This is a genomic window from Lysinibacillus sp. NPDC096382, from assembly GCF_044762845.1.
Classification (GTDB): Bacteria; Bacillota; Bacilli; order Bacillales_A; family Planococcaceae; genus Lysinibacillus.
The window spans coordinates 498,428-556,098 of sequence record NZ_JBIWFC010000001.1 but is presented as its reverse complement, the minus strand read 5'-3'; the positions used below and the strand labels follow the sequence as shown (position 1 = coordinate 556,098).

At 37.7% G+C, this 57,671-nt stretch carries 58 protein-coding genes and 2 riboswitches (1 of these 60 cut by a window edge); of the genes, 16 read left to right on the top strand and 42 right to left on the bottom strand.

Annotation, left to right across the window (positions count from 1 at the left end):
• Both ACIQZA_RS02650 and rpoN read right to left on the bottom strand, forming a co-directional pair.
• Positions 1-1,128, bottom strand: the 5' portion of a protein-coding gene (locus ACIQZA_RS02650; protein WP_402879895.1) for an amino acid permease. It extends 288 nt beyond the left edge of the window; 1,128 of the gene's 1,416 nt are visible here — the first part of the coding sequence; the start codon lies at positions 1,126-1,128; the stop codon falls past the left edge of the window.
• 431 nt (positions 1,129-1,559) lie between these two features.
• Positions 1,560-2,897: an RNA polymerase factor sigma-54 gene (gene rpoN / locus ACIQZA_RS02645; protein WP_402879897.1), complete on the bottom strand. Its 1,338-nt coding sequence runs from the start codon at positions 2,895-2,897 to the stop codon at positions 1,560-1,562.
• A gap of 359 nt (positions 2,898-3,256) precedes the next feature.
• Here rpoN and ACIQZA_RS02640 point away from each other — a divergent pair, with 359 nt between their 5' ends.
• The 5 genes from ACIQZA_RS02640 to ACIQZA_RS02620 all read left to right on the top strand — a co-directional run bounded on the left by ACIQZA_RS02640 (position 3,257) and on the right by ACIQZA_RS02620 (position 8,692).
• Positions 3,257-4,411, top strand: coding sequence for an acyl-CoA dehydrogenase family protein (locus ACIQZA_RS02640; RefSeq protein WP_142509747.1), 1,155 nt, complete (start codon positions 3,257-3,259; stop codon positions 4,409-4,411).
• The gene (locus ACIQZA_RS02635; protein ID WP_402879899.1) at positions 4,408-5,484 is read left to right on the top strand and encodes an acyl-CoA dehydrogenase family protein; all 1,077 of its coding nucleotides are present in this window, start codon (positions 4,408-4,410) and stop codon (positions 5,482-5,484) included. The genes ACIQZA_RS02640 and ACIQZA_RS02635 overlap by 4 nt, the downstream gene beginning before the upstream one ends.
• A 60-nt stretch (positions 5,485-5,544) precedes the next feature.
• Complete coding sequence (locus ACIQZA_RS02630) at positions 5,545-6,351, top strand: enoyl-CoA hydratase/isomerase family protein (RefSeq protein ID WP_402879901.1); 807 nt, start codon at positions 5,545-5,547, stop codon at positions 6,349-6,351.
• 20 nt (positions 6,352-6,371) lie between these two features.
• Complete coding sequence (locus ACIQZA_RS02625; protein ID WP_402879903.1) at positions 6,372-7,514, top strand: CaiB/BaiF CoA transferase family protein; 1,143 nt, start codon at positions 6,372-6,374, stop codon at positions 7,512-7,514.
• A gap of 410 nt (positions 7,515-7,924) precedes the next feature.
• Positions 7,925-8,692: an IclR family transcriptional regulator gene (locus tag ACIQZA_RS02620; protein ID WP_402879905.1), complete on the top strand. Its 768-nt coding sequence runs from the start codon at positions 7,925-7,927 to the stop codon at positions 8,690-8,692.
• Positions 8,693-9,071: 379 nt separating this feature from the next.
• Here ACIQZA_RS02620 and ACIQZA_RS02615 read toward each other — a convergent pair whose 3' ends face one another.
• Genes ACIQZA_RS02615 through ACIQZA_RS02600 form a run of 4 tightly spaced genes read right to left on the bottom strand, consistent with a single transcriptional unit; the run spans position 9,072 to position 12,589 of the window.
• Positions 9,072-9,635, bottom strand: a complete 564-nt coding sequence (locus ACIQZA_RS02615) for a 5' nucleotidase, NT5C type (RefSeq protein ID WP_400935404.1) — start codon at positions 9,633-9,635, stop codon at positions 9,072-9,074.
• 16 nt (positions 9,636-9,651) lie between these two features.
• A complete protein-coding gene (locus ACIQZA_RS02610; RefSeq protein WP_402879906.1) occupies positions 9,652-10,737 on the bottom strand; it encodes an FAD-dependent monooxygenase in 1,086 nt (361 codons plus the stop codon).
• Positions 10,734-11,843: a bifunctional diaminohydroxyphosphoribosylaminopyrimidine deaminase/5-amino-6-(5-phosphoribosylamino)uracil reductase RibD gene (gene ribD / locus ACIQZA_RS02605; RefSeq protein WP_402879908.1), complete on the bottom strand. Its 1,110-nt coding sequence runs from the start codon at positions 11,841-11,843 to the stop codon at positions 10,734-10,736. The genes ACIQZA_RS02610 and ribD overlap by 4 nt, the downstream gene beginning before the upstream one ends.
• Positions 11,844-11,857: 14 nt before the next feature.
• Complete coding sequence (locus tag ACIQZA_RS02600) at positions 11,858-12,589, bottom strand: GTP cyclohydrolase II (RefSeq protein WP_400935410.1); 732 nt, start codon at positions 12,587-12,589, stop codon at positions 11,858-11,860.
• 259 nt (positions 12,590-12,848) lie between these two features.
• Here ACIQZA_RS02600 and ACIQZA_RS02595 point away from each other — a divergent pair, with 259 nt between their 5' ends.
• The 4 genes from ACIQZA_RS02595 (at position 12,849) to ACIQZA_RS02580 (ending at position 16,795) form a co-directional block, all read left to right on the top strand.
• Positions 12,849-13,484, top strand: a complete 636-nt coding sequence (locus ACIQZA_RS02595) for a GntR family transcriptional regulator (protein WP_142509756.1) — start codon at positions 12,849-12,851, stop codon at positions 13,482-13,484.
• 282 nt (positions 13,485-13,766) lie between these two features.
• The gene (locus tag ACIQZA_RS02590; RefSeq protein ID WP_142509757.1) at positions 13,767-14,966 is read left to right on the top strand and encodes a quaternary amine ABC transporter ATP-binding protein; all 1,200 of its coding nucleotides are present in this window, start codon (positions 13,767-13,769) and stop codon (positions 14,964-14,966) included.
• Complete coding sequence (locus ACIQZA_RS02585) at positions 14,959-15,813, top strand: ABC transporter permease (RefSeq protein ID WP_142509758.1); 855 nt, start codon at positions 14,959-14,961, stop codon at positions 15,811-15,813. Before ACIQZA_RS02590 ends, ACIQZA_RS02585 begins: the two co-directional genes overlap by 8 nt.
• A gap of 106 nt (positions 15,814-15,919) precedes the next feature.
• On the top strand, positions 15,920-16,795 hold the full coding sequence (locus tag ACIQZA_RS02580) for a glycine betaine ABC transporter substrate-binding protein (protein WP_400935414.1): 876 nt from the start codon (positions 15,920-15,922) through the stop codon (positions 16,793-16,795).
• 253 nt (positions 16,796-17,048) lie between these two features.
• Here ACIQZA_RS02580 and ACIQZA_RS02575 read toward each other — a convergent pair whose 3' ends face one another.
• The 4 genes from ACIQZA_RS02575 to ACIQZA_RS02560 form a co-directional block, all read right to left on the bottom strand.
• On the bottom strand, positions 17,049-17,363 hold the full coding sequence (locus ACIQZA_RS02575) for a DMT family transporter (protein WP_400935416.1): 315 nt from the start codon (positions 17,361-17,363) through the stop codon (positions 17,049-17,051).
• A complete protein-coding gene (locus ACIQZA_RS02570) occupies positions 17,363-17,704 on the bottom strand; it encodes a DMT family transporter (protein WP_402879912.1) in 342 nt (113 codons plus the stop codon). Before ACIQZA_RS02570 ends, ACIQZA_RS02575 begins: the two co-directional genes overlap by 1 nt.
• Positions 17,705-17,883: 179 nt before the next feature.
• Positions 17,884-17,979, bottom strand: a riboswitch (guanidine-I (ykkC/yxkD leader).
• A gap of 141 nt (positions 17,980-18,120) precedes the next feature.
• On the bottom strand, positions 18,121-18,582 hold the full coding sequence (locus ACIQZA_RS02565; RefSeq protein ID WP_402879913.1) for a substrate-binding domain-containing protein: 462 nt from the start codon (positions 18,580-18,582) through the stop codon (positions 18,121-18,123).
• A gap of 72 nt (positions 18,583-18,654) precedes the next feature.
• On the bottom strand, positions 18,655-19,161 hold the full coding sequence (locus tag ACIQZA_RS02560) for a hypothetical protein (RefSeq protein WP_402879915.1): 507 nt from the start codon (positions 19,159-19,161) through the stop codon (positions 18,655-18,657).
• Positions 19,162-19,290: 129 nt separating this feature from the next.
• On the opposite strand from ACIQZA_RS02560, the gene ACIQZA_RS02555 reads away from it, so the two are divergent.
• The gene (locus ACIQZA_RS02555) at positions 19,291-19,764 is read left to right on the top strand and encodes a YbaK/EbsC family protein (protein ID WP_400935420.1); all 474 of its coding nucleotides are present in this window, start codon (positions 19,291-19,293) and stop codon (positions 19,762-19,764) included.
• Between the two features lie 45 nt (positions 19,765-19,809).
• On the opposite strand, the gene ACIQZA_RS02550 is transcribed toward ACIQZA_RS02555, so the two are convergent.
• The 3 genes from ACIQZA_RS02550 to ACIQZA_RS02540 all read right to left on the bottom strand — a co-directional run bounded on the left by ACIQZA_RS02550 (position 19,810) and on the right by ACIQZA_RS02540 (position 22,970).
• Positions 19,810-21,069 carry a glutathionylspermidine synthase family protein gene (locus ACIQZA_RS02550; protein WP_400935422.1) on the bottom strand — a complete coding sequence of 420 codons (1,260 nt, stop codon included), beginning with the start codon at positions 21,067-21,069 and terminating at the stop codon, positions 19,810-19,812.
• 14 nt (positions 21,070-21,083) lie between these two features.
• Positions 21,084-21,776 carry a hypothetical protein gene (locus ACIQZA_RS02545; protein ID WP_402879918.1) on the bottom strand — a complete coding sequence of 231 codons (693 nt, stop codon included), beginning with the start codon at positions 21,774-21,776 and terminating at the stop codon, positions 21,084-21,086.
• A 147-nt stretch (positions 21,777-21,923) separates the two neighbouring features.
• Positions 21,924-22,970, bottom strand: a complete 1,047-nt coding sequence (locus tag ACIQZA_RS02540) for a DUF418 domain-containing protein (RefSeq protein WP_400935426.1) — start codon at positions 22,968-22,970, stop codon at positions 21,924-21,926.
• A 215-nt stretch (positions 22,971-23,185) separates the two neighbouring features.
• Between ACIQZA_RS02540 and ACIQZA_RS02535 the strand changes: the two genes are divergently transcribed.
• A complete protein-coding gene (locus ACIQZA_RS02535; RefSeq protein WP_403009837.1) occupies positions 23,186-23,452 on the top strand; it encodes a Parvovirus coat protein VP1-like protein in 267 nt (88 codons plus the stop codon).
• Between the two features lie 53 nt (positions 23,453-23,505).
• Here the strand turns inward: ACIQZA_RS02535 and ACIQZA_RS02530 are convergent, their stop codons facing one another.
• Positions 23,506-24,276 carry a GNAT family N-acetyltransferase gene (locus ACIQZA_RS02530; protein ID WP_402879921.1) on the bottom strand — a complete coding sequence of 257 codons (771 nt, stop codon included), beginning with the start codon at positions 24,274-24,276 and terminating at the stop codon, positions 23,506-23,508.
• Between the two features lie 180 nt (positions 24,277-24,456).
• On the opposite strand from ACIQZA_RS02530, the gene ACIQZA_RS02525 reads away from it, so the two are divergent.
• On the top strand, positions 24,457-24,981 hold the full coding sequence (locus ACIQZA_RS02525) for a GNAT family N-acetyltransferase (RefSeq protein WP_402879922.1): 525 nt from the start codon (positions 24,457-24,459) through the stop codon (positions 24,979-24,981).
• Between the two features lie 164 nt (positions 24,982-25,145).
• On the opposite strand, the gene ACIQZA_RS02520 is transcribed toward ACIQZA_RS02525, so the two are convergent.
• Both ACIQZA_RS02520 and ACIQZA_RS02515 read right to left on the bottom strand, forming a co-directional pair.
• A complete protein-coding gene (locus tag ACIQZA_RS02520; protein WP_402879924.1) occupies positions 25,146-25,769 on the bottom strand; it encodes an HAD family hydrolase in 624 nt (207 codons plus the stop codon).
• Between the two features lie 127 nt (positions 25,770-25,896).
• The gene (locus tag ACIQZA_RS02515; protein ID WP_402879926.1) at positions 25,897-26,760 is read right to left on the bottom strand and encodes an AraC family transcriptional regulator; all 864 of its coding nucleotides are present in this window, start codon (positions 26,758-26,760) and stop codon (positions 25,897-25,899) included.
• Between the two features lie 541 nt (positions 26,761-27,301).
• Here ACIQZA_RS02515 and ACIQZA_RS02510 point away from each other — a divergent pair.
• A complete protein-coding gene (locus tag ACIQZA_RS02510) occupies positions 27,302-27,688 on the top strand; it encodes an NUDIX hydrolase (protein ID WP_402879928.1) in 387 nt (128 codons plus the stop codon).
• Between the two features lie 123 nt (positions 27,689-27,811).
• Here ACIQZA_RS02510 and ACIQZA_RS02505 read toward each other — a convergent pair whose 3' ends face one another.
• Positions 27,812-28,024, bottom strand: coding sequence for a hypothetical protein (locus ACIQZA_RS02505; RefSeq protein ID WP_142509780.1), 213 nt, complete (start codon positions 28,022-28,024; stop codon positions 27,812-27,814).
• A 22-nt stretch (positions 28,025-28,046) separates the two neighbouring features.
• Positions 28,047-28,223 carry a sporulation protein Cse60 gene (locus ACIQZA_RS02500; RefSeq protein WP_132363113.1) on the bottom strand — a complete coding sequence of 59 codons (177 nt, stop codon included), beginning with the start codon at positions 28,221-28,223 and terminating at the stop codon, positions 28,047-28,049.
• Between the two features lie 381 nt (positions 28,224-28,604).
• On the opposite strand from ACIQZA_RS02500, the gene ACIQZA_RS02495 reads away from it, so the two are divergent.
• Together ACIQZA_RS02495 and ACIQZA_RS02490 are read left to right on the top strand one after the other, a co-directional pair.
• On the top strand, positions 28,605-29,084 hold the full coding sequence (locus tag ACIQZA_RS02495; RefSeq protein ID WP_402879930.1) for a hypothetical protein: 480 nt from the start codon (positions 28,605-28,607) through the stop codon (positions 29,082-29,084).
• A gap of 116 nt (positions 29,085-29,200) precedes the next feature.
• Complete coding sequence (locus ACIQZA_RS02490) at positions 29,201-30,292, top strand: hypothetical protein (RefSeq protein ID WP_402879931.1); 1,092 nt, start codon at positions 29,201-29,203, stop codon at positions 30,290-30,292.
• Between the two features lie 80 nt (positions 30,293-30,372).
• Here ACIQZA_RS02490 and glnA read toward each other — a convergent pair whose 3' ends face one another.
• The 17 genes from glnA to ACIQZA_RS02405 form a co-directional block, all read right to left on the bottom strand.
• On the bottom strand, positions 30,373-31,707 hold the full coding sequence (gene glnA / locus ACIQZA_RS02485) for a type I glutamate--ammonia ligase (protein WP_402879933.1): 1,335 nt from the start codon (positions 31,705-31,707) through the stop codon (positions 30,373-30,375).
• Positions 31,708-32,063: 356 nt separating this feature from the next.
• A complete protein-coding gene (locus ACIQZA_RS02480; RefSeq protein WP_142509784.1) occupies positions 32,064-33,410 on the bottom strand; it encodes a sodium-dependent transporter in 1,347 nt (448 codons plus the stop codon).
• A gap of 501 nt (positions 33,411-33,911) precedes the next feature.
• Positions 33,912-35,429 carry an SH3 domain-containing protein gene (locus ACIQZA_RS02475; RefSeq protein ID WP_402879935.1) on the bottom strand — a complete coding sequence of 506 codons (1,518 nt, stop codon included), beginning with the start codon at positions 35,427-35,429 and terminating at the stop codon, positions 33,912-33,914.
• Between the two features lie 442 nt (positions 35,430-35,871).
• Positions 35,872-36,078 carry a hypothetical protein gene (locus tag ACIQZA_RS02470; protein WP_400935458.1) on the bottom strand — a complete coding sequence of 69 codons (207 nt, stop codon included), beginning with the start codon at positions 36,076-36,078 and terminating at the stop codon, positions 35,872-35,874.
• 387 nt (positions 36,079-36,465) lie between these two features.
• Positions 36,466-37,050 carry an ECF transporter S component gene (locus tag ACIQZA_RS02465; protein WP_400935460.1) on the bottom strand — a complete coding sequence of 195 codons (585 nt, stop codon included), beginning with the start codon at positions 37,048-37,050 and terminating at the stop codon, positions 36,466-36,468.
• Between the two features lie 222 nt (positions 37,051-37,272).
• A riboswitch (FMN riboswitch) is annotated at positions 37,273-37,470 on the bottom strand.
• A gap of 252 nt (positions 37,471-37,722) precedes the next feature.
• Positions 37,723-39,027 (bottom strand): RNA polymerase subunit sigma, encoded by a 1,305-nt coding sequence (locus ACIQZA_RS02460; protein WP_402879936.1) that lies wholly within the window; start codon positions 39,025-39,027, stop codon positions 37,723-37,725.
• A complete protein-coding gene (sigX, locus tag ACIQZA_RS02455; protein ID WP_142507305.1) occupies positions 39,024-39,557 on the bottom strand; it encodes an RNA polymerase sigma factor SigX in 534 nt (177 codons plus the stop codon). Before sigX ends, ACIQZA_RS02460 begins: the two co-directional genes overlap by 4 nt.
• A gap of 77 nt (positions 39,558-39,634) precedes the next feature.
• Complete coding sequence (locus ACIQZA_RS02450; RefSeq protein ID WP_400935465.1) at positions 39,635-41,416, bottom strand: ATP-binding protein; 1,782 nt, start codon at positions 41,414-41,416, stop codon at positions 39,635-39,637.
• On the bottom strand, positions 41,409-42,125 hold the full coding sequence (locus ACIQZA_RS02445; protein ID WP_049668637.1) for a response regulator transcription factor: 717 nt from the start codon (positions 42,123-42,125) through the stop codon (positions 41,409-41,411). The genes ACIQZA_RS02450 and ACIQZA_RS02445 overlap by 8 nt, the downstream gene beginning before the upstream one ends.
• 164 nt (positions 42,126-42,289) lie before the next feature.
• Entirely contained in the window at positions 42,290-43,477 is a 1,188-nt protein-coding gene (gene ccsB, locus ACIQZA_RS02440) for a c-type cytochrome biogenesis protein CcsB (RefSeq protein ID WP_400935467.1), read from the bottom strand.
• Positions 43,474-45,138, bottom strand: a complete 1,665-nt coding sequence (gene resB / locus ACIQZA_RS02435; RefSeq protein WP_402879938.1) for a cytochrome c biogenesis protein ResB — start codon at positions 45,136-45,138, stop codon at positions 43,474-43,476. The genes ccsB and resB overlap by 4 nt, the downstream gene beginning before the upstream one ends.
• 13 nt (positions 45,139-45,151) lie before the next feature.
• Positions 45,152-45,685, bottom strand: a complete 534-nt coding sequence (gene resA, locus ACIQZA_RS02430) for a thiol-disulfide oxidoreductase ResA (protein ID WP_402879940.1) — start codon at positions 45,683-45,685, stop codon at positions 45,152-45,154.
• Positions 45,686-46,012: 327 nt separating this feature from the next.
• Entirely contained in the window at positions 46,013-46,744 is a 732-nt protein-coding gene (locus ACIQZA_RS02425) for a pseudouridine synthase (protein WP_132363137.1), read from the bottom strand.
• 530 nt (positions 46,745-47,274) lie between these two features.
• Positions 47,275-47,601, bottom strand: a complete 327-nt coding sequence (locus tag ACIQZA_RS02420) for a hypothetical protein (protein ID WP_402879942.1) — start codon at positions 47,599-47,601, stop codon at positions 47,275-47,277.
• Between the two features lie 644 nt (positions 47,602-48,245).
• Positions 48,246-49,316, bottom strand: a complete 1,071-nt coding sequence (locus ACIQZA_RS02415) for a D-alanyl-D-alanine carboxypeptidase family protein (RefSeq protein WP_402879944.1) — start codon at positions 49,314-49,316, stop codon at positions 48,246-48,248.
• A 373-nt stretch (positions 49,317-49,689) separates the two neighbouring features.
• Complete coding sequence (scpB, locus tag ACIQZA_RS02410; RefSeq protein WP_132363269.1) at positions 49,690-50,283, bottom strand: SMC-Scp complex subunit ScpB; 594 nt, start codon at positions 50,281-50,283, stop codon at positions 49,690-49,692.
• A complete protein-coding gene (locus tag ACIQZA_RS02405) occupies positions 50,255-51,034 on the bottom strand; it encodes a segregation/condensation protein A (RefSeq protein WP_400935480.1) in 780 nt (259 codons plus the stop codon). The genes scpB and ACIQZA_RS02405 overlap by 29 nt, the downstream gene beginning before the upstream one ends.
• A 55-nt stretch (positions 51,035-51,089) precedes the next feature.
• Here ACIQZA_RS02405 and ACIQZA_RS02400 point away from each other — a divergent pair, with 55 nt between their 5' ends.
• Complete coding sequence (locus tag ACIQZA_RS02400; RefSeq protein ID WP_402879946.1) at positions 51,090-51,596, top strand: DUF309 domain-containing protein; 507 nt, start codon at positions 51,090-51,092, stop codon at positions 51,594-51,596.
• Here ACIQZA_RS02400 and ACIQZA_RS02395 read toward each other — a convergent pair.
• The 7 genes from ACIQZA_RS02395 to ACIQZA_RS02365 form a co-directional block, all read right to left on the bottom strand.
• Entirely contained in the window at positions 51,590-51,964 is a 375-nt protein-coding gene (locus ACIQZA_RS02395) for a GNAT family N-acetyltransferase (RefSeq protein ID WP_132363147.1), read from the bottom strand. The genes ACIQZA_RS02400 and ACIQZA_RS02395 overlap by 7 nt on opposite strands.
• A gap of 199 nt (positions 51,965-52,163) precedes the next feature.
• Complete coding sequence (gene lysA / locus ACIQZA_RS02390) at positions 52,164-53,483, bottom strand: diaminopimelate decarboxylase (RefSeq protein WP_400935485.1); 1,320 nt, start codon at positions 53,481-53,483, stop codon at positions 52,164-52,166.
• A gap of 265 nt (positions 53,484-53,748) precedes the next feature.
• Complete coding sequence (locus tag ACIQZA_RS02385) at positions 53,749-55,197, bottom strand: spore germination protein (RefSeq protein WP_400935487.1); 1,449 nt, start codon at positions 55,195-55,197, stop codon at positions 53,749-53,751.
• 15 nt (positions 55,198-55,212) lie between these two features.
• Positions 55,213-56,004: an RNA polymerase sporulation sigma factor SigF gene (gene sigF, locus ACIQZA_RS02380; RefSeq protein ID WP_053483127.1), complete on the bottom strand. Its 792-nt coding sequence runs from the start codon at positions 56,002-56,004 to the stop codon at positions 55,213-55,215.
• A gap of 10 nt (positions 56,005-56,014) precedes the next feature.
• A complete protein-coding gene (spoIIAB, locus tag ACIQZA_RS02375; RefSeq protein WP_142507315.1) occupies positions 56,015-56,455 on the bottom strand; it encodes an anti-sigma F factor in 441 nt (146 codons plus the stop codon).
• Positions 56,448-56,801, bottom strand: coding sequence for an anti-sigma F factor antagonist (gene spoIIAA, locus ACIQZA_RS02370; protein WP_132363155.1), 354 nt, complete (start codon positions 56,799-56,801; stop codon positions 56,448-56,450). Before spoIIAA ends, spoIIAB begins: the two co-directional genes overlap by 8 nt.
• Before the next feature lie 480 nt (positions 56,802-57,281).
• Positions 57,282-57,452: a hypothetical protein gene (locus tag ACIQZA_RS02365; protein ID WP_402879949.1), complete on the bottom strand. Its 171-nt coding sequence runs from the start codon at positions 57,450-57,452 to the stop codon at positions 57,282-57,284.
• Between the last annotated feature and the right edge of the window lie 219 nt (positions 57,453-57,671).

Sequence of the window (57,671 nt, the reverse complement as noted above, 5' to 3'; positions counted from 1 at the left end):
AATCATTAATCCTCCAACGCAATTACCTAAAAAGTAGAAAATAACTTCAGGTGAAATGAAGTATAGCATCGCACAAATATAGGCTACTACTGTACTACCAATAATAGCTGGTACAGGCACACCTCGACGATTTTTAATTTGCGAGAATATTTTTGGTGCATCCCCTTGACGCGACATTTCAAGTAGCATACGTGAGCTTGTATAAAGGGCTGAATTTAACACAGAGATTAGTGAAATAAAAATGACGATTTGAATAAGTTGAGCAGCAATTGGAAGCCCTGCCATCGTTAATATATTTGCATAAGGCGCTGCCAATATTTTCGAATCATTCCAAGGGATGATTAAAACCATAATAGCTACTGAGCCTACAAAAAATAACCCTAATCGAAAGACAACATTGCGAATGGCGCGGACAATATTTCTCGCTGGATTTTCAGACTCTGCTGCCGCAATGGCTGCAACCTCAGCACCACAAATTGAAAATATAACAAAGACAATGGCCGTAAAAATCGGGACAATACCATTCGGAGCAAATCCACCGAATTCCGTTAATATCCCTAACCCCTTCGGTTCATAATTTGGCCAAATTCCTAAAATCATAGCTATACCAACAACTAAAAATACAATAATTGCCGTAACTTTAACGAAGGACAGCCAATATTCAAATTCACCAAATGATTTTACTGAATAAATATTAACAATTGTCATCAATAATGTTATGCCTACGCTTCCGAGCCATGTTGGTATCATCGGGAACCAATTATGCAGCATTCCCCCTATGAGTGCCGCTTCTAACCCCACAATAAATACCCAGCTTGCCCAATAAAGCCATCCTACTGTAAACCCTGCCCATGAACCAATATACTTCCCTGCATAGGAAGCAAATGAGCCTAGTTCTGCCGAACCTCCTGATTTCTTTCCTAATACTATTTCTCCTGATGCCATTTCCCCAACCATTTGCATGATCAGAACTATAAGCATGCATGCAATCGCATATGAAATCACCGCCGCAGGACCGGTACTTAAAATATTTTTTCCTGTCCCTACGAAGAGCCCTGTACCAATAACCCCTCCAATGGAGATCATTGTAATATGCCGTGTTTTCAATGATTTTTGCAAAGCCCCCATTAAACCACCCCTTTGTGTTATGTAGACATTTACTAGCCCCTTTCCTCTACTTCAATGTCTATCGTTTAATGAGCAATTCTGATGCCAAACCTACTCAATTATTAAAAATTTCAAAAAATATCAATCTGTACATCTATTGTTGTTATTTAAAAACTGTCTTATCACCAAAAATTGTTGATGACATTTTTTAAAACATAGTAATTTTTGTTGATTGGAGTGGAGGCTGGGCGACTCCTTGGGGATTAGCGTCACAGATGAGACCCTGCAGCGAAGCGAAGCGGCTCATCGGACGCCCCCAGGAAAGCGCACAGCTGGAACGGAAATCAATTTCACGTTAGGTGAGGAGCCTTTACAAAAATCTATGAATCTTTTCATATGCGTTTTTCAAATTTTGATGCAAAAATACATCAATGACCGTTTATTTACATCATCTATCCATATACACGATTAAATGAACTCATAATATTCATCTCTTCCCTGTACTTCGCTACTGTCCGTCTGGATATTTGGATACCTTCAGCACTTAAAGTATTTGTAAGCTGTTGATCAGTTAATGGCTTTTGTTTATCCTCTGTCTCAATCAACTGCTTTAGCCGCTTTTTAATATACATAATAGAATCCATCTTTCCAGAAATATTCATTACTCCTTTTGTAAATAACGATTGTAAAGCATATACGCCATGGGCGGTTTTTATATATTTTCCACGTACTGCCCGACTAATCGTTGATACATGTAGACTTAAAATGTCAGCTACATCTTTTAACCGCATAGGCTTTAATGCTTCAATGCCTTTATGAAAAAAATCTTCTTGCAATTCCACTAGCAGTCTAGCTAATTCGTACAGTGTTTTATCACGTTGTTCGATCCCTTGTAATAATAAAAGTGCATCTTTCATTGTGTCTTTAAAATAGGTTTTACAATTCGGATCATTCTTTAGCATTTCAACATAATATTTATCGATAGTGACGCTTGGTAAATATCCGCGATTTAATTTAATCATCCATTCCTCTCCTAATTTTTCTACTTCGATTTCTGGAATGACATATGGAATCGCTTCAAATTTATCTCCTGTTATCAATGGTTTTAAATTTTTTATATAGTTGACAGTTTTCTTCACGTCATGAAGAGACGTCTTATACTTTTTACTTAATTGTTTAATAGCTTGTGCGGCCACTAACTCTAAATCCTCTTCGATCAATCGAGAGGCTAATTTCGGTGCTAGCGCATCACTGTCTACCTGAATGAGTAAATACTCCTTATAATTACGTGCCCCTACTCCTACTGGCTCGAAAGTTTGAAGTAAGTCCAATAGCGCCTCTACATGCAAAACATTTGTATTACACTTATTTGCGACGATTTCTACATCAACATCTAAAAATAGACGTTCATCTAAGGATTGAATTAAAAACGTTATGATTTTTAAATCTACAGTAGATAGATTTTTATGCATTGGTACTTGTTCCAATAAAAACTGCTCATAGCTCTCTTTTGCTGCAAACTTCATCTCAATGGGATTAAATGAATGATGTTGCGGTGCATGATATTGCGCAGAATAACTCTTATCAGAATAACTTGCTAATTGCATAATTTCCTCATATTGCATTTTCACCGTCGCATCAGTGACAACTAACAGTGGATTTTCGTTAGCCTTATCATAAATATACTGTTCTAATTCATTTGTTGAATATTGTAGTATTTCTAAATGCTGTACTAGCTGTGGTGATAACACTTGCATTATTTTTTGGGAAGTTTTGATAGCTATTTGCATACCCCATACCTCCATCGCGTAATTTTCTACATAGTAACACGTTTATTCTCTCTTTTTCCATTTTTTAATCAAATGTTTTTTCGAATTATAGCGTAGCTGACATCCTTTTTGCCGAAGTAACTCATCGGACGCCCTTAGGAAGCTTTGCTCTGTGCGAAAGCGGAGCGGCAGCAACGAAGCGCTCAGGCGGAACGAAAATCACCCCCACGTTTTGGTGATAAACCACGAGCCTCCCTACTCTATGTATTAAAATTTTCTAATAATTCCAAAAAAGTAATTGACTGCAGTTATAAGCCATCATAAAATACACATATATAATAACAGTTACCACATTACGGTAAAAAATAAGGAGTGATCAAATGTTTCATGTACCAACTGTGCAATTTACACAAGAGCAGGAGCAATTCCGCTTAGATGTTCGAACGTTTCTACAGGATGAATTAGCAAAAGGAACTTTCACGCCTAAATGTGACTCTTGGCTTAGTGGAGATGATCCTGAATTCTCTAAATTAATTGGTCAAAAAGGTTGGATTGGCTTAACTTGGCCTAAAAAATATGGTGGTCAAGAGAGGAGTACTATTGATCGATACATTTTAACGGAAGAATTTTTAGCTGTTGGTGCTCCGGTTGCTGCACATTGGTTTGCTGATCGCCAAACAGGCCCACTTCTTTTACGGTATGGAACAGAAGAGCAGCGAGAATATTTCTTACCGAAAATTGTGAAAGGCGAATGCTACTTCGGCATAGGTTTAAGTGAACCAAATAGTGGATCCGACCTCGCTTCGGTTAGCACACGCGCTGAAAAAGTAGAGGGTGGATGGATTGTCAACGGTCAAAAAATATGGACGAGTAATGCACACCTTTGCCATTATATGGTGACTTTAGTACGGACTAGTCCTTTTGATGGAAAAAGCAAACATGCAGGGCTCAGTCAATTGATTGTTGATTTACATGCGGAAGGAGTAACGGTTGTTCCAATTAAATTTTTAACCGGAGAGCATCATTATAACGAAGTATTCTTTGACAATGTTTTTGTACCTGACAATATGGTTGTAGGGGAGATCGGTAATGGCTGGGCTCAAGGATTAGCAGAGCTTGCCTTTGAGCGCAGTGGTCCAGAGCGAATTTTAAGCACTTTCCCATTAATCGATGAACTTATTCAAGAGTTAAAGCGCCAAAAAAATTTAGAAGGGTTACAGCAAGCGTCTAAAATAATAGCTCGTCTTTGGGGCCTACGTAATTTGTCAATTGGCGTAGCCCAGCTTTTAGAATCTGGTAATGGTGAAGACGTATCTATTCCTGCAGCACTTGTGAAAGCACTCGGTACGAAATTTGAGCAAAGTATTCCTGAAATTACACGCTTAATCGTCCAGACTTATCCTACTCTTGACGCTCATCGTAAAATTGATCGCTTTATGGCTGAATCCATTTTACATGCACCAGGTTTCACTATCCGAGGAGGAACTTCAGAGGTACTGTATGGCGTTGTAGCGAAAGGGGTTGTAGCACAATGAGTGAAATGAAAGATATGATTCTTGATGTTGTAGAACGCATGTTAAAAGAAAAAGTCGATAAAGAGTTAGTCGATACAGTGGAACAAGGTCATTGGGCACCAGAACTATGGGATTTGTTTAAAGAAAACGGTATGACAGCTGTAGCCTTTACAGAAGAAAATGGCGGTGCAGGTGACGACATAGAGGATTTATTAAATATTGTTCGTTTAACTGGAAAATACGCTGCACCAATCCCATTTGCAGAAACAACATTTGCAAATTATTTATTAGAGTTTACTAGTTTACAAGTAATTGAAGACTTGGCCACGTATATGCTCTACCCTAACCAAGCCTTTACGTTAGAGAATGGCAAATTAACCGGAGAGGCGATCCACATCCCTTGGGCACGTCATACAAAACATCTAGTGACACTTGCCTATAGCACGGAGGGTACTCATCTTGTAGAAATCGATTTAAGCCAAGCTGAAATTAAGGTAGGATCAAATTTAGCAGGCGAACCGCGTGATACCGTGATATTCCATCATGCTAAAGTTTCACAAGTATCTGCTGTGTTATCTCCTGACAAGATACACGCTATTACAACACTCAATACTGCTTTTCAATTAGCACTGATGACTGGTGCCGTCGATAAAATAAATGATTTAACTGTTCAATATACGAAAGAACGTGAGCAATTCGGTCGACCGATTCATCACTTCCAGCTCGTTCAGCAGCATATTGTACATTTAGCAGGTGAAACAGCGATTGCTCTAGCTGCATTTAATAATGTAACGGAAGCACTTCTAAAAAACAATCAAAATAGTGAGGTTGCTTACGCCTGTATTCGTTTCGAAGAAATTATTCAAGCAGTGACAACAATTGCGCATCAAGTACACGCTGCAATTGGTACGACACACGAGCATAGTTTGCATCAATTTACACGCAGACTTTGGTCATGGCGCGATGAAGGGGCTAGCACCTCTTATTGGACTAATTTAGTAGCAACACAGCTACTAAAAAATAGCGGAGATAGTCTATGGGGATATTTAACTTCAAGTAGCGCAAACTCTCCATTTCTCAAAGTAGAAGGATAAGGCCAATGACCAACATTAATTTGTGACAAACCACTAATGACATGATAAGGAGTGTTATCAATGACTGATTTACTTTTTGAAGTGCAAGACCATGTTGCTACGATTACATTAAATAGACATGAGGCGTACAATGCTTTTAGTGAAGAGATGATCGCTAAATGGATTGAAGCCCTTGAAACTGTTCGTGATTCAGAGGATATTCGTGTTGTCATCGTAAAGGGTAATGGAAAATCATTCTGCGCTGGTGGGGATATTAAGGCGATGCAAGCTGGGGAAGGATTTTTCCAAAGCGAGGACGATATCTCTTCTACAGGATTAGCACGAAAAAATTCTCTGTGGAAAAAGATTCAGCGTATTCCCCTTCTCCTTGAAGAAATTGATAAGCCCGTTATTGCACAGGTACATGGATTTGCAATGGGGGCAGGACTTGATATGGCCTTAATGTGCGATATACGGATTGCCGCAAAATCTACAAAGATTTCAGAAAGCTACATTAACGTTGCGATCGTGCCAGGCGACGGTGGCGCTTATTACTTACCAAAATTAATCGGCATCGATCAAGCCTTGGACATGTTCTGGACAGCTCGTGTATTAACTGCCGATGAAGCAAAAGGCAAAGGTGTTGTGACATTTGTTGTAGAAGACCATGAGCTTGACGAATACACATTGAATTATGCAAAGGAATTAGCTAGTCGTCCAACTACGACATTGCAATTCATAAAGCGTGCTGTATATCAAAGTCAACGGATGGATTTACGTAGTGCCCTTGATTACATTTCATCACAAATGGCTATTGTTACAGAGCTAGATGATTTTAAAGAGGGTGTGAACGCAGTTGTAGAAAAACGTAAGCCTATTTATAAATGACGTGTTTAGGAGGACTAACAATGCAACCTCTTGAAAATATTCGAGTATTAGATTTATCTCGCGTTTATGCTGCTCCTGCTGGCTCCATGTTGTTGGCAGATTTAGGGGCAGAAGTAATTCGTATAGAACATCCAAATGGTTCTGATAGCATGCGTGATTGGGGGCCATTTGTGAATGGTCAAAGTACGTATTATTTATGTGCCAATCGCAATAAAAAATCGATCACATTAGATTTAAAGACAATGGAGGACAGAGAAAAATTTAAAGAACTTGTCAAAGATGCTGATGTCGTCCTCGAAAATTTTAAAACGGGTGACATGGAGCGAATGGGGCTCAGCTATGAGGAATTGAGCAAAGTGAATCCTAGAATCATCTATTGTGCAGTTACAGGATTCGGTCAAACTGGTCCTCTTGCACACGAACCAGGCTTCGATCCAGTAATTCAAGCGATGAGTGGTTTAATGCATGTCACAGGCTCACCTGATGGAGAACCGACAAAAGTTGGTGTTCCTATTGCAGATATTTTAACCTCTAACTATGTCGTCATTAGTATTTTAGCCGCTTTACGAATGCGTGATCAAACAAATAGAGGGCAATTTATTGACTTAGCTTTATTAGACGTTCAGATGAGTAGCTTAGCGAATGTAGCGAGTGCTTATTTAAATACAGGTTTTATTTCAGAACGTCTCGGTAATCGTCATAATAATGTTGCGCCCTATCAAGTATTTAACTGTGCGGATGGCCCCCTAATGATTTGCGTTGGGACAGATGGACAATTTAAAAAGTTTTGCACGATGTTGCAACGTGAGGAATGGGTCAATGATCCGCGCTTTTTAACGAATACGATGCGCAAGCAACATGAAGCGGAGCTTGTTCGGATGATTACTGACATTACCATGACAAAAACACGGGATGAATGGATTACCTTGTTACAGCAATACAAAATTCCAGGTGGACGTGTGAACACAATTGCTGAGGCACTAGAACAACCGCAATTTATGGCACGAGACATGATTGGTGAAATAGAGCACGAACAATATGGTACAATCAGATTCATCAAAAGCCCGTTAAAGTTCTCTGATTTAGATATTCAATATAAATTAGCACCACCGATACTTGGAGAACACACAAACCAATTCCAAAAGTCCTCTCTACAAAAATAAAATTGCGCTATAATAGAAGTACTTTTATGGTTCATCACTGAAAGTTCGGAATGACATTTTATTAAAAAGTATGTCATGTGGATAGGTTGATTGGAGTGGAGACTGGGCGACTCCTTGGGGATTAGCGATAGAGGAACGAAGGCTAAAAGCATCACATCCTGTGATAACGCCTTCGTGACCAACATCGTGTTGGCCCGAGACCCTGGAGCGAGCAACGCGAGTGAAGCGGCTCATCGGACGCCCCCCAGGAAAGCGCCCAGTCGAAACGGAAATCAACCCCACGTTATGGTGATGGGCCAGTTTTATCTTCATTAATAAATGTTTTTATGCGCAAAAGCATAGCTGCATGTATATCTGAAGATAAATCCTCCGGCTGATGTCGAAGAAAATTTTATTACGTAGGTGACGGAATGAATCAGGAGATTTTCGAAAAAAACTATACAATGTCATCGCTGCACAAAGCTATTAAAGTGTTAAAAGCTTTCTCAAAAGATGAACCAAGCCTTTCCCTAACTGAGCTAAGTAAAAAAACAGGGATCAGCATTTCGAGTTTACAGCGCTTCGTTTCTACCTTTGTGTACGAAGGCTTTCTTCACAAAGATGAACGTACAAAGCGCTATCAATTAGGTCATTCACTTCTGTATTTAGGCAATTTAGTAAAAGAAGAATCAAGTCTTATTATTGTCGCAGAACCTATTTTAAAAAAGCTAAACGAAGAAATCGGCGAAAGTGTTTCCATGAATATTATTGATGGATTGGAAAGACGATGTATTTTAAACTTTGATTCAACATATCCGCTTTCAACGAAAATGTTTGTAGGTGACACCTCTCCCCTTTATGCAGGTGCATCATCTAAAATATTGCTCGCATTTATGCCGAATGTTGAAGAATATGTAGAGAATATACGTCTTGAACCTATCTCTGATCAGACAATACTTTCAAGAGAGCAGCTGTTAAAGGAATTAAAACATATCCGTTTACAACAGTTTGCGACTAGTAAAAGCGAACGTGTACGTGGCGCATGTTCTATATCTGCACCGATATTAAATGCATCTCAACAAATCATCGCTTCAGTAACACTGGTTATACCAGAGGTACGCTACAGTGACTACGATGAAAATTTATTAATTGACACTATTCAAAGCGTTGCATTAGAAATCGAAAAGCAATTGTATTAATCGAAACAAAGAATAAAGTGATAGTATTATGCATTTGAGCGACTCAAAAAGGAGAGCAGCGTTTATTAACGCACTCTCCTTTTTAACATTTAATCGACTTAGCACCAAAGTCAGCGATACTATTTTTTCAAGTAAATATTAGTTGATTGGAGTGGAGACTGGGCGACTCCTTGGGGATCAGTAATAGAGGAACGAAGGCTAAAAGCATCACATCCTGTGATAACGCCTTCGTGACCAACATCGTGTTGGCACGAGACCCTGCAGCGAAGCGAAGCGGCTCATCGGACGCCCCCAGGAAGCTTTGCTCTGTGCGAAAGCGAAGCGTCAGCAACAAAGCGCCCAGTCGGAACGGAAATCAACTACACGTTATGGTGATAAGTTAATTATTTACTAATTCCAAGAAATCATCCCAATAATTTAAGCGTGGCAGTTCAACATGCTTGTTATAGGATTGATTTTTTAAAATTACTTTTGTCTTCACATCTTGCAGTGTTTCTAATACAGCTGGTTTATCATCTACATAAACATCTAAAGCTAGCTCTTTGATGATCGCTACTTTCTCTGTATCTTGCATTCCGCAGAAAAAATGACCTTCTATAATTGGAAATCCTTGTGCTTTCATCCATGCTTGTGTTTGCTCACAATATTGCTTAGGACGTGAAGTAATATAATAAATGTCATGTCCCTGCTGTGCCAAAGCTTGAAGCGTCTCTAGTGCTCCCTCAAAAGAAGGACAATCCGTAAAATAAATTTCCTCTAATGAACTATTCCACATCGCTGCTCCTTCAGCATCTGTTAATGCAAAAGGTTCGTGAATTTCAACTCTTTGCAAAGCTTGAAATACTTCTAGCGAAACATTTTTATCAAGTTTTTTATTATAGAGCGCAAAGGCATGTGCTCGTAAATCTATGAGTGTGTCATCTATATCAAAGCCAAATTTCATGTTGTTCTTCTTCCCTTCAAGAAGCCTTGGTGATAAAGTTAGTCGCGAATGTTTGCTCTTTTTCAATTTGCATCGCTAATACTTCTTCAATGGCTCGCTCGCGCATTTGTTGAAAATCGTGTACGTTAAAATGAACAAGTGTATCTTTATTTAATAATGACGCAAGACAATCTGCATCCTTGAGTGCACTATTGAGCCCGAATGCTCCAGTTGGTGTCATCGTGTGAACAGCATCCCCTAATAGTACAAGCCCCTCTGTCCCCCAGCAGTCACAATGACTACTGAATACATCAAGCAAGACAAAATCTTGCCAAGATCTGATATGTTCGTTTACAGTATCAGATAGTTCTGGGAATTGTTCTAAAAGCCGTTGGATAAATGGTGTAAATGCTTTTTTTCTGAGCTGAGGAAAACTTCCTTGTTCAATATTCCAGCCGATTTGAACGAACCCACCTACCTGCGTAAATAAGGATAGCTGTTTTCCACCTATTAATGCCATTTTAATCGATGGTTCCCATCCCTGAGGGGCAGGAATTTTTGCCCACAATAAATCAAAGCCATGCTTATGCTTTTGAATCTCAATGTGCGCTTGCTTTCGAATAGTAGAGTAACGGCCGTCAGCACCGATAATTAACTGACTACTAATTTCAATCTTTTCCCCATTTCTTGTTGCAACGACACCCGTATATCTACCCAAAGAATCAACTAAGAGCTTCATTACCTGCGTATTCAAGAAACAAGAAAAGTGAGGAAAATGCTGTGTTTCTTGTAAAATTCCCTTTAATAGATTTGCTTGCGGTACATGAATTCCTAAATGTCCAACAGCTTCAACAGGGAAAATAGTTTTTATTGCTCTACCGTCTGCGTAATATTCAAGTTTTCCCATACGTAATAAACCGAGCGCTTCGACTGCTTCAAAAAGCTGATGACTTTTTAAAACAGCCTCACCCTCCTCATTTAAATGCTCACCGCGAAATGCCTGCCCAAGTGCTGCGTTTTGTTCCAGTAGAATTACGGAAAGACCTTTTTTCGCTAGTAAGTGCGAAAGAAGTGCTCCACCTGGCCCAGCCCCTACGATACAAACATCTGCTTGATAATTCACTTTCCTTCACCTATCTTTGGATAAGCAATAATACGTAAATCTTGCCCAACCTGCTCAAACGAAGCAAACTCTACATCCCATGCTTCATCCATAGTAGATGGATTTGGACCAGCAATCGGTGTTAATGATAAGCGACCACCGAGAATTTTTGGCGCTATATAAATCACATATTTGTTAATAGCACCTTGCTGTAAAAAGGAAGAGTTGATCGTACTTCCACCCTCTACTAAAATATCCGTAATGCCATATTGATATAGTTTTTCAAGCATATCGTCAACAACAAGGCCCTCAGAGTCATGTCGAACTGGCAATACAGTCACGCCTTTTTCCTCAAATGCTGTTATTTTTTCTTGGCCGGCATTCTCACTACATACAATAATTGTTTTCGCTTCTTCTACATTCAGAACATTGGCATGAGCTGGTGTACGAAGGGAGCTATCCATAATAATGCGTACTGGATTTTTTCCGTAAGCTTCTTTTAATCTTGTTGTTAAGGATGGATTGTCAGCTAAAACAGTACCAACACCAACTAAAATACCATCCACCTCATGTCGAATACGGTGAACATCCTCACGCGCTGCTACACCAGTTACCCACTTGGAATGTCCTGTATGAGCAGCTATTTTCCCATCTAAAGTCATCGCATATTTTGAAATAATAAATGGTCGTTTTGTTAGCATATTGTGAATAAAACGTTCATTTAAACGGCGAGCTTGAGCTTCTAAAATACCCACCTCTACCTCAATACCCGCATCTCGTAACAGCTGTATACCACGTCCAGCAACAGCAGGATTTGGATCTTGCATGGCTACTACTACTCGACTAACTGCTGATTCCTTCACTAAATTTGCACAAGGAGGTGTTTTTCCGTAATGCGAACATGGCTCAAGAGTTACATAAAGTGTCGCACCTTTAGCATGTTCTCCAGCCATACGAAATGCATGCACCTCTGCATGTGGTTCCCCTGCTTTTCTGTGTAAACCTGTTCCAACAATTACACCGTCTTTGACGATTACAGCCCCTACTAGTGGATTAGGATTTGTATTTCCTTTTGCACTAGCGGCTAAATCAAGTGCTAACTGCATATATTTTTCATCTGTTGTCATCTTCGTTCCTCCACTCACTTCTCTTCGCGCAAATGTCCAGATTTCTCTACTTTCGTGTCTAAATAAAAACGATTTGTCTCCGTTAATCCTCCCCATAATGGGACATGTCCTTCTGCTGCCAAACCATGTGCCTGTAATGCGGCAAGCTTCTTCGGATTATTGGTAATGAGTGTAACTGGTTTTGAACGAAGTGCTCCTAACACAGTAATGGCATCTTCGTAAGAACGAGTATCATCTGGGAAGCCGAGAGCATGGTTTGCTTCAACCGTATCTAACCCCTCTTCTTGTAATAAATAAGCAAGCGATTTCGAGAACAATCCGATGCCGCGGCCTTCATGATCAGCTAAGTAGAAAATGGCCCCACAGCCATGCTCCACAATCATTTTCATCGATTCATGCAATTGATAACCACAGTCACAGCGTTCGCTTCCAAAAATATCACCTGTATGACAAATGCTATGCATGCGAATTAAAGCATCCTCAGCATGTGTAAAATCTCCATAAACAAGCACTGATGACTGTTGTAAAAAAGCTAAATTTGCAGATGCTAACCCATCAATAATTTCCTCTTTTGACTGATCGGCTCCTACTTTTAACCAGTTATACCATTGAAATGTCGCTGAAAATTCACCCTGTTTTACCGGTAATTTCACTGGACCAACTAGGCAAATACTTTCAGTTTCTGATTGCTTCACGATCGTCATTTTGTCTTTCACTATATCTAAAACTTTAGTAGTAATTGTCATATTTTCTCCAACCTTCTAATGTTAACAGCTAGCAAAACAAACTAACTGAGCACTTGTATTTTTACATAACTTACATAACGTAACTTAGTTTATAATAATAACTAACAACTGTCAAACTCCAGCTCCTACTCTATTAAGAAACAAAAACTGCTATATTACGTTTTTATCATATACTACTAGCTTATGGAGATGCTATTTTTTCTGTGCAGGCTAGTCTATAATAAGCTGAGGGAACTGTAATGACGAAAGGAAGTTTAGAATGCAATTAGAAAAAAATGTGCAAGTGAAACAGCCAAAATATCAACAAATAGCTGTCGACCTAGCCTCAAAAATCGTGGAAAGAAAGTATCGAATTGGCGATAAAATTTACGCAAGATCATCCCTAGCTAGTCAATACAATGTCTCTGCGGAAACTGCAAGAAGAGCAATTGCTGTTTTGCAAGACTTGGAAATTGTGGAGGCCACCAAAGGTAGTGGAGTTATCATCATCTCATATGAAAAGGCTGCACATTTTGTCCGCCAATTCCATGATGTTCAATCAGTCCATGAGCTACAACATGAGCTTATGTCTAGCATTCAGAAGCAGCACCAAGAATTAATAAATCTACAGGAAAAGACCAAACAACTGATTAGTCGAACTGAACATTTCCGATCCGTCAATCCGTTTATTCCTTATCAATTAGAGATGACAGCTGAAAGCCCTTGTATCCACCAAACAGTACAGGAATTGAATTTTTGGCAAAATACATCTAGCACGATTGTCGGAATTCGTCGTAAAAATGAATTATTACTATCACCTGGTCCATATGTGTCCTTGGAAGAAGAAGACATTATTTACTTTATCGGGAATGATGAAAGTTTCGCTCGAGTTCAGAGCTTTTTATATCCAAATTAAAATCCGCTTAAACGCTGATATAGCAGCGTTTAAGCGGATTTTTTCTATTTTGTCGATTTGACAGAAGTAACAACTTTTTGTTAGGGTTGAGTTGTTACTTGTTTATATTTGGGTATCATTATCCTCAAATAGTATTTATCTTTATTTAGTGAGTGTCCAAACACCTACTGCAATAGAGGGACTCAGCCTAAAAATGCCTCGTCTAGTGGCAATTTATATGTGCGTAGTGAAGTAACACCCATTACGCCAAGGCGAAATTGATCTACGAAAGGAGTGGTTCTAGTGGAAAAAATAAAAGTGGAACATGTTTCTAAAGTTTTCGGGAAACATATTCCCCAAGCCTTAGAACTCGTCAAGCAACAAAAAAGCAAGACTGATATCTTAAAAGAAACAGGTGCAACAGTCGGTGTATACGATGCAAGTTTTACCGTAAATGAAGGTGAAATCTTCGTTATCATGGGATTATCAGGAAGTGGTAAGTCGACACTGATTCGACTTTTAAACCGTCTCATAGAACCTACAAGTGGAAATATTTACATCGATGGAGAAAATATTTCTAAAATGGGCAAAGAGAGTTTACGTAATGTAAGAAGAAACAAAATGAGTATGGTCTTTCAAAACTTCGGTTTATTCCCCCATCGTACACTTCTTCAAAACACAGAATACGGCCTTGAAATCAGAGGCATCTCAAAGGAAGAACGGCAAGCAAAAGCAGAGCAAGCTCTCGACAATGCAGGCTTACTTGCTTATAAGGACCAATATCCTAGTCAATTATCAGGCGGTATGCAACAGCGTGTTGGATTAGCGCGGGCACTTGCAAATGACCCTGAAATATTACTAATGGATGAGGCTTTTTCTGCACTCGATCCATTAATTCGAAAAGAAATGCAAGATGAGCTACTCGATTTACAAAGCACATTGAAAAAAACAATTTTATTTATCACCCACGATTTGAATGAAGCATTACGTATTGGTGATCGTATCGCCATTATGAAAGATGGCTCAATCATCCAAATTGGTACTGGAGAAGAAATTTTAACAAATCCTGCAAATGATTATGTTAAAACATTCGTAGAAGACGTCGATCGTTCTAAAGTATTAACTGCTGAAAATGCCATGGTTCGACCTGTATCCGTCAATGTAGATGTAGATGGACCGACCGTAGCACTTAAAAGAATGCGTGAGGAAACGGTTAGTTTATTAATGGCCGTTGACAAAAATCGACATTTAAAAGGCTATATTACTGCTGACGACGCACGGGCTGCAGCTAAAAGACAAGAACAAACGGTACATTCAATTGTTCAATCAGATATGTTAACCGTTCCACCAGATATGCTTTTACAAGATATATTAGGTTTGATTCATAATAGTCCTACTCCTATTGCGGTTGTAAAAGATGAGCGCTTGCTTGGTGTTCTTATCCGGGGCGTTGTCATCGAAGCACTTTCAACTAGCGATGAGGAGGCGAATGCACATGAATAATTTATTAGACAATATTCCCGCAATACCAGTGGGACCATGGGTAGAATCAGTTATGGACTGGTTGACGAGTAATTTTTCAGTGTTTTTTAACTTGATTCAAAAAAATGGAAAACTACTCATGAATCAGGTCACTGATTTATTAGTGAGCATTCCTCCGATTATTCTTATTTTACTTGTTGTCATTTTTGCTTTTTTCGTTACCGGTAAAAAATTCGGGCTCGCAACGTTTTCATTAATTGGTTTGTTATTTATTTATAATCAAGGCTTATGGACGCATCTTATGGAAACAACCACACTCGTGCTCTTTTCAAGTATCATCTCTATCATATTAGGTATTCCTCTTGGCATTCTAATGTCGAAGTCAACTGTAGCAGAAAATGTGATTAAGCCGATACTCGATTTCATGCAAACAATGCCTGGCTTCGTATACTTGATTCCTGCCGTTGCCTTCTTTGGTATTGGGATAGTCCCTGGTGTATTTGCATCCGTTATTTTCGCCTTACCACCAACTGTACGTATGACGAACCTAGGAATTCGCCAAGTACCAAAAGAATTAGTAGAAGCTGCTGATTCATATGGAAGTACCTCAAAGCAAAAACTATTTAAAGTAGAAATTCCTCTTGCCAAATCAACTATAATGGCAGGGATTAACCAAACAGTTATGCTATCACTGTCAATGGTTGTAACTGCCTCAATGATCGGTGCACCTGGTCTAGGACGTGAAGTATTAACTGCACTACAACGTACACAGGTTGGTAATGGCTTTGTTGCAGGTTTAGGTCTTGTAATTTTCGCCATTGTTATAGACCGCCTAACGCAAAGTTTTAATAAGAAGAAAGTCGTATAGAAAAAGAGGCAATTTATTGACGAAAATCTTAGTTCTTTACTTTCACCGCTGAGATTTACGATTTGTAGTTTGCTACAAAACTATTAATAGTTGAAAGGAAGATTCGATGAAACTGAAAACATTAACTAAATTAGGAATGGCTTTAGGGCTTGGCTTTTTGCTAGCCGCATGTAATAGTGATGATTCAAGTAAGAGTAGTGGTAACTCAAAGGACGTCAATCTAGCCTACGTTGAATGGGATACAGAAATTGCTTCAACTAATGTAGTTGGTCAGGTACTAGAGGATTTAGGCTATAATGTATCATTAACACCACTTGATAATGCAATTATGTGGGAGGCTGTTTCAAAAGGTGAAGCAGATGGCATGGTCGCTGCATGGTTACCAAATACTCATGCCCCACAGTACGAAAAATATAAGAACGACCTTGATGAACTAGGTGAAAACCTTACTGGTGCCAAAATAGGTCTAGTAGTACCAAGCTATATGGACGTTAACTCGATTGAGGATTTAAAAAACCAAGCAGATAAAACAATTACGGGTATTGAACCTGGTGCTGGGATTACAGCTGCTACTGAAAAGGCCTTAGATGAATATGATAACCTAGCAGGTTGGCAGCTATTAACTTCTTCATCTGGAGCTATGACCACTTCTCTTGCTAAAGCAATTAAAAATAAAGAAGACATTATCGTGACAGGCTGGTCTCCTCACTGGAAATTCGCTAAATATGATCTTAAATATTTAGATGATCCAAAAGGCGTTTATGGTGGCGAAGAAACGATTAACACATTCGCTCGTAAAGGTTTAAAAGAAGATCAACCAGATGTCTATTCTGTACTAGATAACTTCCACTGGACATCAGAAGACTTAGAGAGCGTTATGCTAGAAATTATGGATGGCAAAGACCCAAAACAAGCTGCTAAAGATTGGGTGGAAGCTAACGCAGACAAAGTTGCTGAATGGACGAAGGATGTAAAAAAATAATTTTCAAAAAGTGACGGACAACCGGAGTGGTTGTCTGTCTTTTTTATAGGCTCTTCCCGTCTTATTTGAAGAACATCATTTAAGGCTACTAAAATTCAGCTCCATCTCGCTAACATCGCCGCAATGGTTTTTTTATAAAAGACTACAAATAATTAACGTTCTTTTGCGAATTTTCAAGCAAGAACTCCTCATCATAAACAAAAAGTCACCTCGCAACGATTAAACCGTGCCAGATGACTATTTATGTTATTAATTAGGATAATAACTTCAAAAATATCGCAGCTCCTAAAACAAGAGTAATGCAAACAATACGTCTCCAATCCTTAGATTCATTGAACAACACCATACCGAGTAATGCACCACCAGCCGCTCCAATGCCAGTCCAAATGGCATAGGCTGTACCCATCGGTAATGTTTCCATGGCATATGCAAGGCCAGCAAAGCTCAAGGTAAACGCAAAAATCAATAACAGTAAATTTTTAATACTTTTAGCATTATTATATTTACTAATCATATAAACACCCATCATCTCACATAGCCCCGCGACTACTAATGCAAACCATGCCATTATTCATTCACCTCTTTTTCTTTAACATCCCCTGTCACAAGCTTTAAGCCGATGACACCTGCAAGTAAAACGACAACACATAAAATCTTAGTTAATTTCCATGGTTCTCCAAACAGTAAGCTATCAGCACATACAGTACCCGCTGTCCCCAAGCCTACGAATACTGCATAAACAGTACCTACTGGCAAACTTTCCCCAGCCTTAATTAGTAAATAAAAGCTAACAAAAATTGCAATCGCGGTTCCAATCCATTCGAGTGCATTCCCTGCATGCTTTAAGCCAATAACCCAGCCGACTTCAAAAAAAGCAGCAATTACGACACTTAACCATTGTTTGTTCATTACGAATTCCTCCATTTTATAGTTAAACACATATGGATACTATTATTGGGGTTCTTTAAGACGGTATTCTGACCTACCCGAGCAGTTCGGCAACCAGAAATCTGACTTGCGTTTTTTCTACAACTACCCTTCAACAGTAGCCAAATAAAAAAAGCCCAAGGAACACTGCTGTAAACAGTATCTCCCAGGCTTTTATCCTTCCGTGTCACAAAATCAATTTGTGGTTTTCTCTCGGACCAGACTAGCTTTGCTACGGAACCCTAGAAAACTAACATATTTGATTGTGCTACTAGTATAGCAAACTATTCAATCATTTTCTACTCGTACATAACCAACTTTTTCAACTAGTGCTTGCCCCTCGTCTGAGACAATCCAGTCGATAAACTTCTTTACATTAGGATTATCTGTTCCTGCTGTTACAGCATAAAATTCAGATACGAGTGGGTATGTGCCTTTACGAATATTTTCCTTGTGGGCGCAATCCCATCAATGGACAATAATTTAATTTCGTGGTTATTTACCATTTCTGTTGAGTAAAATCTAAACGTGTAGCCAATGGCATTTTTATAATTACGATATTGTGATACCTCATGAATACTACCACCCATACCTGTTGCAACATTTTCAGCAGGTGCTTCCATGATTGGTATATCTCCCATCATTCTTTCAAGCGCTGTTTGGCTTCCGCTATCTGCTGGGCGCTGAAATGCACGAATCGCAGCATTTTCACCACCGACTTCATGCCAATTCGTAATTTTCCCAGCGTATATTTGTTTTAACTGCTCCAATGATAAATTTTCTACGCTGTTCTTATGATTGACGAAAAAGACAAATGCCTCTCGTCCAATGGGGGTCATGTCAAATGTAAGACCTTCCATCTCAGCTTGCCTCTTTTGTGATTCAGATGGCGCTGCTACAAAAATCAGGTCAACATCTGCTGAAATCAAATTTTAATAAGCTTCAGCTGTACGACTCACCATTACTCTACTATTATCATATGGATAGTAACCCTTTGGATATGTCGCTTCTACAAAGGCAGCATACAGTGGATACATCGCCGTCGCCCCATCTAAGCGAGGTAGTGAGTCAACTAATTGCAATGAAGCCTTTGTATCTGACTTTACTACTTTATTTTGCTCTATAAATGGTTGATAGACTGACACATCAATTTCTGCATCAACAGTTGGAATACTCATTTTGTAGTAATGTTGAATAGGCTTAATCGAGGCAAGCAACAACGCAATGCCCATTAGTCCAGCTAACCATATCTTCCGTTTTGTTGTTGTCAACCAATCAAAAATTAAACAAATAAATAGGACAAATAAACATATCGGAACGGTTAAAAGTAGTCCACTAAAATGTAGCCCACCACTTATAATTAAATACAACGCAACTACTCCTGTGAAAAATAATAATCCTATTAGTACAAAAAGAGACTGTAGCACTTTCAAAATCACGGCTCCACCTCCAAAAGAGTAATTTTATACTAACTATTTATATAATAGGTTATTTTCGAAAAGTAACACAACTATATATTCTGAAAATTGCGTTAAAATAAAATAAAGTATTGTAAGGAGGTATTACATATGGCAATTGAAAAAGTACGTGAACATTTGGCACAATGGAATGTGCAACACAAAATACAGGAGCTAAACGAAAGTTCGGCGACCGTTGAACTAGCAGCACAGGCACTCGGCTGCGAGCCTGAACGCATTGCGAAATCCTTATCGTTTCTCGTGAACGATGGCGCGATACTAATTGTTGCTGCAGGCGATGCCAAAGTCGACAATGCAAAATTTAAAGCGGCCTTTGGTACAAAAGCAAAGATGCTTGGGAAAGATGAAGTTCTTGAAAAGATCGGACACGATGTAGGGGGTGTTTGTCCTTTCGGCGTGAATGAGGGCGTTGCTATTTATTTAGATGAATCACTTAAACGCTTCACAACGGTATTCCCTGCATGTGGTAGTAGCAGCTCCGCCATTGAGCTTACTATTTCTGAATTAGAAATCTATACACCATATCAAGAATGGATTAACGTCTGTAAAGGCTGGAACGAGTAACATAAAAAACGGCAAAACTTTATTAAAAGTCTCGTCGTTTTTTATTTAAATTTCTTTCTTATATCCAACAGCTAACCAGTGAGAATCCCATTCTGTAATTTGATTACCTACTCTACAAGATAAGCCACATGCACGATTATCAGCGATAAATGAGCCGATTAACCATTTCTTTGTTTGTAATCCATCCTTTAGGTTTATCGTTATAGAAGGCATTTCCACATACTGCTGATAAATAAACAAATTATCATCATAATGGGTATACGCAGAAGCATTTGTTTTCGTACCATCCCCTGCATAGATTTCTACAGTATTCCCTTCCCGAGAATAGACAGGTTTCTTTACAAACGGCAAGTTTTCCTGTACGAATAGTTCTGCCGAAAGGTACGTTGGCAACATATATTTCTGAATAGCAGCTCGTTCTTCTGCATTAAAAAGAAGCGGATCATTTTTACGTTCCCAAATTAACCATAATAAAATTTTCGATTGCAGTACATATGCAGCAGGTGCATTGATAATAGCAAGCTGTCCATCTTTTACGAGTTCCAGTAAATGTAGGCCAATACGATCACCATCGGAAGACATATCATCTATTAAAAACTCTACTGGGTGTGCAGGACGATATAAAATATCAATTTTCTCCATGGCAGGTGTATAAAGGCCTCGAGCTATATTAGCAGTGTTACTAGAAAAAATGATTAGCTCTTGAATAGGAACATACTCCACATCAAAAGGTATACATTTCTTTAAAAACTGTACCTGACAATATTCCTCATAATCTTCCGCGGCCGTTTTCCCTGTAATGACGATTTTAGGTTTTTTCACATCATTTAAATAATGCATAGCCGTAAAGAGTGCACCAGACAAGGATTTATGTAATGCTGAAACATCATTCGGACTATCAAATCCTAAATGCTGACAAAGCGCTTCATTGATCTCAAAGGTTTCTTGGACAAGAAATGGCGTTTCACCATTTAATTCAAGACATTTTATTTGTCCGTCCTCTGTACAAATAAAATCGAAGCGAGCCAGTATCGATTGTTGCTGTAAATAATCTAATGGAATATATGGTAGCATTTCAGAACGAATGCCTAGTGCTAAAAGTTGCTCATCCGATAAATGCTTAAATTGTTTCCCAACCTTTAAAAATATTTTCCAAAGTATAGTAGAGGCATAGTTAATTTCATCGATTTTCTCTTTGGGTAAATCTAGTACATCGTACAAGGCATACTCAAGATCCTCAAAGTCAGGAAAGAAATTAGGAAATTGAGAATAAAATGCTTGGCGTTGTTGAAAATATTTGTCCATATTGATTTCTCCTTTTAAGAAGATGAAGAGCCACCTCGAGAGGCACCACCTGAGCCAAAGCCTGATTTCCCTGTGCTAGATGATGAGTGATTTGAATAAGAATTAGAACTATTCGTTGATGAACTTGAACTATTTGAGTATGAACGCTTGCCACTCGAATAAGACTTGGAACCGCTTGTATTTGAATTTGAGCTATTTGTTGTTGAGTTATTTGAGCTACTAGATGTTGTACCAGACGGATTTTGAGAGCCATTCGTCGTAATTCCATTAGAATTCGCATTTTTACTGTCGCTCGTATTGCTATAATTCGTTCGTGGTACTGCTGAACCACCACCTTTGTCCTCTCTGTCTGTACCATTTCTTAAATTGCGACTTTTATAAATAGCACTCCCTATCATCGCACCGGTAGTTGCATACATAAGTCCATTGAAGAAATGATGTGCATAATGCGGCGAATTTTCATCTAAACATTCGAACGAACCATCATCATTTTCTTTCCATTTCTTACATGAATTTGCCATGTCACTGTCATAGACACTTTGTAAACCATTCCCTGCTGTTGAAGTATTATTTTCTTCCGTTGTATTATCTGTAGTGGCAGTAGTCTCTTTAACAGTCTGAGTTTCTGTATTCCCGCACGCGGCTAATTGCATAGCCATAAATGACGCTGTTGTGACTGTTATGTATTTTTTCATTTGTTTTGCCATATCCTATTTCTCCTTTATGTCGATACTTATTTTACGGATGTCTACTTCTTTAGGTTTCATTTTTTACAAATTCATACATTATCATAGCACTAAAAACTCCCTGGCGGATTGGAATCATTTACCGCAAGGGAGTTTCGTACAAATCGTTTACTTATTCGGCACTGTTTTTCTTCCATATGTCATAAAGCGCCATACCTTCTCAAATGGCCCCATTTTAAAGAATTTGAACCAAATGACACTAAAGAGAATTTGAATGATAAAAATTAAGATTGCGATGATTACTACATCAGAAGGCGAAACAACTTCAAGCCCCATTAATGACATAATAGCTAGACCAATAAAACTTTGAGCTAAATAGTTTGTAAATGCCATCTGACCAACTCGCCCAATTGGCTTAAGTAACTTCGCGATGCTTTTATTCTCCAACATAATAAATAGACAAGTTAAATAAAAATACGTTGTCGGAATTACCCCTAAACCAATAATCAATTGTAGATGTGGATCTTCCCCTTGAGCAGCAAACCAAATCCAAAGAGAGATACCAACAAAGAGTGGGAATGTCACAAATTGTAGCCACTTTATTTGTTTTGAGTATTCACTAATATGACTAATCCAATCAGCTTTTGCTGCTAAAAAACCAGTTAAAAACATGATAAAAATAGTAACGGCATCATTTCCTAATATCCCAAAAACAGTCGATAATGCTCCTTGATTTGGCATAAATAGTTGTCCAAGAATGCTAAGGACATGAACGGTAATGATAGCAAATAGCCATTTACCAATTGTTGAAACCTTTGCATTATAGAAAGGAATTAATAAAAAACCTATTACTGCATAGATTGCGAGGATTGAACCCCAAAAAATAAACACATGGACAATACCAATTAATAATAAAGCTAGTAAACGTCTTGCAAAACGCCATCTTGGCTTATCGCCACGCGCTTCTGCACGTGAAGCAAAAATGTAAAAACCTACACCAAAGAGAAATGAAAAAATGGAAAAGAATTTCTTCTCAATAAAAATATCAATGAGCGTATCAATAATGCCGTTAATTCCACTATAGTCAGGCATCGGTCCTCCCTCTACTATCATCTGGTAGGCCGCTACATTTATAAACAGAATGCCAAATAACGCTAGCCCTCGAATAATATCTAAGGAAACGATTCTTTCTTTTTGAGTAATGGATGAATTCATTCTTAAAACTCCTTATCTTTTATACTTTACGAACTATGGCTATCATAACCTTTCATCCTTACAGTAGTTTTTTGAAAAGCTTACAGGAACCTTACATTTATAGATTTGTCTCATCAGTTAATGCTTTTTTCACTTACATTAGTTTTTAATCCCCTCCTACAAGCAAAAATTTCATATTTTATAGTAATCATTATTTTTTTAATAAAGGAGAATAGATGATGTACAGATACCGCAGATTTGGTTTTTGCTACCCGGGTTATAAATACTGTGGACCAGGGTGTTCAGGACCAGGTAGACCTATCAATGCCGTAGATTCATGCTGCAAATTACATGACGAATGTTATGCTCGATATGGTAGATCAAGATATTGCGATGAAATGTTCCAAAATTGCTTACGACCACAAATGAACGCCAATACTAAAATGGCAAGAGATGCTAAATTGTTTTACAATATCTTTGGAATGCGTAATAGATTCTTTTAACTCATAAAAAATGCTCACGATGTTATTTTTCCACCGTGAGCATTTTTTATGAATTAAGATTTTGTATAAACTGCATATTTTCGCGGATTAGTAAAGCCGAGCTTTGCGCCTAAATGATAAGATGCTTGGTTATGGATGTCACAATCCCAACAAGGCTGTATATCATTTAAAATACAAAAATCAATATATTTCTCTGCAATGAAGCTTGCTAATCCTTTTCCTCTATACTTCGAATCAGTAACTATATCAATCTCTGCAAATTGCTGTGATTTAAAAATAGAGACCGCTTCGCTAATCATCTTATCTCCATGCTTCAGACAAAAACCAAAACCATTTTCGAGGAAATTATTAGTTGAGTCCCAGTATTCCTCATAATATTGATTGTCGAATTCTAAACAATGCTCAATTTGAGGTTGCTTGATTTTAATAAATTCGTAGTCAGGCCGCTCTCTTTTTTCTCTATCGTTATAAGCATTTATAGCAAAGGTAAAAGTGTATCTTTCTAGCTTTTTTACAAGTCCATTTAAATGTTGTTCAATTTTTGTGTTCCAATCATCTGAGTAAGAAAATAATGTGAAACGTTTGCTTTGTTCAATAGATTCTTGTAGTAAAGAGCCAAGTTTATTTACGACTTGCTCGCTGGACGAATCGCCATAAACATAGCATATTCCTGATTTGGTTTGAAATAGTAGTGAATGGAAGCTATCATTGGCAGTGTAGACAGAGCCTTCTATTACCTGATCTAGTATGCTATAGACAAATGTTGGTGCCCTTTCTATTGTTTCTTTGATAATCGAATAATTCTCGGCTGTAACCTTGATCATTATCATTTCCCCTATTCTTTGATAGATCTTCATACATCATATCACTTAAGGGAATTATTGGGGTTATTGTTTAATATTTAAATATTGTATAATGGGTACATAAAATTTGAAGGGACTGAATTATGCACAGATAGCAATATTTTTCATCCAAACTTAATTAATAACTTGGAGGTAAAAGTATTGATAGAACAAATTTACACAAAAAAATTATATTTAAGAAAATTGAAAATGGCTGATACTCATCGTTTATTTAAAATTTGGTCAGACCCGGAAGTTACAAAATTTATGAATATCACTAATTTTACGCATGAAGAACAAGTGAATGACATGATTAAGCTTTTTGATGAATTAGCTGAGGAGCGCAAAGCTATTCGCTTTACTATTATCGAGAAGGAATCAAATGAGATAATCGGCTCTTGTGGATTCAATGCATTTGACGAAGTTAACGCCTCAGCAGAAATCGGATATGATCTTGCTAAAGCTTATTGGGGAAAAGGCTATGCGCCAGAAAGTATTTCGGCTTTAATTGATTATGCTTTCACCACTTTAAACATAAATAGAATTGAAGCAAAAATTGAGCCTGGTAATGTAAATTCTATAAAGGTAGTAGAGAAATTGAATTTTACTTTTGAAGGAATATTTCAGGAAAAAGAAGAATCAAAAGAATCTTTTTACGACATTAATGTTTATTCTTTATTAAAATAAATTTCTATTACTGAATCGGAATCCAAATTTCAAAATAAAAATCAAGGTTACATGGATTTTTGTCCGTGTTCAATTCCTACTTATCTTTCCCAGAGGTTTGTTTTGTACTTCTTAGCCAAAACAGAGTATAGAGACCGTCAGAAAAGACAGACTCTACACTCTGTTTAAAATATATTTAATAAATCTATTGGCTTTTCGATGATATAGTCATATTCCTCTGGCTTACCAAAACCATATGAAGCAAAAACAAAAGGAATCCCTGCAAACTTTGCAGAAAGCATATCTCCCTGCGTATCTCCCACATATACAGCTTTTTTTATGTGGTTTCTTTTCATAATTAATTGAATATTTTCTCCTTTTGACAAGCCTGTACGCCCCGGATTTTCAAAGTCAAGAAAATATTTCTCTAGCTTATGAAATGCATAAAATGTTTCTATGTAGCCTTCTTGACAATTGCTTACAATGAATAAGCGGAATTTTTTTGAAAGAGCTAGTAAAGTTTCTTCTAACTGCGGATATAAAATACCGCCATTGCGTAATAAATCATCTTGCTCTTGCTGGCAGCATGCTAATATAAGCTCCATCTGCTTTTCTTCATCAAGATAATCAAATAATATAGCAGCTATTTCTTGAATTTGTAAACCCATCGTTTTAGATAAATCTTCTTCGGTTATCTTTCCTTTACCGTAAGGAGACCTCTGAACTACCTGCGTCCATGATTGCGCTACTGTTTTGCTTGAATCCCAAAGTGTCCCGTCTAAATCGAAAATAATGCTATCTATGTCCATATGCATCCTCCTTCATTACAAAATATGGATGTTTAAAAAGCGAAAGTTTCTCTTAAGGTGTTTATAGTGAACATCCTCACTACAAATGGATTTGGCAAACTAATCGTTTACCAAATCCATTTTATCATTATTGAATCGGAATCCAAATTTCAGAGTATGAATCAGGGCTATATGCATCTTCATCAGGGTAAACTTCAAGTTCAGCCGTTCCTGCTGGTTTATATGGATTGGATGGGAACCACTCTGAATATATTTGTTTCCATGTATTTTGCATAGCATCTGGCATAGGGCCATGCACCTCAAAGACTACCCACTTCGATGCAGGTACTTCCATCACTAATAGATTTTCTCCCACTTCCCCTACATGATCCGTAGCAATCCAGTAATCAATGAAACCATTTTGCCCTTGGTCTGTATTTGGTACACAAACACCTAGCACCCCTTTGATGCTTCCGTTATTTAATTGGGTAAGTTGATGATCGAAGTTTTTCGAATTCATCTCATTCCAAAATTGAGGAATGCCCTGTAAGTTCTCACCATTTTGACTATTATATGTTCTTTTTACCCCTACCACTTGAAACTTTTCTTTTTCTACGATTTTATACTTCATTGGTTCTGCTCCCTTCAGTCTTACCTGGATGACCAGGCGATTGTATGATTGTAGCTGTCCTTGCTTCTTTCTTGCTTCACTAGGCGTTAGGTTATGTTGCTTACGAAATGCCTTGGCGAAAGCTTCAGGAGAGTCATAGCCATATTTGTAGGCGAGATCGATTACTTTTTTCTCTGTGTTTATTAACTCCTGTGCAGCTAATGTTAGCCTTCTACGTCTTATATAATCTGCAATAGACATATCCGTTAAAATCGAGAAAGTCCGTTGAAAATGAAAGACCGAAGAATTTACCTCTCGTGCAATTTGCTCCATTGTGATGTCATCTAATAAATGCTCTTCGATATAATTTATTGCTTTTTGAATCGACTCAATCCAACTCAATTGCTCTCACTCCTTGGTTATAGCTTAAAACATCAAAATTAGTTATTCCTGTCTTTTTATGCTAACTTTGGACAGGTTAAAATGAAAGCTTTATTTTTTATTTGCTTATCACCATAACGTCAGGTTGATTGCCGTTTCGACTGGGCGCTTTGTTGTCTCTGTCGATTCGCTTTCGTACAGAGCAAAGCTTCCTAGGAGCGTCCAATGAGCCGCTAAAGAATCGCCAACGACGGAAGAACCCATTGAAGTAACAGAAAGAATAGTCAAGTCCTTAATATTGTGTAAAATTCTATAAAAAGTTTTTTAATCCTGACTTTAGTTTTGTCAAATCGTCCAGCTTATGTGTTTGATTTCGCCACTAAATGTGTCAGTTGCGCCGCTAACCAAGGGAGGAACGCCGCTAAAAATCGCCAGAGCGACGGATGGAATCATCGAAACGACGGGGATCGACCGATATGTAAATAATTAATAAATACAATACCTATTTTTAGATATTATAGGTTAAGATTATAAATAAAAAGTTAGATTGGAGGTTTTTATATTGGTTAAATGGCAAGGTGCTGCAGGAATTTGCTTAAATGAAGACAATGAATTATTAATGGTTTTGCAAGGAACTAAAGAAGAAGCAAAAACATGGGCAGTACCATCAGGCGGAATAGAAGCTACTGAAAATTTTGAGACATACTGTATCCGCGAAGTGTATGAAGAAACCGGATTTATAGTAGACATCGTCAGAGAAGTGTTACATAAAAATAATGATGTAGTAGAAGTTCGCTATTTCGAAACAATCGTTAAGGGTGGACAAATGACGCTACATGATCCCGACGAATTGATTTATGAAATTGCGTGGAAATCAAAAGATGAATTACTAGATTTAACATTAACCTTCCCTGAAGATAGACAATTTCTATTATCATTGTTTCAATAATAGAATCATAGGATGGATGGTGGTAGGAAGACCCTATCGAAAGCATATTACCTGGCATTACCTCTCGCATATCCACAACCGCGGGTATTTCCCTTTCACCCGCGGATAACTCTTTTATTATGATTATTTCATTTTTACTTTTTCAACGGCCGCTTCATATATCAATTCATCATCAATTTTAATATATTGATTTTTCGCTGCCTTACAATAGCCTTCTTGTTCTAAAAAATGCTTGAGTTTAGATTTCTTCGCAAATATTTTTTCAATGACATTTTTCTCCACTCCAGATTCATCACCTGTTCTTGTAGCAATTGATACCCAATATATTTTTGACAAGTTATTTCCCCCTCTGGATCAATCATTTATAAATAATTAAAGCTGAATGTATAACTGTATGTTCCCCTATATATAACGTATTGTATTTAATATCAACTATTAAATACTCGCTTAAATCAAATAGAGCGTTATTAATATCATGTTCAAATTGTACAATATCATTATTTTGGATCGTAACTACTTGAGTCGCTTGCGTCATACATTTTCACCCTTTTCTTCTAATCATAGATTAAAAGGAAGTATTTGTCACAAAATATTTTCGGTAGTAGCCGGGAACGCAAAAGGAGTAGGAAGATTATTATACCCGAATATTCGGTAATACATACTTTAAATTCCATTATAACCATGAGATGATTAGAGCATTAAGATGAATCCCTCGATTTCGTTTTAAAGGTGTTACAACCATTTATCTTACTTGGTTGTTGGTTGTTATTTGTCGATATCGTAGTAGCGACAGTACAAAACATAATATTAAATAGTTCTTGCTTACAACTTTTGTGTTTTAAATGACAGATCTTTGAAATTTTTCGTCTGTCTAAATTTAATGTTTAGCTGGTACTGCTAAAGAAGGAGTTTTAGTATGGATATAAAAGTAACAGCCGAAGTATATAGGTTAGGGATTATAATAGGTTTTTATACTGTTCAGGATGTGATTAAATGGGCTGATAATGTTATTGAACGCCTTGATAATCCACCTTATGAAGTAATTGCAATCTCATTGTCTTCACAGGAAAAACCCATTGATGTCTGTTCGAAATTAAATTTGTTCAAAGGAGGCTTAAATAATGACGACCTTCCTTCTAAGATATTACTCGGACTGCTGAATGAATATTTTATTTCAACCAACAACTTATCAGATGTTTTTTCAATGTTATTTCGATTAAGTGACCATTTACAGTTAGAAGACAGTAATAAGTGGATAGAGGTTGAAATGAATTACTTATCGGATGCTTTTTATTTAGCAGACCAAAATATATATGGTGATTTGAATGAAGTGGGTACCAATTTAAAGAATTATTTATCTCAGTTCGGAGATTATGTAAAATATTTATCCATATAGCGGCATTTATGAACCATTGAGTTGTAATATGATTGGGAAACCATTTCCCTAAAATTCATTAAAAAAAACATTAACACAGTCTATAAAAATATCGTAGTTCAAATGGAGAGATTCACTTGAAAATAATAGAGAGAACAATAATACTATCATGTGCAGCTATATTCCTATTCATTGTTTTTAAAGCCGTATATAATGGTGTACTGTCAAATAGATCTTTAATGAAACCACAAAGTTCAAATTATTATCAAATAATCGATAAAGATTTTAATAAAACAGTAGACGTACCTTTTACTGATATCACCTCATATAGGGGTAATGGTAACTATATTTATATGAGCGTAGATCAAGAGAGTCCTTCTCTTGATAATAAAATTGTTCAATACAATCGCAAGACTCAAAAATACTCAACGCTTTTTAACAGTCAATTCAAATTCCCCTCAGTTCAAGGGATAGAATTAAATGATAATTGGTTAGTATGGGTAGATGCCGATGAAAGTGGGGGGCAATTGAACCCATATATTATGAATTTAAAGACGAAAAAAATTCAACCGTTGACAAAAGAAAATGAAGAAAACGTTACTAATGATTTTCCCATACTAATCGGAGACTATGCCACTTGGATTCGAATGGATAGAAAAGATGATAAAGCGGAAGTTATGCTTAAGAATCTCAGAACAGACGAAACAGTAAGTATATTTAATTTAAATAGCTTTACATATAGTTTGTCTGCAAAGGATGGAAAAATATTATTTACTGATAAAAAAGATCATTTTGGATACCTCTATTTATATGATGTGAAAAGTAAAGAAATAAAAGAATATAATAGTTCATATGAATTTATTGGTAGAGCAAGGCTACTAAATGATCAACAATGGGTTTATCTAACATTTGACGACCCTTCTGAACCTTCAACTGCTGATGAAAAGCTAATTTTTTATGATGCTTTGACAAATCATACGCAAGAAGTTGTTTCGGATATTGATAGTGTAAGTGATCTTAACACTGATTTTAATAATCAACTATTTTTATATTTCAATGATAATGAGTACTATAAAAAATTTAGGATAAAGGATCATCTATTAGTTGAGGATGGCTGGTTAGAAATGCCTGATATTTTTAGATTTTCCGCTGAAAATGGTTTTTATATCTATAAATATGAACTAAATGAAAAAGGCAAATTAATAATTCAAAGTCAGCTAACTAACTAATAAAGGCTACCCCAATTAAAGAAAAATTGGGATGGCCTTCTTCTTTAGTTCAAAAAGGTGTTAGACCCAACACTCCCGTTCTAATACATTTTCAAATATTCTTCCCGCTCCCAATTATGGACGCGTGTGCGGTATTTATTCCATTCTATTTCTTTAGCAGCCGTGAATTTTTCAAAGATATGATCTCCGAGTGCTTCACGTACGGTATGATCCATTTCTAGTTCAAGGAGTGCATATTCCAATGACGATGGGAGGCTGTCGATATTATTCAATTCACGTTCTGCTCGTGACATTTTATAAATATTGCGATCTACAGCATCTGGTGGTGTAAGATCTTTGCGAATGCCATCGAGCCCAGATGCTAAAATAACGGCCATTGCTAAATAAGGATTCGCTGCTGGATCGACAGAACGCAGCTCGATACGTGTTGATAGTCCTCGTGAAGCTGGAATTCGAATAAGTGGTGACCGGTTTTGTGCAGACCATGCTACATAGCAAGGAGCCTCATAGCCCGGCACTAATCGTTTATAGGAATTAACAAGTGGGTTTGTTATTGCTGTAAAGCCGTGTACATGTTTTAGTATCCCTGCCATAAAGCTACGCGCCGTTTGGCTTAATTGCAATTGTGCACGTTCATCATAAAACGCATTTTTATCCCCTTCAAATAATGATAAGTTGAAATGCATTCCAGAACCGTTAACACCGAATAGTGGCTTTGGCATAAAGGTTGCATGCAGTCCATGCTGTGCAGCTATCGTTTTTACAACAAGTTTAAACGTTTGAATATTGTCACATGCTTCGATCGCACTTGCATATTTAAAGTCAATTTCATGTTGACCAGGTGCAACCTCATGGTGCGATGCCTCAATTTCAAAGCCCATTTCTTCTAACTCTAATACGATATCACGCCGACAGTTCTCCCCTAAGTCAGTCGGGGCTAAGTCGAAGTACCCGCCACTATCATTCAACTCAAGTGTTGGCTGCCCCTTTTCATCTACCTTAAATAAGAAAAATTCTGGCTCTGGCCCTAAATTAAATGAGCTAAAACCTAATTCCTCCATCTCCTTTAAAACTCTCTTCAAATTGGAGCGTGGATCACCTTCAAATGGTGTACTATCTGGTCTAACAATATCACAGATAAAACGAGCCACCTTACCTTTTTCAGCCGTCCAAGGAAAAATTACGAAAGTATCAAGGTCAGGGCTCAAGTACATATCTGATTCCTCAATGCGTACAAAACCTTCAATTGATGAACCATCGAACATAATTTTATTGTCCAATGCTTTTTCTAATTGACTAACTGGTACTTCAACGTTTTTTATTGTTCCTAATATATCAGTAAATTGTAGGCGAATAAATTTTACATTTTCTTCCTTGACGCGGCATTTAATATCTTCTTTTGTATAACGTTTCATTCTTCACCACTCCAATGTAATTTTAATTAACACGATTCTTTTATAACTTTTAAAATACATTAAAAGGATGGTAAATACAATAAATATGTAAGGTTTTATCACATGCATTTTATCGAATATATTAATCTTTTTTTCAGATAGATAGAGCCCCTTTTACTTACGCGACAGATTATATCCAAAAGCAGGAGACGCTCTGCAGATTTTTGAACACCCGCTGAAAAGTAAATTCAAAAGCGTATACATCTCACCACCTATCAAGACGGGAGACTTCCGTACCTATCGCTACGCTTTCGGTACAAAAAACAGAAATTAAAAATAGGTTGCATCCCTTCAAACGGAACGCAACCTACCTCACTTTAATATTGTAAAAGCATATTTACAAACACAACGATAATCACAAAAGGTACTACTATTAACATCAGTAATCGATACGTTGAATAGAACCCCTGCCCCATTTGACTTCCTATTAATAATTCCTTCTTCACAAATTCTTTATCAACTACATACGCAATAAAGATAGCAATCAATAAGTTACCTAACGGAAGCATTAAATTAGAAACTAAAAAGTCAGTTGCATCAAAAATCGTTTTTCCAAAAATTGATACATCAGCTAATGTACTTGATGAAAGCGCTGCAGGAATCGCCGCAATAAAGACTACTACACCTAGTAGCATCGTCAATGCAGAACGAGACATACGTCCCTTCTCCATAAATGCCGCTACGATAATTTCATACAAACTGAATGAAGAAGTTAACGTTGCGAATAAAAATAATAATAAAAACATCGCTAAGAATATTTCACCAAATGGCATTTGACTGAATGCTGTTGGCAAAACCATAAACAGTAAGCCGGGTCCAGATGCTGGTTCTAAATCAAAAGCAAATACAACTGGGAAAATTGCTAATCCTGCTAAAAAAGATACAAGCACAGTAAGAAGAACAACGGAGCCTGCGGAATTAGGTAAGCTCACATCTTTCTTTAAATAGGAGCTGTACGTCACAAGACAAGAAAACCCTACCGCTAAGCCAAAGAAGGACTGTCCTAACGCTTCTAATATAGCCTTTCCAGTTATATTGGAAAAGTCAGGCCATAAGAAGAATTTAACCCCCTCCATTGCTCCATCTAATGTTAAAGCCCTCGCAACAAGCACAATAAACATAATAAATAATAAAGGCATCATCCACTTATTGGCTTTTTCTATACCATTTTGTACACCAAGTGAAATAACTAATACATTTACTAGCGTAAACAGCCCTAAACCTAGTAATGTAATCCAAGGTGTTCCTACAATCTTTGCAAATAGTTCACTAGGATCAACGGAAGGATCAATAACAGCCCCAGTCACACCAAGGCCACTATATATAAAAATCCAACCCCCTACAACACTGTAAAAACTTAATAATAAAAAACAGCCGAGCACACCCATACGACCAACCCAAGCCCAACCTGTTTTCCTAGGTGCAATTTTTTTATAAGCAGTCACAGCCTCAGACTGTGTACCACGTCCTAAAATATATTCTGATAATAACATCGGTAAACCGATCAACAATGTAAATAGAACAAAAATTAGGAAAAACGCTCCCCCGCCACTTTGTCCAGTAACATATGGAAGCTTCCAAATTGCCCCCAGTCCGATTGCAGCTCCAGCCGATGCTAAAATAAAGCCTAGTTTACTAGACCATTGACTCTTTTTTTCACTCATCTCTTCAAACTCCTCTAACTTACTCAACTCTTCCTTATTCTACAATAAAATAATACACTCGACTAGATTAATTCTATATGTTACTTTTACGTAATATTATCCAACATCTCAACCATTCTACATAAAAAAACCTCGAAATTCTGATACTAGTATTACAACCTATGTACCTGTATATGATTACATAGTTTCTATCATGCGATATAGTGTAATGGGTGCGTTTGTAAGAGTGTTTGTAGGCTGGGGGTAGGTAGAAGAACCTCTGAGGATAAACAATGAATTAAATCACACATCAATCTGTGGGCTTGTGCGTAAAATTACACACAAGTCCTTTTGTTATACTTTCTCAATCACAGCTTAACAAAAGACTTTGTAGCTCCCATCAAGCAATCTGTGTCAATGAATTTAGTTATGAAAGGTTCGAGGAGTGTCAAGAAAGGATTTATTAAACATAAAAAAGAAAAGATGACTTTTATAGTCACCTTTTCACTTGTAAGTAGCAATTTAGTTATTGAATATTTGCTCGTAACGGTGGAAGAATGCCACTGTGTGCGCTCTTGTTAGAGAATCATTTGGTTTAAACTCTTCATTTGTTTTAGTAGTTGTTAAACCATTATCACGAAGGAATTTAATAGCTTCTGACTGGGATAAAGTCTTACCATAATGCATTGAAGCTAAGATACGAGCGAAGTTACCCCGTGTGATATCCTTACCTGCAATGGCTTGTTTGGATGCTGTGTTTGCACCTAGAACTGGTAGAGAGTATTTTGTAGCCAGTCGGTAGTTTACGTCACCATACCATGTAGTATTAGCATTCGTTGAAGCTAGTTCTGATGGTTTGAAGTAACGGAATAGGATAGTTAACATTTGGTTTTCCGTTAAGTTAGTGTACGGTTTAAGTAAGTTTTCGTACTTGCCTGTTGATGGGTTTTTCACGTTTAGGTAACCACTTATGATACCGATGTTGACTGCCCACTTAAAATCCTCAGCCCAGTATTGGTTTGCATTGTAATCAGCAAACTTTGATACATCAACGTTTCCCGTTGTTGGCGGTGTTACTGGAGGTGTTGGCGTTGGTGTTGAAGCTGAGTAGTTTAAATAACTTGATGCTACATACCCCTTTGTCCCGTCATTTCTTTTCACAGGATACCAAACAAAATGGTTTTTCTTCGTTGATACTTCTTCATATTCAAAAGGACCCGTAATGGTAACAATTTCGCCTTCACGTAAAGTACCCATAGAAGGACTATCAATAGAAGGTCTTGTCCTAAATTTTACGTTAGTTGTTGTTGCACTAACTTTCTGATTTGTTTTAAAAAAATACTTTGATTTTGTTAATGGTACATCAAATTTATAGTTCATCGCTGAAAATTTAATATTTTCCTTGCTGTTAGAATCATATTGAAAATGTTCGCGTTTAAAAGGCAGCTCTGTTAAGTCTATTAATTCCAGTTTCTCAATAATTCGGAGAATTCTTTCTTGATAGGCATTTGCATTTCTTTCATCAGTTGCTTGGACAATTGGACTATTTACTGGTTTAGTACCGTTATAAGCCATGATAGCGAAGTACCAATGTTCCAATACATCTCTTTCCCCACCGTTGATGCTAGGCAAATCCTTCCGCTTAAACATATTATCTAGAGTCTTTACACCAGCTTGAATATTATAGACAATATCGCTTTTTAGTCTATCTTGATCGTAGCCAGCTTGATTTGTAATTTGCATAATGCCAATTCCATTATCAGCTGTCACAATCGCTTCACCATTACTATCGAAATGACGCCAATTTCCACTTTCACCTTCCGCTATTGCCTTCACAATTTCAGGTGGAACATCATAACTCAGTGCTGTTTCGGTTAACAAACAGTTCATTGTGGAATAATCAGGGTTTACATTCGATGCCGAATCATACTCACATGTATTTGCAATATTATTAGCTAATACATTTTTATCTATGTTTATAGATAGAGAGAGGGTACCAATGGCAATAACACTAATCAATGGTTTCAATATCTTTTTCATATGTGATTATTACACTTCCTTTCATATTTTTTAAAGTTAAAAGATTCAAATATATGTTATCATAAACCCAATATTTGAGATAGGGGTAATAGTCAATCTTTCCTTCATTTAACACTTTTGAGCGATAAATAATAGCTCCAACATATATTGTTTAATTTTAATTCGGTGAAAAGTTTGTAAATAGTGATTGTTGGATTTTTACTTTTTTTCGCGAAATAGGTAAGCTTCCTAAAGTCCCTTGAAACAAGCCCAAGCAAAATCTATCAACTCTTACAAGCTCGTTAAATGGCTCTGTAAGCTTGCTACGATTGTTGTTGTAAGCTGACTCAAAGTTGAAACAATTGAGTTACTTTGGAATCTAAAAGCAACATACCAAAATGTCACCTTCGCACTTTAGTGGTATATAAAAAGAGGGAGGAATTACCTTCCCTTATGTATGATTTTATAGGTATTGCTCTTTAGCAAAAGAACCATCTTTCTTCGAAACCTTTCTATCAACCTCAATCAAACCTGCTAGTTCTAAATTCTGAATCAATGCACGAATTCTTCTCTCTTTAAAACCAACAACGTCAATAATCTCATTGTTGAATACAGTTGCAGGAGCATAACCAAACATCTTGCTACGATATTTCAGATAACAGTAAATCAAAAACCCATCAACCCCGATTTCATCACACAATACACAACGAGTAAATTCAAATACACTTATAGGTAATGTATCATCCCTTGAGAACATTAGACCTTCTTTTCCCTTTCGATTGTATTGTAGAAGTGGTTTCTTACATGTATATCGCCCACTATATCTTTTAAAAAATTCCTTCGATTGAGATTCGTCAATATCATCTGATAATTGTGTTACCTTAATACCATCTTTCCCTGTTAGGTCAGTGTATATTGCTTAAATTCTGTAACTCTTTCTCATCTAAAAAATCTGCAATTGCAAATTTAAGCAACAAAAAAACACCTCCTAGACTTTAACAGTCCAATAAGGTGTCATTACTTGAACACTATCCTAAATCATACTTTATTCTCGAAATTAACTCATATACATGGAACGCTGATGATGAATCCATTTACGCATTGTTGTGAATAGTAATGCCATGATGATGGTAATTAAAATACCTTTCACAATGTTAAATGGCAAAATACCAGCTACGATCATTTTATATAGTGAATCACCTACAACAGGCTCCATACCTAAAAAGTAAGTGTACATAGGTAAAAATACAACATAGTTAAGAATGCTCATTCCTACTGCCATTACAATTGTTCCAACAGCTAAACCTCCGATAAGGCCTTTAACTGTTTTGGAGCGATTAAACACAAAGCTCACTGGTAGAATAAATAAAATACCTGTTGCAAAGTTCGCAATATGTCCTACCGGTACTCCCGTTGGCGTGCCTGAGAAAACCCAGTCCAACACATTTTTAAATAATTCTACTAAAATACCGGCTATAGGTCCCATAGTAATCGCCGCTAGTAATGCTGGCATATCACTGAAGTCCACTTCCAAAAACGCTGGAAACGGCGGAATCGGGAAATTAAAAAGCATTAATAAAAACGAAATACTGCTCAGCATGCCAATCGTAATATACGATTGAAGTTTAACATTTTTCTTCATAGAAAACTCTCTCCTCTTTGCTGATTCAATCTCGCAAGAAGAAAGGTTACGACCTAATCGATCATCATCATGAAAAAACCCTTATGCAAAAGAGCATAAGGGAGAATAGGCAAGATTAAAAAACGCCATTAATTAACTATTTTCTGAGCATACGCTGCGTGAAATCACATCGAAAAAACGCTCGTACATAGTTAAATTCATAACAATGAATGACGATCGTACCTCCATCTTCTCCCATCCAGACTTTAACTGTCGGCCTTGGAATTGCACCAAGTCAGCCATGCAAAAAATCATTTGCACAGGTCGCGGGCTGAAGAGCCTTTCGTAAATCATGCGAGCTAATATGTCTTAAAGGAAACATTAGCGATTTACAACTCTATTACCGCCGGTCGGGATTTTCACCCTGCCCCGAAGATGAATCATTATTTTTTTGTTTCATAGCCTTACTATAATGAATTATTAGAGAAAAGTAAATAGCTTTGCTTAAAAAAATCCGATTAAACTTGTATGCTTTAATCACGTAAAAGTAGCTTAAGTCCATATTCATCTCATTCTAGAGGTGAGAGACACTTCTGTACAGGACGCTTTGCTTTCGCTACAAAAAAAATAATAGAGCATTCATGCACATATAGCGGCGAGAATGCTCCAAATATTTATTTGTTGTTAGGCTGTTTATGGCATATATCGTTTATTGGCTCCTACAGGCTTTGGCAAGAATTTCTTTAAATCAAATCCCTCCCAGCTTTCCTGTACAACATTGTCTAGACGTATTTGTTGATCAAAACTTGCAGCAGTAAGCATCATAGCTTCTATCATTTGAGTTGCCCGAACAGTATCCATGGTCGTTAAATCAAGCGGCTCATCAAATGTAACAATAACACCTTCTGCTACTTCTTTCACAGTGTATGTTAAATTTTCCGGTACAACTGGAACGTATACATCATCATTTTTATTTCGCATAACGGTAAGCGCTTCTGTTACAGTGGAAAAAGTTTTACGAGTATCGGGTGATAAATATTCAGCTCCATTTTCATCTTTATATAAATAATAATTAAAATGATTTGAGCTTGTTAAGACCATAGGCTTACTTGACTCTTCATCCTTAGAAAATTTGTAGGCTGTACCATCAGAATTTTCAAACTCAACATCTTTATACTCTGAATCTGAGAATGTATCCTGTAAAGTGTCTAAATATTCATTCGTATCTGCTGAAGCAACATCATAATCATTTTTCTTCGGCAATACATGAACTAGTTTATCGCCCTTCTCCTTTAATTCTCCTTTATATGGATGATAGTTAGTAAAACCATTTGCTTTCTCATCAATTTGCGGCGCATACTTTTCATACATTTGTAATGTTGTAGGCTTTCTCTTCGGAAAATCAGTAGCAACTCGTTCATTTGGAATGATATACGTCATCGGTACGCTATTCTTATCACGATTTGCCAAACCAATATGAAACACTACTGCATCTGTTAAATCTTCCTCATAAACAGATGATCGTAGAGACATGATCCTTGAATGTTCTGCTACGATGTTGTTGGATTCCATCATCTTATCGTGGTTGACAGAGCTTTTCGCTACATGACTGTCTGGCGATGTTGAATATTGAGAGGTTTCAGGCGCATTAGCCTGGTCTATTTTTGCATCATTATGATTTAGCAACGTCGAGCTTGTAAATACTGTTAAAGCGAAAACTGCTGCAACACTCATAAAGATCGGCCATTTATGAACTTTCTTCTTTGTTGCTGTCTCTGTACTTTCTTGTTGTGTAGGATTACCATGTTGTTGCTCTTGTGATATTATTTCATCATCTATTGGTTGTTGTATAGCTCCTTGAAGATGGGTATTATCCTGCAAGCGAGCATCTGTCAGTAATCGATTTAATATTTCTTCTTTCGAACGGCGGTCAGAAAGCTTAGGGGCATTATTTAATAGATGCTCAAGTTGGTCATCATCAAATTGGTTATGTGTCATTGCCATTTCGCCTCCTGTTCTCTAACCTGTTGTAGCTGTTGCCTTAAAAATTTAATAGCACGGTGCTGAGTAGTTTTTACCTTCGCTTCTGTCCAATCTAGTATTTGTGCAGTTTCTGCAATCGATAAATCTTGAAAGTAGCGCATAATAATGACCATTTTTTGATCACCAGTACAGTGTTCAAGCGCTGATTGTACCTGTATAAATTCATCACTGGCCTGCAGCACGTCTTCCGGTGATGGTGTGGTTGAATGCAGCTGTTCCGTTTCCCAATCAAAAAAATCAAGTGAATGTTTTTGGCGTACAGCCTGCTTTCTAAAATGATCAATAGCGACATTTTTAGCAATAGCAAAAAGCCAAGTCTTTTCGCTACTATTTCCTGCGAATTGATCATATGAGCGCAATACACGAACATAAACCTCATGCGCTAAATCCTCAGCAAGTGTACGGTTTTTTACTAAATAAATAAGAAACTGGAACACATCTTGATGATATGCATCGTATAATCGATGGAACACGGAGTCATTCAAAGCACTCCACCCCCGTTCTCTTTATATTTGTCGTCTAAATGTCCACAGAAGTTACATCCAATTAATACCACTCTTTATTAGTATGAATCAAAAGGTAAATAAAAGGTGAAGGTAGTCCCCTCTTTCAGCACACTATCTACCATAATATTGCCTGAATGTGCCTTGACAATATTTCTAGCAATAGCTAAACCTAGGCCAGTTCCGCCTTTAGAACGTGTACGCGCCTTGTCTGCTTTATAGAAACGTTCAAAGACATATGGTAAGTCCTCTTGAGGAATACCATGCCCTGTATCCTGGACAGATATTTTGGCAAAGGTTGGCTCCTGCTCAACCTTCACTGTTACTGACCCTTCATCAGTATGACGGAGAGCATTATCAACTAAATTCGTTAATACTTGTTCAATTCGATCCTCATCTATACTAATCGAAGCTTCGTCATTAAATTCACTGTCAAATATTAGACGAACATGTTTCTCTTTTGCAACCTGTGCAAATTTTTGAGTAATACGTTCAAATGTTGAATTAATTGGGAGCTCATCCTTGTACAGCGTCATATGCCCCGATTCCATACGCGCAAGGTCTAATAAATCTGTTACGAGACGGCCCATACGTTTCGATTCATCATAAATAATTTTTGTAATCTCATTACGTTCTTCTTGATCCTGTATAAAATCATCATCCATTAGAGCCTCTGAATAACCTTGGAGCATCGAAATTGGCGTCCGTAGCTCATGAGACACATTGGCAATAAAGTCTGAACGCAGTTTTTCTAAACGATGCTGTTCCGTCATATCACGAATAACCGCAACCGCTCCACGTATCGATTCCTCACTATAAAGAGGGCTAATCGTAAACGTATAGTAACTTCCATCCATCTCAATTTCTTCTTCAAGCTTATCCTCAAACATCAATACATGATCGAGCATATGATAAAGCTCTGGCGGAATTGGTTTCGCACTTTGTGACCCCTTAGTAACAAACCATTTTTGCATTAAACGGTCCGCTGGTGGATTACTTAATAATATTGTACGGTCACGATTAAATGTAATAACTGCGTCTGTCATCGATGTTAATATATTGGAAAGCTGTTCATTTTCTTGATTGATCACTTCTAGATTGTGTTTCAATTGACGCCCCATTTGATTAAAGGCAACTGCAAGCTGGCCAATTTCATCATTTTGTGTAGTCGGCATCTTCGCTTCAAAATTCCCTTTAGAAATTTCAAACGCCAGCTCACGCATTTTACGTAATGGTGACGTAATACGTGATGAAAGGAAAAACGCAAAAAATGTCGTCAATACAAAGGCTATGAAAGCTGATAGAAAGACAATTTTCGTCGTCTCTTTCGATGTTTTATGCAGCGCATCTGGACTTTGATAAATAAAGACAGCTCCGTGCACAGCATTTTCCACATTTAGCGGGAAACCAAGCACAACATACGATTCCAATTTTTCTTCGTCCGTGGAAGAGGGCATCATCATTTCCTTAATAATCGGTTTATCTGATTGAAAAACTTCTTGGAACGATTTATTGGCTAAAATCATATCCTGTATTTCTTTTTTATTGACACCTTCCTGCATAGCGAAAGAAACTCTATCATGGTTAATAGCAATAAGTGCATTTGTACTTTCAGGTAAAATATCTTTTAATAATTCCGAAGTCGACTCTGCTGTTTCATTATCATCTACTATACTTGCAACTGTTGCTGCAGTTTGACGCAAGGAGCTTTCTGCTTGTTGCATATGGTAATTTTGAAGAAACTCAAGCATTAAAACCGTGAAAACAAACAATACAAATGAAACGAGAAGCAATATGGTTACCCATAGCTTCCCGACAACACTATTCCATATTCTATTCATTGACAACCTCAAATTTGTAGCCAACGCCCCATACAGTAACAATCATTTTTGCAGCGTTTTCAGATACACGGTTGAGCTTTTCGCGTAAACGTTTTACATGTGTGTCAACTGTACGTAAGTCGCCAAAGAAATCATAATGCCAAACTTCTTTTAGTAATTGTTCACGGTCAAATACTTTGTCTGGTGATTTAGCTAGGAAATAAAGCAATTCATACTCTTTAGGCGTTAAATTTACTTCAATACCCTCTGCTGTTACACGGTGAGCATCATGATCGATCATTAAATGTTGGAAGACAACTAAATCTTTTGAAGAAGAAGCATTTGTCGAAGGTGAGAATGCTTGTGAACGACGTAATATAGCCTTCACACGTAACACAACCTCACGAGGACTAAATGGTTTTACAATATAATCATCTGCTCCAAGCTCAAAGCCTTGTACACGATTCGCTTCCTCGCCTTTTGCAGTTAATAAAATAATTGGTGTTGCTGCTCGTTCACGGATTTCCGCACAAACTTCAAGTCCGTCTTTTTCAGGCATCATAATATCTAATAAAATACAGTGATACTCTTTTTCCAAAGATTTTTCGATCGCTTGTTCACCATTTTCTGCCTCGTCAACAAGGTACCCTTCTCGCTCTAAATACATTTTTAATAAGCGTCGAATACGATCCTCGTCATCTACTACTAATACTGAAATATTTTCTGACACTTTCACGATCCCTCTCTTCTAATCTTTCTCTACCTTCTATTGTACATGGTACAGCACATATTGAAAAGAAAAGAAAAGAAAGCCTTCTTGCCACAGCAAGAAGGCCTCTTCTTTCCAATACTAGCGACGTAAAAAATTTCATATGTGCTCAAAATCAACTTAGTCTATGCTGATGCGTATGAGTGTAAACCTGCAAGAATCAAGTTAACAGCAATTAAGTTGAATAAGATAATTCCAAAACCAATTAATGCTAACCATGCAGATTTTTCACCTTCCCAGCCTTTCGATAAACGTAAGTGTAGGAATGCTGCATAGAATAACCATGTAATAAGTGCCCATACTTCCTTCGGATCCCATCCCCAGAAACGACTCCACGAAAGTTGTGCCCAAATCATTGCAAAGATTAAAGCACCTAACGTAAATACTGGGAAGCCAATTAATACTGAACGATAACCAATTTCATCAACTAATTGTAAATTTACTCGTTTGACAAAAGGTTGGAAAATCGCACTAATTCGACGTCGTGCAATTAATCGAATCAATAAGTATAAAACAGACCCTACTAATAATGACCACACAACCGATGTTAATTTCTTCGCATTAATGAGCGGAGGCATTTCTACTAACGGAGACATGCCATGTTCTTCAACCGCCTTATATTCATTCATACCAAATAGTGGCGGCATTTTGTATTCAATTTGACGTCCATTACCCTCTTTATCAACATAAGTATATGTTGAATCGTAACCCATCAAACTAAAAACAGATGTAGCAATTACGAAACCAACGACTACAACAAGGAAGAACATTACCGATTCTAACCAGAAACGTTGTTTAGAAGGTTTCTTTAAATCAACTACTTTTAATAAATAAATTAGTCCTGCTACCGCACTAATTGCTAAAAGTGATTGCCCTAAAGCAGCTGTAATAACATGTATTGTTAACCAGTAACTTTGTAAAGATGGCATTAAAGGAGTTACTTCTTTCGGGAACATCGCCGCATAGGCAATTATTAATAACGCCACAGGTAATGCTACTAAGCCCAGAGCCGTCACGCGATAAATAAAATAAATCAAAACGAATGCCCCAACAATGAACATTCCAAACGCAGTCGTAAATTCAAACATATTACTAACAGGTGCATGCCCTGCATAAATCCAACGAGTGATAAAATAACCAAGCTGCGAAAGTAGACCTATAATCGTGACAACAATTGCAACCTTACCCCATTTTTCGGTATTTTTGCCTGTTGCATTCGATTGCTTTATCGAACCACCAAATAAAAAAGTCGCAACTAGGTAGGCTATGAATGCTACAAATAATAGGTTTCTACTTATGTCAATCAAACTCATAAGGTGTTGTCACCTTCCTTTTCCTTTGTGGATTTCTTGACATCTTCTGACGCATCTAACTGATCTTCATATGGTGGTAGACCAGCAAATGTAGTGACTGTATCTAAATCCTTTTTCATACTGAACATATTTTTATTCACATGGGCAGCCATCAACACTCGGCCATCAGGCTCCACCTGCAACCATAAACGTCGGTGGTTCCAATACGAGCCAATTACTACACCAATCATGAAAATAATACCGCCGACAAATAAAATTGGTATCGTACTATCCTTACGAATTGTAAAGTTTGATGAATTACGCGTCTCTACTCCTGTGAATTTCATTCTATATTTGTTTTCACCAAGTGGTTCAAAAGGCGGCTTCCTAATTTCTACAAAGCTTACTTCACCTTTTGGAGTTTCTGGTGTTGTCATTTTAAATATAAATGCTGGATTATTTGGTATTGATGTTTGTGTTTGTGGTTCACCATCTTTAAAACCAGAAAAATCTGGTGTATACACAAGAATCTGTACTGAAGAACCATTTCCTAAATCATATTCTTTTTTAGGATTCGTTAAATCAATTTCAATTTGTCCTAGTGAATCTTCTTCATTTGCTTTATTCACTAAATTAAAATTCATCTGTCTCAACTCATTGAGGCGATAATTCATTTGATACAGTGCAAAACTGTTTTCTTTTAACGGATGATTGACACGAATAGAGTAATCTCTCAATTTTTTAAGATTGTCTGTATCTCCAGGAAGAGCTCCGTCAGGTTGTTTGTATAATGTGATGTCTGTTTGATAGTTTTTCGCCATAGCATTGACACCTTGGTTAGATTGCTCGTCCTGTGGCTTATTGTCATGGGTTTCCAAAATAAATTTATTATTTTTAATAAAATAGCCGTCCATCCCTGGTATAGCTCGTGTCTCACCTTCACGGATCCAAATCGTCTCATCCACATAAAAACCAGGTACTAAGCGCAACATAACACCTGCTAAAAAGATAATGAGACCGACATGATTTATGTATGGGCCATATCGAGCAAAACGGCCGCGCTCTGCTAGCAATGCACTTCCATCACGACGAACGCGATATTTTAAGTCAGTCATTTTTTGCTCAACTTTATCTAGCGTTTCATCAGGGTTTGGCACTTGTCCTTCCGCAACAATACGTTGACGCTTCATGAAACTTTCATGACGTTTAACGCGTTGATTTTTTAGAGACTTGTGTAATGGTAAACCACGGTCTAAACTCGCAACAATAATGGAAATCGCAAGCATGCCCACTAAAATTTGGAACCACCAAGTGCTATACAAATTAGAAAGTCCTAAATTATTATATAGTTTGCCCAACAAACCATACACTTTCTCATAATACTCCGCTTTACTAGGTTCAGGGGCATTAACATACATCGCTTGCGGTAGTATTGTTCCAATTGACGCTGCGACTAACGTTATAATAATAAGGGCAATCCCGACTTTTACATTCGAGAAGAAATTCCAAATTTTATCGACAATTGTTGTGTTATACGTTTTTGAGCGAATCGCCATTCCGTCGTAGCGCATATCAACAACTTTTGTTTGTTTACTTTCCTCAGTTAAAGGACGACCACATTTCTCACAAAGCTTCGTGCCATACGGGTTACTATGACCACAAGCACAAATAATGTTTTCCATAGTCATTTACTCCTTATTTTGGCTTCACTAATTCCATGTACGAAGCAATTTTTCCTTCCTCTATTTCACCAGTAATAATTTTAACTACTTTACCATCTGGATCAATAACAAGAGTTGCAGGTAAATTACCTACATTGTAGGTAGTACTAACGCTTTTCGTTTTGTCAATAACTACTGGGAACGTTAATTTATGTCTATCGACAAAATTCTGTACTTCAAAATCTGTTTGCGCAATATTGACCGACAATGTTTGTACACCCTGATCTTTAAAGGCTTGATACTGACGGTTTATTGCAGGCATTTCCCTCTCACAAGGCGCACAAAAAGTTGCCCAGAAGTTCAAAAATACTCCCTGCCCTTTATAATCAGACAGCTTATGTTTTTCACCGCTTAAATCTACTAACGTGAAGTCTGGTGCTTTAGAGCCCACTGCTATTAACTCTACTTTATCCTTTGTTGCTGTTCCGTATACCGTGTAACCAATTGCTAAGACTAAGATTGCCAAAATAATGGTACGAATGACGAGACGTTTTTTCTTTTTCTCCAAGTTAATAAACCCCCTATCAATTTACGGCTTAGAGTAACTACAACTAACGCTAAGCTTTTCATACAAACATCCATATGTATAGATTTTACCGTCTAATTTTCAGCATTTACATGTTCACTCGTGCGTCAAACACCACCTCACAAAAAGTGGAAACGATTTCATCAGGATGCAACTAATCTAGGTTAGCTATTCTCACCTATTATAGCAAAATGAAACAGAAACGCTTAGCTAATAATTATGAATGATTTATGAACGATTTCACTAATAAGAAAGTGAATACATTGCTATTACACATAGAAGTATCACTTTCTCATAGAAAATGCGGATTTATCCGATTTTTCCTGTCTCCGCTAACACGCGCAATTGCTTCACTTCATGCTTTGTTAATTCACGATATTCCCCCGGAGCTAGCCCGAATAAATCTAAAAAGGCAAAGCGTTCACGTTTTAATTTTACTACTGGAGTACCGATCGCCTCGAACATGCGACGCACTTGACGATTTCGCCCTTCGTGGATCGTAATTTCACAGATTGCCTTACCTGCTTTTTCATCAAATGAAGTCATACTAACCATTGCAGGAGCTGTTTTGCCATCTTCTAACTTAATTCCTCGTTGAAGCTTTTTTAAACCTTCAATCGTTGGAACACCTTTAACACGAGCAATATATGTTTTGTCGATTTTAAATTTCGGATGCGTCAGCATATAAGAAAATTCACCATCATTTGTCAATAACAATAAGCCAGATGTATCATAGTCGAGACGGCCAACTGGGAAAATTCGTTGCGGGATATGCTTAAACAAATCTGTGACAGTTTTGCGTCCTTTGTCGTCTGTTACAGCTGAAATCGTTCCACGTGGTTTATATAGTAAATAATAAACCTTATCCTCTTTCTCAAGCTTCACGCCTTCTACTTCTATCGTATCTGAGTTGGATACCTTTGTACCTAACTCACGCACTACGACTCCGTTCACCTTAACTTTACCTTCTACAATCAATTGTTCTGCCTTACGTCTAGACGCCACACCAGCATACGCAATGACCTTTTGTAATCTTTCCATTCTTTCACCTCTAATTTTCTTTCACCTTGGTTTGACTCCAAGCATTAAACCTCATTCGCACATTATGAATAAGGTTATTTTTCCCGCTAATCTGTGAAAATTATGTCATACTTTTATACATTATTAAAGAAAAACTAATTATGCATAAATAATTAAATGATTTGAAATAGTTTTTATCAACTAGTTTCTGGATAATTTGTACTTAAATATTAAGGATTTTCACCATAGCGTGGGTTGTTTTCCGTTTCGGTTTGGCGCTTTTCTGGGGGGGCGTACGATGAGCCGCTTGAGCCAGCAGATGTTTTTTGCTCTCGTCACAGAAAAATTGCCACAGGACGTGGCGTTCTTAGACTGAGCTCCTCTATTTCAGCCGATGTTTGAACACCCGCTAAAAAGGATCTTAAAACAGCATTCATCTCACCACCTAAAGAGATGGGAGAGACTTCTGTAGTTGACGCTTTGCTTTCGCTTCCAAAACACTTGGTGAAAGGAAAAACAAAAAAGCCACCATTTTAGGCAGCATTTCAAAACTATTCATTGCCACTATATTTGTTTTCGATTTTAAGTCCATAGTTACTTAATTCTTTATTAATAAATTGCTTCGCGCTTAATAACTTTTCGGTTAAAGATTGTTCAATTATTGAACCATCCTGTAATGTGAAAATCAATTTTTCTGGTAAACTGACACCGTTTTTTTTCACAATAGTCTGTTCAACCTTCACAATATCTTCCCAACTTGTATAATCTTCTTGTAAACTAAAAAATTGATTCATATGAATTCCTTTTGTATCAATATATTGATAGTTATTAATACATATAAATATCAATGCACTAGCAATTACAAACGATGACCCCACGATTCCTCGTTGAATATTCTTCCTTTTTTTGTTTTAGGAGTCACTAAAAAATGGATGAATAACATGACCGCTAACATGATTAATACTACCATTAATACAATATAGGCTGTAAAAAAAGGGTCAAAAAAGTAATATTCCTTAGGTCGATAGAACAACTCTTGAATAGGATATAAAAAAATAAAAGGAGCGATACAGCTTGATAAGAAAAAAATCTCTTAATATCCAAAAATCTAATTAATTACTATTCTAATTAATTTTGGATCATCACCATAACGTGTGGTTGATTTCCGTTCCGACTGGGCGCTTTGTTGCTGCCGCTTCGCTTTCGCACAGAAAACATCCGCTGCGCTGCAGGGTCTCGGACCAACACGATGTTGGTCACGAAGGCGTTATCACAGGATGTGATGCTTTTAGCCTTCGTTCCTCTATCGCTGATCCCCGAGGAGTCGCCCAGTCTCCACTCCAATCAACTATTTACATAGTGGACGTTTTAACAAAAGTCATCCACAACTTTTGGTGATAAACCTTAATTTTACTAAACTGCCCACAGATTGTTAAATAATTCTTAATTCATTCGCACACTGGCGTCGCCCACAAACGTTATCCTGAATGTGGGTCATAAACAAAAAAACAGCGAATCGCTTTTAACGATCCACTGATTCAACTTTTACTGGCACTGCATAGATACGCTCTTCACCTAGAAAGATCGACAGTACACCTTCCTTACGTTTTCTAGAAACATGCAAAACTTGCCTTACACTATCTTTTTCATCTTTATTTAGCTGTAAAAGAATTGGTTCCTCTAAACGAATGGAGAGGTTTTTATTGACTTTATATTTACCTTTTTTCACCACTGTTTCAAGGCTGTAATCTTGCCAAACCTTGTTGGCTAAACCCCGATGTACATTCCAGTCATCGGATTCATTCAAAGTGACGACAATACATGTTTGCCCGTCCTTTTGGAAGGCAGTTGCAAGGGTTCGACCAGCTACCTTTGTAAAGCCTGTTTTTCCGGCAAATGCTGAACCTTTAGCTGATTTTAATGCATTAACAGGTTGTTGTGTCTCATCGCCTATTTCGACGGCAACTCCTGACCCTTCTCGTAATAAACGGTGCTTATTTTCCCATAACATCCCGTTTTCAGTATTGGCACGATATAGAACTGTGGAGGCAATCTTCTTGAAAGTTTTATTTTGGAGAGCATTCCTCAACATTTCAGCAGTATCTCTCGCTGACGATAAGTGCTCATCATGGTGCAAACCGGACGGGTTCATAAATACTGTATTTGTGAGACCAGCAACAACAGCCCGCTCATTCATTAACTTTACAAATCCTTCTACCGATCCGCCGGCATGCTCTGCTAAAGCTGTTGCTGCGTCATTTCCTGAGCGAAGCATCAAACCATATAACAGTGTTTCTACCGTAACCTTTTCACCTGCTTGCAAGTAAATGGACGAGCCCTCAGCCGTTGCAGCCCTCGGTGAAATAACTACTTCATCTTGAAGATTGCTATTTTCAATAGCAACAAGTGCTGTCCAAATTTTTGTTAAGCTAGCGATTGGTAACCGTGCATCACTATTTGATTCAAATAAAACACGGCCCGTATCACCATCTAAAACTGCATATCCGCTACCCCCTCGTGCCAAACTGGTTTCTGGAAGCATTAACATTACCACGACTATCATGAACAATATTAAACGTACTAACCGAAGCAACGAGCCACTCCTTATTAAAAGTAATAGGAAAATATAGATTATATTTATGTTTCAAGCTAAGTATTATACCAATCAATTATGCCCGACATAATTGCCGCTGTCGCGCAGATTAAACAATGCGTCCGGAATCGGCTTTGTGCTAAGGCCTGCAAATGTTTTTTTGCACGGAAGCGTAGCGTCAGCAACAGATGTTTTTTGCGCTAAAGCGAAGCGGCAGCCGCAACAGCACGAAGTTGGTCACTCAGTCGTTGCTACAGGACATGGCGCTCTTAGACTGAGTTCCTCTATTTCAGCGGATGTTTGGACATCTATACCTGTCGCTACGCTTTCGGTACAAGATATTTGTTGCAAGAAGTTATTATGCCTTGCTCATTTACTTTACTCCACTAAAGGTTTCTTGGAATTTCGTCATAAATAGATCTGTTTCTTGCTCTTGTTCAACTAACTCTTCTTCAGGTAAAGGCGGCATTTCATCCATACTATTTAATCCAAAGTAGTTTAAGAATTCTTTTGTAGTACCATATAAGATTGCACGCCCTGTCCCTTCCGAGCGACCAACTTCCTTAATTAGCCCTCTAGAAACGAGCGTTTGAATTGGTCTTTCACATTTCACACCACGTAAATCTTCAATTGCTACACGTGTAATTGGTTGTTTATATGCTACAATAGCCAATACCTCAAGTGAGGCTTGCGATAATGATTGAGCAGTTGGATTTTCTACTAATCTTTGAATGGTATCTGCTAAATCAGATTTTGTTATAAGTTGATAAACTCCAGCCATTTCTTTTATAGTAACGCCTCTTGCTAAATCTTCTTCATATGTTGTTTTCAATACTTCCATTGTTTGTACGACTAACTCTTCCGGTTCGCCTAAAAGTTGTGACAATTGTTTAATGGTTAAGCCGTCGTCTCCAACAACAAATAATAAGGCTTCTATTCTACTCTGTAGCATCATTGTTTTCGTCATCATCCCATTCCTCCTTCTGTAATGTAACTGTTAATTCTTCAAAGTTACCGTCTTGCTCTACGATGACGACCTGACGTTTCATCAGTTCAAGAATAGATAAAAACGTCAGAATAAGCGTTGGCTTATCTTCATAGGGAAAAAGCTCGAAAAATAATGCACGTCCACCTGTAGTTCGTAATGAATCGACAACTGAACGCATTTGGTCTCTCACTGAGCGTTCTTGCCTCGCCACAGTTGTTTTTAGTGGTTTCTTTAATTTTTTTCGACGCATTAGTTTTTGAAAGGCTCCAAGCATGTCATAGATGTTGACGTTCAGATCAAATAACGCCATTTGCTCATCTAAGGCTAACTCTGATAAATCTGCCGGAGGCCGTGTAAATACCTGTGCACGATCTGTTTCAAGCTCTTGCAGGCTACTCGCTGCTTCTTTATATTTCTTATACTCTATTAAACGTTGCACCAGTTCTTCACGAGGGTCTGGGCCGTCGACTTCTAATTCGGCATCTTCAAGCTCACCTTCATGAATTGGCAAGAGCATACGACTTTTAATAGCTAATAATGTTGCAGCCATCACTAAATATTCACTAGCCTCATTTAACTCAAGTACCTGCATAGCATGTATATGGTCGATATATTGTTGAGTAATTTCAGCCATTGGGATATCATAAATATCAATTTCCAATCTGTGAATTAAATGCAATAATAAATCAAGAGGCCCTGAAAAGGCTTCTAATTTTACTTCATAAGACATTGTTTTACCACCCTGAGATTCTATGTTCTTTTAGTATAGTAGAAAGGAGTCCAAAATGCATCCACAGCATCACACTTTATTTATCGACTATTGTGCTTTTTTCAATGGAAATCAAGATTTTTTTGAATGCCATGAAGTCCTTGAGGAATACTGGAAGGATATTGCTCCAGGTGATAAAAAGCATCCTCTCGTTGGATACGTACAACTCGCAACAGGTTTATATCATTGGCGACGAGATAATTTTATTGGTGCTGCGCGAATTTTAGAAAAAGCACTTCATAATTTCCAACATAATAAAGGCCACATCTTTTTTGACGAAATCGACTACGAAATACTAATAACACAACTAACAGATTCACTTTCTGCTACCAGAAAGGGCAAGTCCTTTCAAGCATTTCTACTTCCTCTTTCAGCCATACTAGAGGAATTAGTTTTTACTCGCATACAGATTTTACCACCAAGTAACACTAACTATCTTCTTCATAAACATATGCTTCGAGATCGCTCACATATTCTTGCAGAGCGTCAAGAAAGCAAACAAAGAAAAAGCAGACGTCAATGATCGTCTGCTTCTTCATCGATACAATTTATACATTTTTGAACAATATTACGCGTTTCCTCTGTTGCACGCACACTTTCATACTGGCCAAGGTCTGCTACTTCCTGTAGCATTTCCTTCGCAACACCTTCACCTCTATAAGAAGGGACAACGGAAACATGTTGAATCATAGCTATATTATTACTGTCTGTTACAAGTCCAACAATGCCTACATACTCATCGTTCTTTTTCCATAAATATAAAACCCAATTATCATCATTTTCATAGGAGTGGATTGTCTCTTTGAGCTTTTTTATGTCTTTTTCGTTAGGCATAAACGAGAGTAGCCCCATTGCTATTTTCTCGAAAGCTTTTTTATATCGAATTAACATATTTGTCTATTCCCTCATTTTCTAGCTGTACATAATCTTTGACTATCCTACACGATTTGTACTTTTACCGCAAGTCAATTTCTGTCTTACGAACCAGGTCCGAGAATACCTTTAGACGCCAATACCCAATAGACAACGCCCCACAACAAAATAAAAGTTGAAATGGACGCTAGTAATACCCATTTGTTTTTTCTCATATTTACTCACCCTTTTTTAACGTTAGCGGGAGATCGTTTTGAACAATATCTTCATAACTTTCGCGTCGAATTGCTAATTGATGCTTGCCATTTTCTACAAATACAACTGCTGGTCGTGGCACACGATTATAGTTACTCGCCATAGAATATCCATACGCACCAGTACAGAAGATTGCTAGCACATCACCAGAAGCTGCTTCCTGAAGCTTAGCATCAATAATTAATTTATCGCCAGATTCACAAAGTTTACCAGCCACTGTATATGTTTCACTTTTCGATTCATTTGCTTTACTTGCAATGACCGCCTCGTACTTCGCATCATATAATGCTGGACGGATATTATCACTCATACCACCATCAACAGCAATATACTTACGAACATTAGGTACTGTTTTTTGTGAACCAATTGTATAAAGTGATGTTCCTGCATCGCCTACAAGTGAACGCCCTGGTTCAATCCAAATTTCCGGCATAGTTAGACCAAGTACAGTCGCTTTGTTCTTTACAACTGTAATCATATCCTCTACATATACTTGTGGCTCAAGCGGTGCATCTTCCTCAGTATAACGAATTCCGAAGCCCCCTCCTAAGTTTAACACAGTACATGTAAAATCGTGAGTTTTCTTCCAATCAGAAATCTTATCAATTAGTTTTTCTCCTGCTAAGCCAAAGCCCGCTGTATCAAAAATTTGTGAGCCGATATGGCAGTGTAATCCTAGAAGCTCTAAGTATTCATGGTTAAAAGTTTGTTGGAAAGCTTCATCTGCTTGACCATTATTTAAGTCGAAGCCAAATTTAGAATCCGCTTGACCTGTCGTAATGAAATCATGCGTATGTGCCTCAACACCTGGTGTGACACGTAGTAAAATACGCATTTTTTGTTGACGGCGCTCTGAGATTTCTTGTAAAAGTTGAATTTCATAGAAATTATCCACGACTATACAACCGATTTTCGAGTCAAAGGCTAATTCTAATTCCGCAATGCTCTTATTATTACCATGGAAATGAATGCGCTCTGCAGGGAAACCAGCTTTTAAAGCTGTAAATAATTCTCCACCAGAGACCACATCTAAAGATAGACTTTCTTCTGCCGCTAATTGGTACACAGCTACACATGCAAATGCTTTTGAAGCATAAGCTACTTCTGCTTTTACACCTAGTTTTTTAAACGTATCAATAAAGCCGCGTGCACGCTTCCGAATAAGCACTGTATCATACACAAATAAAGGTGTACCATACTCTTTTGCAAGCTTTAATGTATCTACCTGTCCAATCGTTAAATGACCATCTTCAGAAATCGCTTGTGTTCCATAAAAATGCATGTGCATCTCTCCCTTTTCACATCGTTCCATCTTGTAATAAATTGCTCCCCATTTTTAGTAAGGATATAGGCAATCTTAGCCTACAATCCAATCCTTATTTAGAGATGTATTGCTTCATTCAAGAATGGTTCAAACGGAGCTAATATCACATATATGCCTACACCTTGTCGTGGTGAACCTTTTGATGAATGAAGACAATTTTCGCAAAAATCACAAAATACTATATGTGAACTTTATCACATGAAAAAAACGAGTGCAACGGCTTCTATGATCTTTTTCGCTGTGGGGAATCGACAACATATGGTCTCAATGCATCTGCAGTCATTGGGAAACGAACAAGTACGCGAAGCATCGCACTTGGGAAGAACGGAATAAGTGGCCATAAATATGGCGCTTGCATCGGACGTAATGAACATAAATACGTAAATAATATAAATAACCCGATAAATAACCCATTAACTCCCCATATGCCAGTCATTATTAACAACACTAATCTAAAGAGTTTAATGGAGATACCTAGCTCATATGTCGGAATAATAAAGGTTAGAATAGCTGAAACGGCTGTATATAACACTACTTCTGGTGAGAAAACCCCAACATCAATAGCAATCTGACCAATAATTACACCGGCAACTAACCCCATCGCAGTAGATAATGGTGATGGGGTATGAATGGCGGCCATCCTTAAAAATTCTATCCCAACATCTCCTATTAATACTTGCAGTAAAAGTGGGATATGTGATTTTTTCTTTTCCCCTAAAAAGGATAACTCATCCGGTAAATGGATCCCGTGCGTTGCACATAAATACCACAAGGGCAATAATAATAAACCCATAATTGCTCCAAAATAGCGCATAAAACGGACGAAGGTTCCGACTGTTGGTGCCTGCCTATACTCCTCAGCATGTTGCAATAAATGAAAGGCCGTTGCTGGCACGATAATGACGGAAGGTGACGTATCGACAATAATGGCTATATGCCCCTCAAGTAAATGAGCTGCGGTAATATCTGGTCGTTCCGTATATCGTACAAAAGGAACTGGATGAAACTTCTGTTTAAACAGCCATTCCTCTAGTGATTTATCAGTCATAGTCAAGCCATCATGATTAATTTGTTCCATGCGCTGTCGTAATTTATCGAGCGTTTCATCACTCGCAATACCCTTTATAAACGCTAGCGCGACATCGGTTTGACCGATTTCGGATATTTTATGTAGCTCGAAACGTAAATTACTATTGCGAATTCTTCGGCGAATCAAAGCAGCATTTTGTGAAATACCTTCTACAAAGCCGTCCCTAGATCCACGAATAACCTTTTCATTATCAGGCTCCGCAGGGGTACGTCCTGGATAATTTCGAATCTCAGCAACATAGCCATAACCACTTTTCGTTATAAAGGCTACTTGTCCACTTAATATGGATAATAAAATGGCTTCACGTTTGGTTTCCTCTGAACGACCTTGGAAATTGAAATAGGCTTCAAAATACTCCTTTTCATCCTCAATATCAATGTCCTCATCAGGCAACATATTAGAGAGTAATTGTGTTAACACTATTCCATCCACAAGTCCGCTTATATATGCACAAAGAACCGGCAAATCTTTGACAAATACATGCTTAATACTAATGTCAAATGATTCGCCGTCACCAAATTGTTCTTTAAGAAAATTTTCGGCTTCTTCTAAGCTGTTAAAAAGTTTATCTTTTTCTGTCATGCTGTCACCATTTTCTTAGATGTCTTTTTTTACTTCTTCCTCTTCAACTGTGGCACTTGTAGCCATCCAATTTTTTAATTGGGCAAGAATTTTTTTCTCTAATCGCGATACTTGAACTTGAGATATCCCGAGCCTATTAGCAATTTCAGTTTGGGTACAATCTGAGAAATACCGTAAATAAATAATGGACTGCTCTCTAGGCTCAAGTCTTGTGAGTACCTCTTTTAGTGGTATATAGTCAAATGGCTGCTCAGATTTTTCATCCTTCATCTGATCCATTAATGTAATAGAATCCCCTTCGCTCTCATACAATTGTTCATGCAAGGAAGCGGGATCTCTTAATGCATCGGAAGCTGTTACAATTTCCTCAGATGTGACTCCAAGAACCTGTGCTAATTCATGAATGGTTGGTGGATGCTCATTTTTTTTAATGAATTCATCAGTTGCATGACGAATTTTAAAATTAAGCTCACGAATAGATCGGCTAACCTTCACCATACCATCGTCCCTTAAAAAGCGCTGAATTTCTCCGATGATCATTGGTACAGCATATGTCGAAAATTTAACATCATACGTTAGATCGAATTTATCCACAGACTTCATGAGCCCTATGCAGCCAATTTGAAATAAATCCTCGAGCTCCACGCCCCTGCTTGTAAAACGTTGGACGATAGACCACACAAGCCTCGTATTCCCTTCAATCATTCGTTTACGAGCCTCATGATCGCCCTGCTGTGCACGTGCAATTAAATCTCGCATTTCTCCCTGTGACAATAGCTTATCGGACGACTGTTCTAGCGGCTTCACAATCGTAGCCTCACATTACCGGTGTGCGAACCGAGTAAAATTTCTTCGTAAACGTGACAGTTGTACCTTCTTGCCACTTAGACATTACTGTCAACTGATCTGAAAAACTATCCATAATAGTAAAACCCATACCTGAACGTTCCATCGCACTTTTCGTCGTAAATAACGGCTCCATCGCTTGGCTTACATCCTCAATACCAATACCTTTATCCATAACAGACACAGTTACAATATCATCCTCACGTTTTGCATGAACTGTAACAACGCCCCTACCATCCTCATCATAACCGTGAATAATAGCATTAGAAACAGCCTCTGAGACAACCGTTTTAAATTCGGATAGCTCATCAATTGTTGGATCTAATTGTGCGATAAAACCTGTCACAGCTACTCGCGCTAAGGCTTCATTTTCACTAATTGCTAAAAAAGTTAATGTCATTTCGTTATCCATTTACAATCCCCCTAACTCGATCAATCGCTTCTTCCTCAGTTGCATCCATCATCCACTGCCCTAAACCTGAAAATTGAAACACTTTTCGCATTGTCGGCGATGGATTCAATAAAATTGTTCGTCCAGCGACTGCTTCTAACTCACGCATTCGACCAAGGACTAAACCTACACCTGAACTATCCATAAAAGAAAGCCCCTCTAAGTTCCAAATGATAGTCGATACAGCGCCTTGAAAAATTGCTGTAGAAATTTTAGCTCGAATTTGCTCTACTGCATGGTGATCGAGCTCCCCAAATAAACGTATAACTACTGTCTCTCTTGTTACCATCTCTAATTGAAAATGCATGAACATCGCCTCCTCCTCGTGCAATTCCACATTCAATGTGGTGATTCCTTGCGGCTGACAGAACTAGTGCAAAGTCTTCCGAAATAGTGGCAAATCGACATACTTATAGCTTTTTAGGTTAAATTCAGTATGGGATAAATCAACATTTTTTAAACATGGCAGCCATTTTTCACAAGAATTATTATGAGGATCAATTTTGCCTCGGCATAATTGCGTCCCGAATCGGCTTTGTGCTTATGCCTGCAAATGTTTTTTGTGCGACAGCGCAGTTCCGTCGCTTTGTCAGTTCTATCCACGATTTTAACTGTTCTATCCGTCATTTTGTCGGTTCTATCCACGATTTTAGCTGTTCTATCCGTCATTTTGTCGGTTCTATCCACGACTTTAGCTGTTCTAGTCATTATGTCGGTTCTATCCATGACTTTAGCTGTTCTACCTTCATTTTGTCGGTTCTATCCACGATTTTAGCTGTTCTATCCGTCATTTTGTCGGTTCTATCCATGACTTTAGCTGTTCTACCTTCATTTTGTCAGTTTTATCCACGACTATAGCTGTTCTATCCATCATTTTGTCAGTTCTATCCACGACTTTAGCTATTCTATCCGTCATTTTGTCGGTTCTATCCACGACTTTAGCTATTCTATCCGTCATTTTGTCGGTTCTATCCACGACTTTAGCTGTTCTACCCGTCGCCCTGGCTTTTCTTTCCTTCGCTCAGACCCTTCCTTCCATCACTTCGACTCTTCTTTCCGTCACTTCGGCCTTTCTTCCCGTCGCTCAGACCCTTCCTTCCGTCACTCCGACTTTTCTTTCCGTCGCCTTAGCTTCGTTCCGTCGCTTCGACTTTTCTTTCCATCATCCTGACCTCTT

Coding starts and splice junctions, on each gene's coding strand:
- rpoN (WP_402879897.1), bottom strand. CDS start 2,897: ATGCAAATAGCTATCAAAACTTCCCAAAAAATAATGCAAGTGTTATCA.
- ACIQZA_RS02640 (WP_142509747.1), top strand. CDS start 3,257: ATGTTTCATGTACCAACTGTGCAATTTACACAAGAGCAGGAGCAATTC.
- ACIQZA_RS02635 (WP_402879899.1), top strand. CDS start 4,408: ATGAGTGAAATGAAAGATATGATTCTTGATGTTGTAGAACGCATGTTA.
- ACIQZA_RS02630 (WP_402879901.1), top strand. CDS start 5,545: ATGACTGATTTACTTTTTGAAGTGCAAGACCATGTTGCTACGATTACA.
- ACIQZA_RS02625 (WP_402879903.1), top strand. CDS start 6,372: ATGCAACCTCTTGAAAATATTCGAGTATTAGATTTATCTCGCGTTTAT.
- ACIQZA_RS02620 (WP_402879905.1), top strand. CDS start 7,925: ATGAATCAGGAGATTTTCGAAAAAAACTATACAATGTCATCGCTGCAC.
- ACIQZA_RS02615 (WP_400935404.1), bottom strand. CDS start 9,635: ATGAAATTTGGCTTTGATATAGATGACACACTCATAGATTTACGAGCA.
- ribD (WP_402879908.1), bottom strand. CDS start 11,843: ATGACAACAGATGAAAAATATATGCAGTTAGCACTTGATTTAGCCGCT.
- ACIQZA_RS02600 (WP_400935410.1), bottom strand. CDS start 12,589: ATGACAATTACTACTAAAGTTTTAGATATAGTGAAAGACAAAATGACG.
- ACIQZA_RS02595 (WP_142509756.1), top strand. CDS start 12,849: ATGCAATTAGAAAAAAATGTGCAAGTGAAACAGCCAAAATATCAACAA.
- ACIQZA_RS02585 (WP_142509758.1), top strand. CDS start 14,959: ATGAATAATTTATTAGACAATATTCCCGCAATACCAGTGGGACCATGG.
- ACIQZA_RS02580 (WP_400935414.1), top strand. CDS start 15,920: ATGAAACTGAAAACATTAACTAAATTAGGAATGGCTTTAGGGCTTGGC.
- ACIQZA_RS02575 (WP_400935416.1), bottom strand. CDS start 17,363: ATGGCATGGTTTGCATTAGTAGTCGCGGGGCTATGTGAGATGATGGGT.
- ACIQZA_RS02570 (WP_402879912.1), bottom strand. CDS start 17,704: ATGAACAAACAATGGTTAAGTGTCGTAATTGCTGCTTTTTTTGAAGTC.
- ACIQZA_RS02565 (WP_402879913.1), bottom strand. CDS start 18,582: ATGGAAGGTCTTACATTTGACATGACCCCCATTGGACGAGAGGCATTT.
- ACIQZA_RS02555 (WP_400935420.1), top strand. CDS start 19,291: ATGGCAATTGAAAAAGTACGTGAACATTTGGCACAATGGAATGTGCAA.
- ACIQZA_RS02550 (WP_400935422.1), bottom strand. CDS start 21,069: ATGGACAAATATTTTCAACAACGCCAAGCATTTTATTCTCAATTTCCT.
- ACIQZA_RS02545 (WP_402879918.1), bottom strand. CDS start 21,776: ATGGCAAAACAAATGAAAAAATACATAACAGTCACAACAGCGTCATTT.
- ACIQZA_RS02540 (WP_400935426.1), bottom strand. CDS start 22,970: ATGAATTCATCCATTACTCAAAAAGAAAGAATCGTTTCCTTAGATATT.
- ACIQZA_RS02535 (WP_403009837.1), top strand. CDS start 23,186: ATGATGTACAGATACCGCAGATTTGGTTTTTGCTACCCGGGTTATAAA.
- ACIQZA_RS02530 (WP_402879921.1), bottom strand. CDS start 24,276: ATGATCAAGGTTACAGCCGAGAATTATTCGATTATCAAAGAAACAATA.
- ACIQZA_RS02520 (WP_402879924.1), bottom strand. CDS start 25,769: ATGGACATAGATAGCATTATTTTCGATTTAGACGGGACACTTTGGGAT.
- ACIQZA_RS02500 (WP_132363113.1), bottom strand. CDS start 28,223: ATGACGCAAGCGACTCAAGTAGTTACGATCCAAAATAATGATATTGTA.
- ACIQZA_RS02495 (WP_402879930.1), top strand. CDS start 28,605: ATGGATATAAAAGTAACAGCCGAAGTATATAGGTTAGGGATTATAATA.
- glnA (WP_402879933.1), bottom strand. CDS start 31,707: ATGAAACGTTATACAAAAGAAGATATTAAATGCCGCGTCAAGGAAGAA.
- ACIQZA_RS02480 (WP_142509784.1), bottom strand. CDS start 33,410: ATGAGTGAAAAAAAGAGTCAATGGTCTAGTAAACTAGGCTTTATTTTA.
- ACIQZA_RS02475 (WP_402879935.1), bottom strand. CDS start 35,429: ATGAAAAAGATATTGAAACCATTGATTAGTGTTATTGCCATTGGTACC.
- ACIQZA_RS02465 (WP_400935460.1), bottom strand. CDS start 37,050: ATGAAGAAAAATGTTAAACTTCAATCGTATATTACGATTGGCATGCTG.
- ACIQZA_RS02460 (WP_402879936.1), bottom strand. CDS start 39,027: ATGACACATAACCAATTTGATGATGACCAACTTGAGCATCTATTAAAT.
- ACIQZA_RS02450 (WP_400935465.1), bottom strand. CDS start 41,416: ATGAATAGAATATGGAATAGTGTTGTCGGGAAGCTATGGGTAACCATA.
- ccsB (WP_400935467.1), bottom strand. CDS start 43,477: ATGAGTTTGATTGACATAAGTAGAAACCTATTATTTGTAGCATTCATA.
- resB (WP_402879938.1), bottom strand. CDS start 45,138: ATGGAAAACATTATTTGTGCTTGTGGTCATAGTAACCCGTATGGCACG.
- ACIQZA_RS02425 (WP_132363137.1), bottom strand. CDS start 46,744: ATGGAAAGATTACAAAAGGTCATTGCGTATGCTGGTGTGGCGTCTAGA.
- scpB (WP_132363269.1), bottom strand. CDS start 50,283: ATGACGAAAACAATGATGCTACAGAGTAGAATAGAAGCCTTATTATTT.
- ACIQZA_RS02405 (WP_400935480.1), bottom strand. CDS start 51,034: ATGTCTTATGAAGTAAAATTAGAAGCCTTTTCAGGGCCTCTTGATTTA.
- ACIQZA_RS02400 (WP_402879946.1), top strand. CDS start 51,090: ATGCATCCACAGCATCACACTTTATTTATCGACTATTGTGCTTTTTTC.
- ACIQZA_RS02395 (WP_132363147.1), bottom strand. CDS start 51,964: ATGTTAATTCGATATAAAAAAGCTTTCGAGAAAATAGCAATGGGGCTA.
- lysA (WP_400935485.1), bottom strand. CDS start 53,483: ATGCATTTTTATGGAACACAAGCGATTTCTGAAGATGGTCATTTAACG.
- ACIQZA_RS02385 (WP_400935487.1), bottom strand. CDS start 55,197: ATGACAGAAAAAGATAAACTTTTTAACAGCTTAGAAGAAGCCGAAAAT.
- spoIIAB (WP_142507315.1), bottom strand. CDS start 56,455: ATGGATAACGAAATGACATTAACTTTTTTAGCAATTAGTGAAAATGAA.
- spoIIAA (WP_132363155.1), bottom strand. CDS start 56,801: ATGCATTTTCAATTAGAGATGGTAACAAGAGAGACAGTAGTTATACGT.
- ACIQZA_RS02365 (WP_402879949.1), bottom strand. CDS start 57,452: ATGACGGATAGAATAGCTAAAGTCGTGGATAGAACCGACAAAATGACG.